General features: G+C 38.9%; 49 protein-coding genes and 2 pseudogenes (1 of these 51 running past the window's edge). 32 read left to right on the top strand and 19 right to left on the bottom strand.

The genetic code is table 11. From position 1 onward, the window contains the following. A protein-coding gene (locus BMW61_RS14125; protein ID WP_022762373.1) for a carbohydrate ABC transporter permease crosses the window boundary here: on the top strand, positions 1-762 show its 3' portion. 81 nt of this gene lie to the left of the window's left edge; only the last 762 of its 843 coding nucleotides appear in the window; the start codon falls outside the window, past its left edge; its stop codon occupies positions 760-762. Between the two features lies 1 nt (position 763). Continuing rightward, positions 764-3,013 (top strand): alpha-galactosidase, encoded by a 2,250-nt coding sequence (locus BMW61_RS14120; RefSeq protein WP_091823114.1) that lies wholly within the window; start codon positions 764-766, stop codon positions 3,011-3,013. A gap of 215 nt (positions 3,014-3,228) precedes the next feature. Here BMW61_RS14120 and BMW61_RS14115 read toward each other — a convergent pair whose 3' ends face one another. The 3 genes from BMW61_RS14115 to BMW61_RS14105 form a co-directional block, all read right to left on the bottom strand. Further along, a complete protein-coding gene (locus BMW61_RS14115) occupies positions 3,229-3,615 on the bottom strand; it encodes a hypothetical protein (protein WP_091823110.1) in 387 nt (128 codons plus the stop codon). 202 nt (positions 3,616-3,817) lie between these two features. Continuing rightward, positions 3,818-5,125, bottom strand: a complete 1,308-nt coding sequence (locus BMW61_RS14110) for a PKD domain-containing protein (protein WP_091823107.1) — start codon at positions 5,123-5,125, stop codon at positions 3,818-3,820. 555 nt (positions 5,126-5,680) lie between these two features. Beyond that, positions 5,681-5,869 (bottom strand): hypothetical protein, encoded by a 189-nt coding sequence (locus tag BMW61_RS14105; RefSeq protein ID WP_091823104.1) that lies wholly within the window; start codon positions 5,867-5,869, stop codon positions 5,681-5,683. Positions 5,870-6,377: 508 nt separating this feature from the next. Here BMW61_RS14105 and BMW61_RS21640 point away from each other — a divergent pair. Beyond that, complete coding sequence (locus BMW61_RS21640) at positions 6,378-6,563, top strand: hypothetical protein (RefSeq protein WP_139165160.1); 186 nt, start codon at positions 6,378-6,380, stop codon at positions 6,561-6,563. Positions 6,564-6,568: 5 nt separating this feature from the next. Here BMW61_RS21640 and BMW61_RS21635 read toward each other — a convergent pair whose 3' ends face one another. Together BMW61_RS21635 and BMW61_RS14095 are read right to left on the bottom strand one after the other, a co-directional pair. After that, positions 6,569-6,778, bottom strand: a complete 210-nt coding sequence (locus tag BMW61_RS21635) for a hypothetical protein (RefSeq protein ID WP_139176337.1) — start codon at positions 6,776-6,778, stop codon at positions 6,569-6,571. Positions 6,779-6,919: 141 nt separating this feature from the next. Beyond that, on the bottom strand, positions 6,920-7,744 hold the full coding sequence (locus BMW61_RS14095) for a hypothetical protein (RefSeq protein WP_091823098.1): 825 nt from the start codon (positions 7,742-7,744) through the stop codon (positions 6,920-6,922). A gap of 171 nt (positions 7,745-7,915) precedes the next feature. On the opposite strand from BMW61_RS14095, the gene BMW61_RS14090 reads away from it, so the two are divergent. Then, entirely contained in the window at positions 7,916-8,959 is a 1,044-nt protein-coding gene (locus BMW61_RS14090; RefSeq protein ID WP_091823094.1) for an SGNH/GDSL hydrolase family protein, read from the top strand. A gap of 81 nt (positions 8,960-9,040) precedes the next feature. Here BMW61_RS14090 and BMW61_RS14085 read toward each other — a convergent pair whose 3' ends face one another. Next, positions 9,041-9,916, bottom strand: a complete 876-nt coding sequence (locus BMW61_RS14085) for a hypothetical protein (protein WP_091823091.1) — start codon at positions 9,914-9,916, stop codon at positions 9,041-9,043. A gap of 403 nt (positions 9,917-10,319) precedes the next feature. On the opposite strand from BMW61_RS14085, the gene BMW61_RS14080 reads away from it, so the two are divergent. The 7 genes from BMW61_RS14080 to BMW61_RS14055 all read left to right on the top strand — a co-directional run bounded on the left by BMW61_RS14080 (position 10,320) and on the right by BMW61_RS14055 (position 18,752). Continuing rightward, positions 10,320-11,165 carry an alpha/beta hydrolase gene (locus BMW61_RS14080; protein WP_139176335.1) on the top strand — a complete coding sequence of 282 codons (846 nt, stop codon included), beginning with the start codon at positions 10,320-10,322 and terminating at the stop codon, positions 11,163-11,165. A gap of 44 nt (positions 11,166-11,209) precedes the next feature. Beyond that, entirely contained in the window at positions 11,210-12,451 is a 1,242-nt protein-coding gene (locus BMW61_RS14075) for a phosphatidylserine decarboxylase (protein ID WP_207650188.1), read from the top strand. Between the two features lie 863 nt (positions 12,452-13,314). Next, complete coding sequence (locus BMW61_RS21985; protein ID WP_155831981.1) at positions 13,315-13,476, top strand: hypothetical protein; 162 nt, start codon at positions 13,315-13,317, stop codon at positions 13,474-13,476. A gap of 152 nt (positions 13,477-13,628) precedes the next feature. Further along, entirely contained in the window at positions 13,629-14,210 is a 582-nt protein-coding gene (locus tag BMW61_RS14070) for an SOS response-associated peptidase (protein WP_091823088.1), read from the top strand. 67 nt (positions 14,211-14,277) lie between these two features. Then, the gene (locus tag BMW61_RS14065) at positions 14,278-14,997 is read left to right on the top strand and encodes a sulfite exporter TauE/SafE family protein (protein WP_175475216.1); all 720 of its coding nucleotides are present in this window, start codon (positions 14,278-14,280) and stop codon (positions 14,995-14,997) included. 130 nt (positions 14,998-15,127) lie between these two features. Further along, entirely contained in the window at positions 15,128-15,691 is a 564-nt protein-coding gene (locus BMW61_RS14060) for a hypothetical protein (RefSeq protein WP_091823085.1), read from the top strand. A 328-nt stretch (positions 15,692-16,019) separates the two neighbouring features. Beyond that, a complete protein-coding gene (locus tag BMW61_RS14055) occupies positions 16,020-18,752 on the top strand; it encodes an InlB B-repeat-containing protein (protein ID WP_091823081.1) in 2,733 nt (910 codons plus the stop codon). A gap of 94 nt (positions 18,753-18,846) precedes the next feature. Here the strand turns inward: BMW61_RS14055 and BMW61_RS14050 are convergent, their stop codons facing one another. Beyond that, positions 18,847-20,154: an ATP-binding protein gene (locus BMW61_RS14050; protein WP_044959265.1), complete on the bottom strand. Its 1,308-nt coding sequence runs from the start codon at positions 20,152-20,154 to the stop codon at positions 18,847-18,849. Positions 20,155-20,428: 274 nt separating this feature from the next. Here BMW61_RS14050 and BMW61_RS14045 point away from each other — a divergent pair, with 274 nt between their 5' ends. The 13 genes and pseudogenes from BMW61_RS14045 to BMW61_RS22960 all read left to right on the top strand — a co-directional run. Further along, positions 20,429-21,697, top strand: coding sequence for a hypothetical protein (locus BMW61_RS14045; protein ID WP_091823078.1), 1,269 nt, complete (start codon positions 20,429-20,431; stop codon positions 21,695-21,697). Positions 21,698-21,763: 66 nt separating this feature from the next. Next, a complete protein-coding gene (locus BMW61_RS14040; RefSeq protein ID WP_091823155.1) occupies positions 21,764-22,894 on the top strand; it encodes an aldo/keto reductase in 1,131 nt (376 codons plus the stop codon). 280 nt (positions 22,895-23,174) lie between these two features. Beyond that, a complete protein-coding gene (locus tag BMW61_RS14035) occupies positions 23,175-23,825 on the top strand; it encodes a helix-turn-helix domain-containing protein (protein ID WP_242829934.1) in 651 nt (216 codons plus the stop codon). Between the two features lie 49 nt (positions 23,826-23,874). Continuing rightward, entirely contained in the window at positions 23,875-24,075 is a 201-nt protein-coding gene (locus tag BMW61_RS14030; RefSeq protein WP_022762356.1) for a hypothetical protein, read from the top strand. A gap of 199 nt (positions 24,076-24,274) precedes the next feature. After that, positions 24,275-24,493 carry a hypothetical protein gene (locus tag BMW61_RS14025; RefSeq protein ID WP_044928690.1) on the top strand — a complete coding sequence of 73 codons (219 nt, stop codon included), beginning with the start codon at positions 24,275-24,277 and terminating at the stop codon, positions 24,491-24,493. 178 nt (positions 24,494-24,671) lie between these two features. Next, the gene (locus BMW61_RS14020) at positions 24,672-25,748 is read left to right on the top strand and encodes an acyltransferase family protein (protein WP_091823073.1); all 1,077 of its coding nucleotides are present in this window, start codon (positions 24,672-24,674) and stop codon (positions 25,746-25,748) included. A gap of 28 nt (positions 25,749-25,776) precedes the next feature. Then, positions 25,777-26,175, top strand: coding sequence for a hypothetical protein (locus tag BMW61_RS14015; protein WP_091823070.1), 399 nt, complete (start codon positions 25,777-25,779; stop codon positions 26,173-26,175). 43 nt (positions 26,176-26,218) lie between these two features. Continuing rightward, complete coding sequence (locus BMW61_RS14010) at positions 26,219-26,629, top strand: Sir2 family NAD-dependent protein deacetylase (RefSeq protein ID WP_091823065.1); 411 nt, start codon at positions 26,219-26,221, stop codon at positions 26,627-26,629. A gap of 432 nt (positions 26,630-27,061) precedes the next feature. Continuing rightward, complete coding sequence (locus BMW61_RS14000) at positions 27,062-27,844, top strand: hypothetical protein (RefSeq protein WP_139176333.1); 783 nt, start codon at positions 27,062-27,064, stop codon at positions 27,842-27,844. Next, entirely contained in the window at positions 27,829-28,221 is a 393-nt protein-coding gene (locus BMW61_RS13995) for an HIRAN domain-containing protein (RefSeq protein ID WP_091823058.1), read from the top strand. The genes BMW61_RS14000 and BMW61_RS13995 overlap by 16 nt, the downstream gene beginning before the upstream one ends. An 11-nt stretch (positions 28,222-28,232) precedes the next feature. Beyond that, complete coding sequence (locus BMW61_RS13990; RefSeq protein WP_091823055.1) at positions 28,233-28,607, top strand: GNAT family N-acetyltransferase; 375 nt, start codon at positions 28,233-28,235, stop codon at positions 28,605-28,607. Next, positions 28,559-29,019, top strand: a pseudogene (gene rhuM / locus BMW61_RS22965) (RhuM family protein); the annotation flags it as partial. The gene BMW61_RS13990 and the pseudogene rhuM, both read left to right, overlap by 49 nt. Beyond that, positions 29,012-29,146 (top strand): annotated as a pseudogene (locus tag BMW61_RS22960) (integrase); the annotation flags it as partial. The pseudogenes rhuM and BMW61_RS22960, both read left to right, overlap by 8 nt. A gap of 179 nt (positions 29,147-29,325) precedes the next feature. Here the strand turns inward: BMW61_RS22960 and BMW61_RS13975 are convergent. The 3 genes from BMW61_RS13975 to BMW61_RS13965 all read right to left on the bottom strand — a co-directional run bounded on the left by BMW61_RS13975 (position 29,326) and on the right by BMW61_RS13965 (position 33,212). Then, positions 29,326-30,459, bottom strand: coding sequence for a hypothetical protein (locus BMW61_RS13975; protein ID WP_091823050.1), 1,134 nt, complete (start codon positions 30,457-30,459; stop codon positions 29,326-29,328). 113 nt (positions 30,460-30,572) lie between these two features. Beyond that, the gene (locus BMW61_RS13970) at positions 30,573-31,760 is read right to left on the bottom strand and encodes an ATP-binding protein (protein ID WP_091823047.1); all 1,188 of its coding nucleotides are present in this window, start codon (positions 31,758-31,760) and stop codon (positions 30,573-30,575) included. A gap of 396 nt (positions 31,761-32,156) precedes the next feature. Continuing rightward, on the bottom strand, positions 32,157-33,212 hold the full coding sequence (locus BMW61_RS13965; RefSeq protein WP_091823044.1) for an AraC family transcriptional regulator: 1,056 nt from the start codon (positions 33,210-33,212) through the stop codon (positions 32,157-32,159). 207 nt (positions 33,213-33,419) lie between these two features. On the opposite strand from BMW61_RS13965, the gene BMW61_RS13960 reads away from it, so the two are divergent. The 7 genes from BMW61_RS13960 (at position 33,420) to BMW61_RS13930 (ending at position 42,048) form a co-directional block, all read left to right on the top strand. After that, positions 33,420-34,922, top strand: coding sequence for a sugar ABC transporter ATP-binding protein (locus BMW61_RS13960; protein ID WP_091823041.1), 1,503 nt, complete (start codon positions 33,420-33,422; stop codon positions 34,920-34,922). A gap of 14 nt (positions 34,923-34,936) precedes the next feature. Beyond that, complete coding sequence (locus tag BMW61_RS13955) at positions 34,937-35,917, top strand: ABC transporter permease (RefSeq protein WP_026516850.1); 981 nt, start codon at positions 34,937-34,939, stop codon at positions 35,915-35,917. A 14-nt stretch (positions 35,918-35,931) separates the two neighbouring features. After that, complete coding sequence (locus BMW61_RS13950) at positions 35,932-37,131, top strand: type 1 periplasmic-binding domain-containing protein (protein ID WP_091823039.1); 1,200 nt, start codon at positions 35,932-35,934, stop codon at positions 37,129-37,131. A 24-nt stretch (positions 37,132-37,155) separates the two neighbouring features. After that, on the top strand, positions 37,156-38,136 hold the full coding sequence (locus BMW61_RS13945; RefSeq protein WP_026498745.1) for an ABC transporter permease: 981 nt from the start codon (positions 37,156-37,158) through the stop codon (positions 38,134-38,136). Continuing rightward, positions 38,133-39,656, top strand: coding sequence for an alpha-L-rhamnosidase-related protein (locus BMW61_RS13940; RefSeq protein WP_091823036.1), 1,524 nt, complete (start codon positions 38,133-38,135; stop codon positions 39,654-39,656). The genes BMW61_RS13945 and BMW61_RS13940 overlap by 4 nt, the downstream gene beginning before the upstream one ends. After that, the gene (locus BMW61_RS22545; RefSeq protein ID WP_242876752.1) at positions 39,649-40,320 is read left to right on the top strand and encodes an HAD-IA family hydrolase; all 672 of its coding nucleotides are present in this window, start codon (positions 39,649-39,651) and stop codon (positions 40,318-40,320) included. The genes BMW61_RS13940 and BMW61_RS22545 overlap by 8 nt, the downstream gene beginning before the upstream one ends. Positions 40,321-40,752: 432 nt before the next feature. Continuing rightward, entirely contained in the window at positions 40,753-42,048 is a 1,296-nt protein-coding gene (locus tag BMW61_RS13930) for an IS30 family transposase (RefSeq protein WP_091823030.1), read from the top strand. 440 nt (positions 42,049-42,488) lie between these two features. Here the strand turns inward: BMW61_RS13930 and BMW61_RS13925 are convergent, their stop codons facing one another. The 6 genes from BMW61_RS13925 to BMW61_RS13895 form a co-directional block, all read right to left on the bottom strand. After that, positions 42,489-44,042: a hypothetical protein gene (locus BMW61_RS13925; RefSeq protein WP_091823027.1), complete on the bottom strand. Its 1,554-nt coding sequence runs from the start codon at positions 44,040-44,042 to the stop codon at positions 42,489-42,491. A gap of 16 nt (positions 44,043-44,058) precedes the next feature. Further along, a complete protein-coding gene (locus BMW61_RS13920; RefSeq protein WP_091823024.1) occupies positions 44,059-49,545 on the bottom strand; it encodes a tetratricopeptide repeat protein in 5,487 nt (1,828 codons plus the stop codon). Between the two features lie 179 nt (positions 49,546-49,724). Then, positions 49,725-50,033, bottom strand: a complete 309-nt coding sequence (locus BMW61_RS13915; RefSeq protein ID WP_091823021.1) for a helix-turn-helix domain-containing protein — start codon at positions 50,031-50,033, stop codon at positions 49,725-49,727. A 561-nt stretch (positions 50,034-50,594) separates the two neighbouring features. Continuing rightward, entirely contained in the window at positions 50,595-51,956 is a 1,362-nt protein-coding gene (locus BMW61_RS13905; RefSeq protein WP_091823016.1) for a hypothetical protein, read from the bottom strand. A gap of 2 nt (positions 51,957-51,958) precedes the next feature. Then, positions 51,959-53,983, bottom strand: a complete 2,025-nt coding sequence (locus BMW61_RS13900; protein WP_175475214.1) for an AAA family ATPase — start codon at positions 53,981-53,983, stop codon at positions 51,959-51,961. Positions 53,984-54,002: 19 nt separating this feature from the next. Then, positions 54,003-54,254, bottom strand: coding sequence for a type II toxin-antitoxin system HicB family antitoxin (locus BMW61_RS13895; protein WP_091823009.1), 252 nt, complete (start codon positions 54,252-54,254; stop codon positions 54,003-54,005). A 183-nt stretch (positions 54,255-54,437) separates the two neighbouring features. Between BMW61_RS13895 and BMW61_RS13890 the strand changes: the two genes are divergently transcribed. Next, positions 54,438-55,604: a ribonuclease H family protein gene (locus tag BMW61_RS13890; RefSeq protein ID WP_091823006.1), complete on the top strand. Its 1,167-nt coding sequence runs from the start codon at positions 54,438-54,440 to the stop codon at positions 55,602-55,604. A 53-nt stretch (positions 55,605-55,657) separates the two neighbouring features. On the opposite strand, the gene BMW61_RS13885 is transcribed toward BMW61_RS13890, so the two are convergent. From BMW61_RS13885 to BMW61_RS13875, 3 genes are all read right to left on the bottom strand, one after another. After that, the gene (locus BMW61_RS13885; RefSeq protein WP_091823003.1) at positions 55,658-56,245 is read right to left on the bottom strand and encodes an MATE family efflux transporter; all 588 of its coding nucleotides are present in this window, start codon (positions 56,243-56,245) and stop codon (positions 55,658-55,660) included. Next, positions 56,246-57,214, bottom strand: coding sequence for an ATP-grasp domain-containing protein (locus tag BMW61_RS13880; protein WP_175475213.1), 969 nt, complete (start codon positions 57,212-57,214; stop codon positions 56,246-56,248). Between the two features lie 116 nt (positions 57,215-57,330). Then, positions 57,331-57,671, bottom strand: a 341-nt coding sequence (locus BMW61_RS13875) for a phosphatase PAP2 family protein (RefSeq protein ID WP_139176331.1), incomplete at its 5' end; no start/stop codon positions are given.

Here is a 57,671-nt window from a genome sequence, read left to right as displayed (position 1 = left end):
GTGCCTTTTGTATGGATGATCCTTACCGCACTTAAGACAAACCAGGAAGCAATCAGCGTAGATCCTTTCTACATTTTACCTGCGCATGGATGGCATTTTGAAAACTTCGGAACAGTATGGAAGAGTTATAATTTCATAACTCTTTACAAGAACACAATTTTGTTCATTATTTTCCGTGTAATCTGTGCCTGCCTTACAGCAACAATGGCAGGATATGCATTTGGAAGACTCGAGTTCCCCGGAAAGAAGTTTATGTTTTCCCTGGTTCTTATCCAGATGATGATTCCTTCTCAGGTATTTGTAATACCTCAGTACTTAATGGTTTCAAAGCTAAAACTGATGAATACTACAGCAGGACTGGTTTTCCCGGGGCTTGTTACAGCATTTGGAACTTACCTTTTGAAGACGGGATATCAAAGTCTGCCAAAGGATTTGGAAGAGGCGGCGGCCATTGATGGCTGTAATATTGGACAGACATTCCTTTTCATAATGATGCCTCTTACAAGATCAGCAATGATCTCACTTGGAATCTTTACTGCGTTGTTTGCGTTCAAGGATCTTATGTGGCCCATGATCGTCTGCACAAATGCCAGCACAACTACACTTAGTGCAGGTCTTGCAAAGATGCAGGGACAGTATGGCAGTGATTATCCCGCAATGATGGCATCAGCAGTGCTTGCAATTGTTCCTATGATAATTATTTACATCATTTTCCAGAAGCAGTTTGTAGAAGGAATTGCAACATCAGGAGGAAAGCTCTGATATGGCAATCAGTTTTGACAAAGGAAACAAAGTGTTTTGCTTAAATACTGAAAACACTGAATATCAGATAAAGATAAATGAATACAACATGCTGCTTCATACCTACTATGGAGCACCCGTTGGAAACAATGACATGGGCTATCTTGTTCGCGAGATAGACCGCGGCTTTTCCGGCAACTCATACGAAGGAAGGCACCGTAGAGGTGTTTCACCAGACACCCTTCCCTTTGAGTACAGCACGGATGGCGCCGGAGACTACAGAATAAGTGCAATTGACGTTGTTCTGGAAAACGGCAGTAGAACTTTGGATCTGAGATATAAGAGCCACAGCATTATAGAGGGAAAAGAGGCTCTTATGGGATTACCCCATGTAAGAGGCGAAGAGGACAAGGTAAGCACCCTTAAGATAAGCCTTTTTGACGAGCCTTCGGGGATAGAAGTTACTCTTATTTACTCAGTTTTTGAAAAAAAGGATATTATCACGAGATCCGCAAAGATCACAAATACATCCGGAAGTGTTCACAGATTGACTAAGGCAGCATCAATGGGGATTGATATGCTTAATAAGAAAATGGACATGATTCACTTCCATGGAAGACATGCAATGGAGAGACAGCCTGAGAGGATTCCGCTCACACATGACGTACATGTTGTTTCTTCCAAGCGAGGTGCCAGCAGCCACCACAACAATCCTTTTGTGATTCTCTGCGACCGCGATACAACTGAAAATAGCGGAGAATGCTATGGCTTCATGCTTGTTTATTCAGGCAACCATGCAGAGGAAATCGAGGTAGACCAGGCCGGTAGCATCCGACTTGTTTGCGGAATCGGAAGTAATAATTTTGACTGGAGACTTGGATCAGGTGAGAGCTTTGATACTCCTGAAGTAATCATGGCATACACCGGCAACGGTCTTAATGATCTTAGCTTTTTGTACCATCGCATTATCCGTGAGAATGTGTGCCCGCGTGAATTCAGACAGGTTAAGAGACCTGTTCTGATCAATAACTGGGAAGGCACATATTTCAATTTTGATGAAAAGAGCATCATCGAGATTGCAGATGCAGCAGCAGATGCTGGCTGTGAGATGCTGGTTTTGGATGACGGTTGGTTTGGCGAAAGAAATGATGACAACAGGGGGCTTGGGGACTGGTTTGTAAATGAGAAAAAGCTTCCCGGTAGTCTGTCAAAGATTGCCGATCATGTGAACAGTCTTGGAATGAAGTTTGGGCTTTGGTTTGAGCCTGAGATGGTGAATGAAGATTCAGAGCTTTTCAGAAATCATCCCGATTGGGCGCTTCGCGATCCCGACAGAAATCCTGTAATGGGACGTAATCAGCTTGTTCTTGATATGTCAAGAAGAGAGGTTGTGGATTATCTGTTTGACAGCATGTCGAAGATTCTTGATTCTGCCAACATCTCATACATCAAGTGGGATTTCAACAGGTCAATGGCTAATGTCTTCTCAAATGCTATGCCTGCTGACAGGCAGGGTGAAGTTCCGCACAGATTTGTGCTCGGAACCTATGATCTACTCGGTAGACTAAGAAAAGCCTATCCTGAAGTTATGATGGAAGGCTGCGCAGGCGGCGGTGGAAGATTTGATGCGGGAATTCTTTTCTATTCACCTCAGATATGGTGCTCAGATAACAGTGAGGCCATAAATCGTCTGAAGATTCAGAAGGGCACAAGCTATGGCTATCCGGTAAGTACCATGGGAAGTCACGTTTCAGCATCTCCTAATCACCAGAACGGGAGAAAAACACCTCTTACCACAAGAGCAATTGTTGCCATGTCCGGAACTTTCGGATATGAGTTTGATCCGAGAAAGTTTTCCAAGGAAGAGCGTGCTGAGATGAGATGCCAGATAGCTCTTTTCAATAAGTATTACGAGCTTATTCAGAGAGGCAGATATTACAGATTATCGGACAAGCTTACGGAAGATTATTTCACAGCCTGGGAATTTGTGGCTGCTGATAAGTCAGAAGTGCTTTTAAATCTTGTAGTTACAGATGTAAGAGGTAATCCGGAGATTCCTTTTGTGAAGCTTCCGGGGCTTGATCCGGATGCAGTTTATGAAATTGATCATATGCTGAAATCCGTAGAGGGTTCCCCCGAAGAAGCCGGAATTGAGGAGAGAAGCGAACAGGGTATGCGATATACCGGTAGAGCTTTGATGAATGGAGGTCTTGCATTAGACCCGCTTTACGGAGTATATCCTGCTGTTCAGATTCATTTTAATAAGATTTGATCAAGGAAGATAAGTATTATTCATAGTGGAAAACCTGATTAATGGGGAAGGCTGGAGCTTCGTCACGTAAGCTCCAGCCTTGTTTTAATGAAGAAAAGTGTGTGTTCTTATGAGGGAGTCAAGAGAAGTTTTTGATCTCTTGATGGTTATATAATACAGATAAAATCGTAAGAGAAAGTGACCAATTTGTGTAAAATGTGTGAAATCGTCTCTTATCAGACAGACTCCGTGCTTGTATCAGCCGGATAGTTCACAAGGCAATATTTTGTGTATTCCACGATAAGCGCCGCTATTTCATTACTCTTGATCAAAATGCCACGTCTTTTCATATTGATCATCTCAAGATATGCAGCTATATCCGTAAAAAGTTTGTTCTTCCTCACGGTCATGGGATATACCTGAATCTGCTGGTTTTTGCAGTACTCAAGAAGATCTTCAAGTGATACATTCTCTTTTTTCTTCCTCTCAAGGAAAGGGTGGAGGAATGGCATCCTCTCAGAATACAGCCAATACATTGTCTTGTCGTAGAGCATGTTGAAGGTGTGTTGTTGTATATACTCCACCTGTACTTCTGAAATCTTGTAGATTATCCGCTTCTTCATAGAAATCACCACCTGTCATTAACATCTATAATTTGAGCATATCTAATGTGAACATTATAAAACAGGAGAGTAAAACTTTTATTAAAAACGCCTTAACAGAGGCTTAAAAGAGCATAAAATCGGGTATTTTCATTGGATTTTCCGGCGTGCGATGGTATCATAATGCGTAGGGGCTGTCGCTTTAGTGCGACAGCCCCATGATTTATTTTTTACCCTTTACTTTAATTTTAAATTTTACTGTCTGGGATGCCTTTTTATAAGCATAGCCATCACTCTTGGAGGTTATCTTTACTTTCACGGAATAAGTACCGGGTTTTAGTCCCTTTTTTAACACGATATCCTGCTTCTTGCTGTCAATTTTAATATTCTCATTTCCTTCAAGCTTCTTGAAGGTTAGTTTATCAGCATTTTTGATGTTGATAAACTCGTTGATATCAACTATTTTCTTTTTATTTGTGTCCTTCTTTATCGTACTGGTCAATGATCTTGCTTTTGCACTAAACTTGCCCTTGTTTTTTGTTATCGTGTACTTAGCGGTTGCGGAACCTGTTACATTCGAATTGGCTCCCGTTACTGTCACTGTATAATTCCCGGGCTTATGGCCGGCCAAATGAATATTTTCCACTATTTTGTTATTCCAGTTATATTGCAGGCTCTGTCCTGTTGCATAGCCGTTTGCAAACGTAACCTTTGTATACAGTAAAGGACTAAGGCTCGGTGTATAGGTAAAATCCTCAGCTCCCCATACTGCCACCGTAACTCCTGCAATTTCTGCCGGCTTCAATTCCCACGCTATCTCTTTTGGAGCAGTTGTTCCGTCCGTCCACTTATATCCACTTTGAAGCGTAGCTGTTGCGGTATATGTACCCGCTTTCGCTGCTGCGTATTGACCTGATAGTTTATATCCTGCACCTTCCTTTACTCCAACCTGCCATTCATCATTATTAAAATACTTCGTTTCACCTGTAGGAGGTGTTGCGGTAAGAGCATCATCGGTTGATTTGTTTTCCGGAGGAACGGTTAAATCTACCATTACCTCATCCTTGATACTCGGATTACTTGAATCATACGTTGCCATCCAGATTGTTACATTTGTCCCAGCTGCGGGCTTACTAAAAACTTTCATTTTATCATCTGCTGGCATAGAGATAGTTTTTGTACCATCACCATTATCTTTTATATCGCTGCTATTTACCAACTGGGAAAACTTAGCATAATACTGCTGACCATTTATTGTTATTTTTAAATCTCCATTTTCCGGAGTCTTACTAACCGCCCAAAGATCAATCATGGTTCTATTATTCGGATCTTTATATTTCACTGCTAATTTGGGCGGATTCCCATTGTAATAAGTACAATGTACTATTTCCAATCCTGCCGCTACTGCACTTATCCCAAAATTCGGCATCGCAACAGCACAAGTCAACGCAAACGCCATCATTGTCGCAAAAACTGCAAGCCATATCTTTAACGCACCTACCTTTGAATCACTATTTCCTTTTTCCCTCATAAGCACCTCTTTCTTTAGCATTTCCTGCAATAGTCTGGGGTTATTGAGTTACTGTTTGCCCAGTATCTTATATCCCATATTGCCTACTTTATATGAAAACAACTAAAACCATTTGTAACAAAGTAATTCATGTCATAAGTAAGAGAAAAAATTCCATTTTGAATCTGACAAAAAATATGGATAAGATTGAGCAGGCATCATAAATTCATCTTAAAGCAGCGCACACAATTATCAAGTCAATTTGTCTAAACGGTCGTTTTTGATGTCTAAACGGTCAGATTTTTATAAAGTTTTCAGATAATTTATAGTATGATAATAATAATCTGTAAATAATTCTATGCTAATAATAGTCTGCAAATAATTGTTTGATAACAAAATCTGCGCCATGAACCGATTGATACTCATTGGCGCAGATTTTCAAACATCCTATTTTATGATGACAGGGCCATCCATAAAGGGCAAAATTTACTTTTTACTCTTACATCACTCAAACTTCCCACTTGTAAAAGTGGATTAGTTCCTTGAAAACTCAATAAAGATGCCATGTCAAATATATCATCCAGCAGCCATAGCCTCAAATAGTGCAGTAAATATGATCTGCATAGAATCATCGAAGGTTATATCAGCAATCTCATCAACCATGAAGAAGAATATCTCACCAAGACTACGCTGGTCATCGGAATATCTCCGGTTAATAGCAAGTATCATGTATCTGGTGAAAACAACGGCTATGTGACCGCACATTGCATCAAATGAAAGGCCACGATATTCCTTTACAAGATGAAGATAGCTCTTGCATGTCTTGAAGAAGACCTCTATAGCCCATATGCCGATATTTTAGAAATGCCGATATAATAATTTCTGAAATTCCATGGGGCTGTCGCACTAAGAATTAGTGCGACAGCCCCTCGATGGCTTAAAACAAAATTTTGAAAAGCTTTATGAAAAAGCATGTATTTAACTTTATGGCAAAAGATTATCGTACTTTCTGTATCAATGTACTGTATGTGTTATGCCTGATAACCCTTTGTGGTGCAACTTTCAAAGAGGAAAAAATGTCATTCAGGGAATGATCGGAGCTCTCCTCATGATATCCGTAGTGGGGAATATAAATGTATTGTCGGAAATGCTGGATACAGATATCCCAAGCCGTACTCTGTGGCAAATGATATTCAGTCTTATTGTTATGACCGCAATCTTTATCAATCACTTTTTAATTTCCCATTCTCAATACCAAAATATGAGAAGAATAATGATTAGCCAGATCCTTCTCGGAATTCTTATTTTATTCAGGTGTTATCAGATTATTTTAAATATACTGTCGACCGGATTCAGCATTCTGATGCTTGAAGTGACTGTGGGAATGCTTGCGATCATACCCACACTAAACGTCATAATCTGTACGGAGTGCAGGGGAGACGGCTATAAAATTAAGTAGAAGCTCTAATAATAATCCATCCTATTATTGTAATACCACAACTCTTCGTAGGATTCATTACTCATGCATGACCTAGAAACAGTCACAAAGCCGTGCTTGTCATAGTAGGTGATTGAAGCGTCGCCGGCATAGCTTTCCTTTATTCTTATGGGCCCACTGAAAAAGAGATTCTTGTACGGATAGAAACGGACATAAGTATCGTCGAATTGTTCCACCGATAAGAAGCATCCCTGTCAGGGCAATTGCAAGAACGCGGAGGAGACCGTTTTTAATGCTGAAAATGAGCATTATCAGTCCTGCAAGCAATGCTATAAGTATTATTACTACAATGATTTTCCAGATCCACAGCCGCAATCTCAATCCTGAATTAAAGGATTTGTGAACATAGCTACATCAACAACTTTTCTGTTGTAATCCTTCTCGTAGAACTGGATACGATCTGATAATGTGTAGCCCTTATCTGTGCTGTAATCATATCCTGCATCGATGATGTTGCCGGTTGAGTCAAGAAGAAGCGCTGTTACATATCCGGGCATCATGTAGTCATCTGACTTAACAGTATAGTCCACTTTGTAGTATCCGTCACTATCTGTTGAGAGGTACCAGTCACCTTCCCAGTATGTGCTTGTTTCATATACGTTCGGAAGTTCAATGCTGTCCCAGTGAATCTCGCCGGTAGGTGTGTTGTCACAATATACTGACTGTACTATTGTATTGCCGGGTCTTATAGCTGTCTCGTAGAAAGAGATATCAGCGACTTCCTGTCCGCTCTTTCCCTTAGCATAGCCTTTTGCTGAGAAGGTTACATCCTCATCATAAATGTTTGTAATACCTATTAAAAGATAAGGAGAATCACTATGCTTATAAGAAGCTACAGAAATAACGATTCCTTCCATATCCTTGGGTGAGTACTGTACACCCCAGTTAACCTTATTGTAGTCGGTATCCAGTTTGTTCATAATTGATTCCTGCTCAGATGTGAGATATGAGTTCTTGGATAAAGTTGTCTTTTCTGTAGAAAGTAAAGTCTTACCACTTGTAGATGCTGCAGGCTGTACCTTTGCCTGTGAAGTCAGATTGTAAAGACCTGCCGCTGATACATTAACACTGCCTGTTGCTACGCTGAATACTGCAGCTGCCATACAAATAACACCCATAACCTTTGAATACACTCTTTTCATACCTTTTTTCCTCTTTTCCTTTTTATTTTAATTTTTTTAATTTGTTCATTTGGCTGTTTTATTTGCGCCTTTACCTTATATACAGATGGGGGAGGAAAAATGTTGCAAAGATTTAAAAATATTTTTAATCTAAATTAGAATAATAAAAAACGACAGAGCAAGGAGTGACGTATGCAATATAAAGTAGCGGACATACCTCATAAAAAGATATGGGGAAGATGTTCATCCGTAGCGGATGAGCTTATATTATTCTGGACAGGAAGCGGAATTGAATTAAATGTAAGAGCAGGGCATCTGTATGCTGATATAGAGGCTGTTTATGATGTATTGGAAATCTGGATTGATGTATTTATAGATGATCAGCGAATCATGCATTTCCCTCTCCTAAAGGGAAAACACAGATATCAATTGATGAACGGATTTGACTCCACTCATGCGGCGTCGATCAGAGTTGTAAGAAGTACACAGTCAATGGCTGAGAGCTGCGCTTCAGTTGTAAAAATCTCTTCTTTTGAGACAGATGGAGAATTTGTGCCTGTGAAGGAAAGGAAATTCAGCCTGGAATTTATAGGTGACAGTATTACATCAGGAGAGGGAAGTTTTGCTCTATCGCGTGAAGAGTGGATGCCCACTGTATTTGACCATGTAAGCAGTTATACATACATGACCGCCAAAATTCTGGATGCTGATTACAACATAATAAGCCAGAGCGGATGGGGGCTGTTTGCTTCCTGGGAGGGCAGCTGCGAATGTTCAATGCAAAAGATATACCCCTATGTTTGCGCCGCACAAAACTGTGAAGAGTCCAAAGCGCTTGGCTGCATGGAAAAATGGGATTTTACTGATTTTGAAACAGACGCGGTCATAATAAACCTCGGGACGAATGACAGCAGTGCAATGAAGCTTGATATCTGGGATGAAGATGAATTTCTCGAGCAATTCACGACCACCGGAAATATCTTTTTAGGTGATATCAGGAAAAATAATCCCGGTGCAAAAATCATATGGGCTTACGGTATGCTTGGAAATGACATGGAAGATGTAATCCGGCAGATTATAGATACTTATAACAAAGAAACCGGGGACAACGTTACATATCTCAGGCTTCCAGACTGCAGCGATATACATGTTGGTGCCAGACTTCATCCGGATCCGGAAGGCCACCGCCTTGCTGCAAAAGTGCTTTCGGACTATCTAAAGGAAATATTGGCATAGAAAAAATAGCAGGGGCCGCGCACTGATCACTACGTGCACGGCCCCCAAATAATGCCTGTTCAATTCTTAATTACTTCATTTTTAGTCCTCAATCAAAGGATTTGTAAACATAGCTACATCAGCAACTCTTCTGGAGTATTCCTTCTCGTAGAACTTGATGCTGTCTGATACTGTATAACCCTTATCAGTAGTAAAATTGTATGCCATATCGAGGATATTGCCGTTTGAATCAACAAGAACAGCTGTTACATATCCGGGCATCATATAGTCATCTGACTTAATAGAGTAGTCAACCATGTAGTAACCATCACTATCTGTTGTGAAAGTCCAATCACCTGTAGCATAAGCGCTAGTCTCATATACTTCAGGAAGTTCAATGTTATCCCAGTGAATCTCTCCGGTAGGTGTGCTGTCACAGTATACCGATTTTATAATTGTATTACCGGGTCTTATAGCTGTCTCATAGATAGATATATCAGCGACTTCCTGTCCGCTCTTTCCCTTAGCATAGCCTGTTGCTGAAAATGTCACATCATCATTGTAAATATTTGTAATACCAATCACAAGAAAAGGCATTGTGTCTTCCATATAAGAAGAAACGGAAATGATGATTCCATCCATATCCTTGGGAGAGTACTGTACACCCCAGTTGATCTTTGAATAGTCATTTTCAAGCTTGGCAAGAATTTTCTCCTGCTCCGATGTGAGATATGAGCTCTTGGATACAGTCTCCTTTTCCTTTGTAAGTAAAGTCTTATTACCGGAAGTTGACTTTCTCTCGGTTGTTGTACTGCTTCCTGTAGATGTTCTGCTCTGAGAAGTTGTCTTTGTCTGTCCCTGTGACTTGGAAGGATTGTAAAATCCTGCTGCAGATACATTAACACTGCTTGTTGCTACACTGAAAATTGTAGCTGCCATACAAATAACACCCATAACCTTTGAATACACTCTTTTCATACCTTTTTTCCTCTTTTCTTTATCATTTTTTATTTTTGAATTTTTATATTTGGCTGTTTTATTTGCGCCTTTACCTTATATACAGACGGGGGATGAAAAATGTTGCAAAGATTTAAAAAATTTTTTTAAAATTTTTTCCGGCCTCGGATAATCTTCAATAATAAGATTATTTTTATCTTGAATTAAGATAATTTTTACTTCTATCTGAAATAATAGAATAAGCGTAATATTGGTATTTTTCTTATGGAGAAATCATATAATCCTTAAGATGTTCATAATAGATATGGCTTACTGTACTTACAACAGCGTTTTTGAAAATGATACCCCGGACGAACCTCTGGTTTATCTAGAGCTCATCAGAATTGCGAAAAAGCAGCTTATCTAAGATTTGAAAGGAGCGTTTATGGTAAGAATACAACTGTGGCCTGACAATGATGTTGTTCAGGAAAAGATAACCATCAGAGCAGGAAAAAGACAGGTAAATGCACTTGTTATAAAGCCTAAAGATTATGTGGGCGGCGCAGCCTGCGTTCTTTGGATGCACGGCGGCGGTCTTGCTACCGGCATGAAGGAAATGGCATACATGACAAGGGCGATTGACCTTGTTAAGAAATTCGGTGTCGTAGTTGTTTCACCCGGGTATAAATTGTCATGGCAGGAGCCGTATCCCGCCGCAATAAAGGACTGCTATGCAACGCTTCTTTACATTAAAAAACATGCGAAGGATCTTGGAATCCGCGATGATCAGATAATGGTCGGAGGGGAGAGTGCCGGAGGTGGCCTGACTGCAGCGCTTTGCATGCTCGCAAGAGATAAAAAGAGCGTGAATATCGCCTATCAGATGCCGCTTTATCCCATGCTCGATAACTTTGATACGGGGTCATCCAGGGATAATCACAACAAAGTCTGGAATACGAGAAAAAACCATATGGCATGGAAGTTTTACCTCGGAAGGAATGTAAAGAAAGCCGTGCCTCCTTATGCTGCTCCCGCAAGGCAGACGGATTATACAAACCTTCCGCCCTGCTATACCTTTGTGTGCACCGATGAGCCTTTTTATGACGAGACTCTTGCTTTTGTAAAAAAGCTTAAGGAGGCCGGAGTAGAGGCAGAAGTGGATATTATAGAAGGAATGTACCATTCCTTTGACCTGTATGAACCCGATAGTCCGATTACAAGGGAGACTGTAGAGAAATTCCTTCAGCGCTTTGAATATGCGCTTGAACACTATCACGCACCCCAAAACTGAAGTTAAGTAATAGCCGACTGATTCTTTTACAGGAGGTATTGATAATGAAAATAAGAAAAGCTTATATGCTGGCTGCAATGATTGTAACTGTAATGATTTCAGGGTGTTCTTTGGGTACCAACAATGCTCAGCCAAAGTCGGATACCCAGACTGCCCATGCCAAAACCACAATCGAGTTTATGACCATGCTTGATGAGGATCCGGAATTAAAAAGCCTGATGGAAGAATCAATCATGCTTGCTTCGGTGAACAATCCCGATAAAAAGACAAACCCGGTGCGCTCGCTTGATGATTATTATGCTTTTCTTGACTGGTCAGCAACCTGTATGCCCTGGAATATACTGGATGTTGAAAATCCTTCACTTTATTCGAGCATAGACCAGAGTCTGGACTATTTCTATTACTTGCTGGATCAGCCTCTGCCGGAGCTTGCCGGGAAAGGGTACTATTATCCCTGCCTTGAATACCACGAGCCTGTGGCTTCATGGGTGAAATCTTACTGCAAAGACTGGGGAGAATTCCTTTCAACCGAAGAGAGCTGGAACGATGACTACTATGCCCGCGTAGTAGCTGATGAAGATTTTAATATGAAAAAAGGGTGGTACGCGGATACTAATGAGTGGAAGACCTTTAACGAGTGGTTTTCCAGGAAGCTCATAGATCCCGGAGTTCGTCCTCTTGCTGATGCAGACGTAATTGCCCCTGCAGATTCTACCCCTCAGGGCATATGGAAAATAGATGAAAATTCGCAGATTGACCTTGGAGTTCAGCTAAAATCCGTGCGCTTCTATAATGTGAAGGATATCATCGGAGAAGATAGCGAATATGAGGATGAGTTTGCTAATGGAACGCTGACGCACACTTTCCTGGATGTCAACGATTATCACCGCTATCATTTTCCTATGGATGGCACTGTCCTTGAAGTGCGTAAAATAGATGCGCTTGATGCAGTTGGCGGCATTATTTCCTGGGACAGTACCCAGAAGAAATATATTCTTTGGGATTCGAACCCCGGATGGCAGTCGATAGAAACCAGAGACTGTATGATACTTGATACAAAATACGGCCTGGTCGCAATCCTTCCAATCGGCATGTCTCAGGTCAGCTCCTGCAACTGGGAAGAAACCGTAAAACCCGGCGTTTCCGTAAAGGCCGGGGATCCGATGGGATATTTCCTTTTTGGCGGAAGCGATATCGTTATGATCTTCCAGGAGGGCGTAGAGCTTAAACTTGAGGCGGATCGTCATATCTACATGGGGGAACCCTTTGCAGATATAACACCGTAGATTTCTGAAGAAAATTTCTTTTTTCGTACATAACATTCTAAATATAAATCCATCAAATCCCACGATCTTATTATGAGACCGTGGGATTTCTCGCTCTAAAACCTGAGATTTCTTATGGTCAACAGCATTTTTCGCAATAATGCTTTTTTCATGAATTTGTTACTCTTTTTAGCCTATTTATGTATAGATATCCCCATATATTTTCGCAAACTAACAGTAATTTTCCTTTTGTTACTCTGTTTTCAGTAAAAAAGGAGTAACAAATCTAAAGAACAAATAGATTTGCGAAAAATGAACTATAGAAATGGAATAAATATCATGCAAAAAGAGTAATAAACTATAAATAATTGCGTATTTGCGAAACGCACATAGCTACACAACAAGTGCATCTATATAACGCGGAGGTATCAATACCCCCGCTTTTCTTTTTGTAAATGAGAGAGAATTCTGGGCATTTTGGTATACCTTTTGCGCTCTTTTAGGGGCTTCCTCAGCACAACTTGTAAATGAGAATACGTTTTTAGGATTTTGGTATCCCTGTTTTTTGAAATCATGGGTACCAAATCCTCAAAAAAGCCTTCTCATTTACTTTTAGATTTAAAAACCAGAGAAAACAAGCCGAAAATGTATACCAAAACGCTAAAAACCTTATTTTATTTACTTTTTGTAAAATCCGACCGTTCCTCAATCGTTTCCGTGTAAAACAGCTCTAATTAAGTGTAATTACGTAACCCGCTTTCCATATGTGATAAATATATTCTCAGGAAAGGAGGAAACGGCATATGAAGAAGATGGAGAGTGAAAAAGAAGCATGAAAAATGAGTTTACAGTTAGAAATAAAGGTTTTATTGAGGAGGTTTACTATGAGATACAAAGATATTCAGGATTTGACGACACATAGCGAAAACAAAAGAAACAGAAAAAATGGCCAGATTAAGAGCTATGACCAGTACAGAGAAAAGCTGTTTGAGCTTCATAACAAGGAGCCCAAAATCAATATGTTTGGTGCAACATTCACTATCTAATTCATAGTGCAATATTTGTTACATCTTATACATCTACCGAAAAGAGACCTACCCCGGTCTCTTTTTTGGTTGCAATTTATGCAGAGTGTAATTTATGATTTTTCAAGAGAGCGTATAGCCTAAATCGGAGGCGAAGAAAGGGACGGCGATATATGTGTGGAAGGTATTACTATGCTGACAAAACTGCAAAGGCTGTGGAAATCGAGTTACAGCTGCCATATGGGACGCTGATACTTCCGGCCGGCGATATTGTTCCCGGAAAAGCGGCTATTGCGCTTCTATTGGGAAAAGAAACAGCTGATATTAAAGTCTGTGACCTTCACTGGGGACTTACCACCAAAGATAAAAAGCTGGTGATAAATGCCAGGGCGGAATCTGTCCTGGAAAAGCCGATGTTTTCCGAAAGCATAAAGTCCAGGCGATGCATCCTTCCGGCGGGAGGCTTCTATGAATGGAATAGGGACAAAACCAAGTACACATTTACAAGTATAGATGGCAATCCTCTATATCTTGCAGGATTCTATGACATGAGCGATAACAGAGACAGCTTCGTGATACTTACCACAGAAGCCAACAGTTCCATGAGCCCTGTCCATGACAGAATGCCGGTGATTATCGACAAAAAGAATGTCAGGGAATATCTGTGCGAGAGCAGTGCCGCACTTGACATGATCAAGGAAAAAATGCCTGAGCTTGAAAGAAAATGCGATTACGAACAGCTTAGCCTGTTCTGAAATATAGGACATGCAAAATACAACATTGCTTATGTTGATGTCCCTGAATGGAGAGAAAAAATACCACATGATATTTTGGATAATAGCAACACTTTGTGCTTTTTATGTTAAAGGTTTATGCGGGTTTGCAAACACGTTGGTTTTCACCTCAATATTGAGCTTTGGAAATGCCAACATAAATATATCTCCGGTTGAGCTGATTCTTGGAAATCCTACCAATCTGATAATCAGCTGGAAAGAACGCAAATCCATAGATTTGAAAATATGCATTCCGCTTGCGGCCATGGTTCTTGTCGGTAGCGTGGCAGGAGTATTATTTCTGAAAAATGCAGACATATCTGTTGTTAAAATAGTTTTTGGTGCACTTATCATCGTAATCGGCATAGAGATGCTCCTCAGAGAAATCTCTCCCGGAAAAGCGAAGCAGTCCCGAATCTTACTGACGATAATCGGTGTTTTATCCGGCTTCTTATGCGGACTATACGGCGTAGGTGCGCTGCTTGGAGCATATATAGGCAGAGTGACAGACAGCTCAAAGGCCTTCAGAGCCAATATCTGCCTTGTCTTTGTGATAGAGAACACCTTTCGAATTGCCTTGTACAGCTTGTATGGCATAATCACAATGGAATCTCTGAAAACAGCAGCACTTCTGGCTCCGTTTATGCTGGCCGGACTTGGTGCAGGAATGCTCAGTGTCCGGGTTATAGATGACAAAATAATAAAAAAAATGGTAATTGTCATGTTAATCGTGTCAGGAATAGCTCTAATACTGACAAACATGGCTTGATCACTCTATAACTTTTCTCAAAAAACCATTCACAAAAATACCCCCTTTTGGCGGTAGCAAATGAAATAAAATATGCTAAAATTCATTTAATAGGCGAAAATTTTTTTCATCGTTTCTTGGAGGGTTAAATATGAAGAGAAGAGTATGGCAAAGAGTATTATCATTGGCACTATTATTTGCAATGACTATCATTCTGGTGAATCCCGTAACAGCTCAGGCTAAGACCAAAAAGCTGAAGCTTCCTTATGCCGAATTTAATATTCCACAAGAATCTTATATCGAATCAAAAGCAGTAACTATAAATAAGACCGGTAATTATAAAGTTCAATTAGGAAAATCCGGAAAAATTTATAGCGGTTTCATAAAATTTGTTGTACCTAAAACCAAGAAATACACATTTACATATAGCCATCTGAGAGCAAAAGGCAAGTCGTCATGTTTAGCTACAGTAGATTATACTGTTCCTACCGGGATAGAAGATCAAATAAAGTATCTTGATGGTTATTCTAAAGGTGGATATCTAAATTCTTATCCTTTCGCATATAGAATACCGGGTAAAAAGGGCAGATATAATGTAGCTTCGCGGAAAGTAACGTATCAGTTAACTGAAGGTCAGGTTGTATATATCAATATTTATAATACTTATACGAATACAAGAGGACCCAAAGTAACATTTAATCTCAAAATCAAATAAATAATTAGCAGGAATATCATTTACGGTATTCCTGCTAATTTTGTCTTTGTCAACTACGAAATATGAATAAAACTGTTCATATTCCGTAGCCAAAGAGCATTCATTTTCGGATACAATATTATAGGCGCTTTCTTTTCTGATATATAAAGGAGCCTTATGGTATGGGGTATAAGTTTCTGATTGAGGGTTGAAAAATGATGCTGATGACTAAGCTCGCACCAGCAAATAATATAATATCGATTTTTAATCACTTGGAATATGACACATCCTGAGTTTTCTTGGGGTGTGTTTTTTGTGTTTTTTTGTAAGAAAAGGAGGAAGAGGAAAAATGATGAAGGCAATAAGAAAGGGATTGCTGACGACTATAATGTCTGCAGCTATGGCATTGACCATACTTCCGGCAGTTGATAAGCCTATAACGGTTCATGCTGATTGGAATAAGACAGTGTCCGGACTTGGAGCAAGCGTAATCGGGGCTCCCGAGAAGAGAACTGATAATACGGCGTGGAAAGGAAGCTATATATGGTATGGTTCGTATAATGGAAACCCTGTAAAATATCGCGTGCTGTCACCAAAAACAACAACTTTTGGTGGTACAACCATGCTTCTCGACTGCGACAATACACTTTATGAGGATAGATTTAATTCCAGTTCTTCAAATGGGAATAAATGGGCCACTTCTGCTGTGAATAGCCGTCTAAATGGGGATGCTTTTCTTAATAAACCTGATGGCTTTACAGGAATTGAAAAAGAAGCCATGGCCAATAGTACAGTAGCCGCACATAATATTTCAATTGCAAATGGCAATTTGTATGACTTTAATAGTTACACCGCTCTTAATGGCGAAAAAGTATTTCTACTTGACGTAGAAGATGTTTTGAATCCAGATTATGGATATAGTACGACTGATGGATGGGTTTATTACGAAGATCGTCACGTATATGACGTAATTAATGTAGCGAGTCGTAAAAAAGACGCTTCGTGGTTGCTGCGTAATGGTGCCAGATTTTCATCATATGCCGGTTGTGTCGGATCTTCTGGACAAATAGACGATAATACTTTTGTTTCTAATTATGTGGGTATAAGTCCCGCATTTAATATAAAATTGGATTCGATTCTTTTTACTTCAGTAATAAATGGTTCAGCCGGAGTATATAATTCAGAATATAAGCTGACACTGCTTGATGAGACAATGACTGCGGCATTACAAACAGGTAAAGATATTTCAGTATCCGGGAAAATGATAACTATACCATATACTGTAGGCGGAGTTAATGCTGCAAATGCTTCACAAGTTTCTGTTATGATTCTTGACAAAGAATATAAGAAAGCAAATTCCAACAACGCAAATGTTCTTTATTATGGGAATTTAAATAGTTCAGAGGCTATTAGTCCCGGCCCCGGAGAAGGAACATTCGAATTACCATATGGTTTGGATATACCCGGATGGGGAACTGATTATCATGTATATATCTTCGCCGAAGATGTTAATGGGATCAAACAGACAGATTATGCAAGTGCACCTATAGAAGTAAAATTATCGTTAATAAAATATAATCTTTGGGTGGGTAATACACAGGTCACAAATTTTAATACTAAAGATATTCCATGTAGCAAAGGCTCTGCAAAGTATGATCCTAAAACCAATACTCTTACATTTAATGATGCAACGATCAATGATGGATACTCATATAACAAGACAAAGACTGTAGGAATATATGCCAAGGATATGAACCTTACCATTAAGGGGACTGTGAAAATTGACCCCATAAAAATCGATGGCAATTCATACACGCAAGGTGTTTTCCTAGATTGTACAAACAATAAAACTCTTACTTTAAATGGAAGTATTACTATCAGAGGATATGCAAATGGATTCCTGGGTCGTGGTGCAAACATATACATGGAAGGTGGAACACTTGACCTGGAGCATAAGAATGGCTGCTTTGACTCAGACAAAGGAATCCATTTTGCAGATGGAATAAAAATAGTAAATCCTACCGGTGCTGCCATTAGAAAAATATCCAATAATTATTACCTTTGCGAATCCGATAGCTCGGATGTGCTTGTCAAAAAGGCTCTAATTACGAAAGCATATACGGTTTCCGTTTCTAATAATGGTAACGGAAGTGCATCAGCATCAATTACAACCGGTAAAACAGGTGATGTTGTCATACTTACCGCAATACCTGATAGTGGTTACAGGTTCAAAGAATGGATGGTAGCATCCGGAGATGTAACAATAACTGACAATAGTTTCAGAATCGGAGTAGAAGATGTTAAGATTATAGCTAAATTTGAACTTATAACATGTACTGTTACTTTTGATTCCAATGGCGGAAGCGGAAGTATGGCTGCTGTATCAAAGACACCTAATTCTCCGTATACGCTTCCTGCCTGCACATTTACAGCACCTGAAGGCAAAGAATTTGATAAATGGGATCTTGGCGTTGCCGGAACAACTATAATAATAACTGATGATATGACCATCAGGGCTCTGTGGAAAGATAAAACTATTGATCCAAAGCCCGACTCCGAGCCCACCCCAGGAAATAGCGAATCAAATCCTTCTGAAAGCACCGCTCCCAAGGTAGAAAGTGGAGCAACAGAGCCCAAAGCTGAAGGAACAACATTTGCTGATTTGGCACAGGCTGCAGAATTCGTTGTAACCTCAGCAGATAAGCAGAACCCGACTGTTGACTACAAGCGTACAACCAACAAAAATGCAAAGAAGATCACAGTGCCTCAGACAGTTACATTAGATGGCATTACCTACAATGTAACAGGCATCGCATCCAAGGCATTTAACGGATGCAAGAAGCTTAAGACAGTAACCTTTGGAAATAACATTGAGAACATCCGGGCAAATGCCTTCAAAGGTGCAAAGAACCTTAAGACAATCAATGTAAAATCCAGCAAGCTTACTAAGGACACACTTGCAAAGAAAGCCTTCAAGGGCATCGGAAACGGCGTAACCGTCAAGGTTCCCAAGAAGATGAAAAAGACCTATGAAAAGTTATTCGTAAAGAAGGGCCATTCAAAGAGCGTAAAGATCAAATAATTTTCACGATTATTCTGTATTATTTGGCCCCACAACCCCGTCCCAAGGAATAACTTAAAACAAGCAGGCTCATTGTAAGGGCCTGCTTGCTGCTTCATTTCAAAAGTTCATCGTCTAATAGGAACTGCTCGATTCCAATATAAATGATCCCATTTTCATCTTGCCAGGGCTTAAGGTAATCTTTAACCACAACTATTTTGCTAAACGAATCAGGAATCCTCTTAAGTGAGGCAATTTCCTGCTCTTTCTTATCTGGATCAGAGATACTAAGAGCAGACTGAATGTAGAACCGCTTATTGCCTTTATTCACGACAAAATCTACCTCCAGTTGCTTGCGGATTTTTTTTCCGGAGGAATCTTTTGTGTTGTATTCTACAACACCCACATCAACATCCATGCCTCTTCGTATAAGGTCGTTATAGATGATATTCTCCATGATGTGCGTTTCTTCAAGTTGTCTGAAGCCAAGTCTCGCGTTACGAAGTCCAAGATCGGAGTAATAGTACTTTGCAGGTGTTCTGATATATTTTCTTCCTTTGACATCGTACCTTACAGCTTTTCGGACAAGGAATGAATCTTCGAAATATCCGATGTATTTTTCTATGGTCTCAGATCCGATTGAAATCTGTCTTTCGCTCTTGAAGGTGTTTGAAAGCTTAGATGGGTTTGTGAGGGAGCCTATGCCTGATGCAAGTATATCCAGTAGGATATCAAGAACTTCAGTGCCGTTCTTAATGTCATGACGTTCAAGTACATCTTTAATATATGTTTGTTCACATAAATCCTTAAGGTATTTGCTCTTTTCTTCATGATTGTCCAGAGATGTAGCAAGCGGCATTCCGCCATAAGTATAGTAATCCTGCCATGCGCCTCGTTTATCTCCCGTGTATTCTTCATAAAATTCAGCAAAAGAAAGAGGATAAACTCTTATTTCATCGCCCCTGTCCCTAAACTGAGTAAGGATGTCGGAGGAGAGCATTTTTGAATTACTTCCGGTGATGTACACATCGGCATTACTTATCTGCATAAAACCTAGCACAACATCAATAAAAGAAATCTTGGATTCAGGGTCATCCACATACGGATTCTGGATCGTCGCAACAAACTGTATCTCGTCTATGAAAATATAGTATTTCTTATTTTCATCTTTCATCAAAGATCTGATGTATTTATCTAGCTCTATAGGATTGCGGTATTTTGCATTTTCCATTACATCTAAAGCCAGAGATATGATCTGATCACTTGAGATGCCATTATTAAGAAGATAGTCTCTGAATAATTTAAAAAGAAGCACAGATTTCCCGCTTCTCCTAAGACCGGTAATTATTTTGATACGGCCATTGTCTCTTTTTGATATTAGTTTTTCCAGGTATTGTTTTCTTGGATACACAACTTCCTCCATGAAATATTTGCACCTATCCGCAATTTTTTCATCTATAACTATAACATTAGTATTTAAGCCGGTCAATGGTTGCACATAAAACTGCGACCATCCGCAACAATGCGGTAGTGATTGCTACAAAAAGCGGAGGTATCAAAATGACCTCCGCGTTGTGCATTGTTTATGCAAATTTAAGAATGTCAGCCAACTTAATATAGTACAATTTAATAGACGATGTTAATCCGAAAATAGCATCAAAGTAGCTACAGAACATTGATTATGAGGACCCGATAATATGAAAAAAATAACTGCCGGCGACATAATGCACGTTTATGGAAGCTTTGGACAAGGATCAGATTATAGTGTGAGACTTGTTGTCCGAATGGAAGACGAGATTGATGGCGATATTTTGAGGAAGTCGGTGGAATCAGCGGCAAAACGTTACCCCTACCTTCTTCTAAGGATGAAGCGTGATGATAATGAAATCTTTTATGAGGACAATGATGAGCCGATTGCTGTCCTTAACCAAAAGGAAAGAGTGACTCTCGGTGCAAAAGAAACGGGATATCATATGTGGGCAGTTTGCTACTTTGAAGATAAGATTTTCCTCGATTTCTATCATGGCCTGTGTGACGGAACAGGAATGTACATGGTTCTGTCCACGATACTCTACTATTACACCAAGCAGAAGTACGGGGACGTTGAAAGCGAGGGCATCAGGACTCTTGATGATGAGATTACGCCGGATGAGTATCTTGATCCTCTGGATCAGTTGCCGGAGATTGATATCAGCAATATTCCTTCTCTCATGCTTGAACCTGCTTTTTCACTGGTCGAAGATGGCGGCTTTACTCCCTGCGAACAGAGATTATTTGACGTTGTGATTCCTGAAAAGGATTTTCTTAAGTTTTCATCAGCAAATGACGCAAGCCCGGGAGTCATGGTGTCGATACTTCTGGCACGTACAATTGACAGGCTTTTCCCTGACAGAGATAAAGGGATAATGGGGTCTTATATAATAAATGCCAGACCTATGCTGCATGCCCCAAATACCCATCATAACTGTGTCAATACCGTTTTCTTTGATTATTCCGATAAGATCAAAGCAATGCCTTTTGACAGACAATGCACTGCATATCGTGGAAAAACCTTCATCCAAAGCGACGAGGAGAGAATACAGAAAACCATGACCGTTTCTGCTTCAAGGAATAAGGCAATTGCCAAGGCTACTCCGACAGTAGCGGCAAAAATGCAGACTTACGGCATGATGCTGTCAGGCGGCAGAAAACTGTTTACATGCATGGTAAGCTATGTCGGAAAATGGAAATATCCATCTGTGGGAAAGCATATAAAGGAGTTCTGGACTCACGTGCCAAACGCAAACGGACTTCTGGTTGAAATAGCTGCCGTAAATGGAAAGATTTTCCTGACAATGCATCAGAATTTTGAAGAAGACACAGTAGTAAGAGCTTTTGAAAAGGAACTGTCGGAAAACGGAATAAGCTTTGAAACTGCTGAAATGCTAAATGATGTGGCGCATATGGAACTACCGGAAAAAGTGTGATGTAAAAATTTCATTTTGATACATACACTGTATTAGTTATGTTAGGAGGGAGAAAATATGGACTTTATGCCTGCAAAAAAACTGGGATTCGGACTTATGCGAATGCCTCTCAATGACACTCACAATGATGCAGATGTTGATATCGAACAGGTATGTAAGATGGTGGATATGTTCCTTGAAAGAGGATTTACCTATTTTGACACAGCCCTTATGTATCACTCCTGCCAAAGCGAAAGCGTGGTGAAGAAGGCTCTCGTGGACAGGCATCCCAGAGAGTCATATACACTCGCAACCAAACTTCATAGTGCATTTTTTAACTCCATAGAGGAGAGAGACAAAGTATTCCAGGGGCAGCTAGAAAAAACCGGAGCCGGGTATTTTGACTACTATCTGATACATGGCATAGAGGGAGATATGCTCAATAAATATGAATGTCTGGACTGCTTTAATTTTGTCCTCGAAAAGAAAAAGGAAGGTCTTATAAAGCACGTGGGCTTTTCATTCCATGACACACCGGAGCTTCTCGACAAGATTCTGACAGATCATCCGGAGATGGAGTTTGTTCAGCTTCAGATCAATTACATGGATTGGAACAGTGAGTGGATCCAGTCAAAAGCCTGCTATGACGTTGCTGTAAAGCACAATAAGCCTGTAATCGTCATGGAACCTGTAAAAGGCGGCACACTTGCAAATAAGATGCCGGATGAAGCGGTGGCTCTTTTTACCGAACATGATGCGTCAATGAGCATACCAAGCTGGGCTATAAGGTTTGTGGCAAGCCTCGATAATGTAATGGTGGTTCTGTCCGGCATGAGCAGCCTTGAGCAGATGGAAGACAACACAAGCTACATGCAGGATTTTGTGCCTCTTACTGAGGAGGAAAAAGACCTCTGCCTCAAGGTAGGAGAGATTATCAATAGCCAGATTGCAATACCTTGTACAGCCTGCTCGTATTGCACAGGCGGCTGTCCCATGAACATCTGCATTCCAAAGTATTTCAGCCTTTACAATGCAGACATGCGAGATGACTTAGAGCACAAGGGTTGGACAATTAATTTCTCCACTTATGGAACCCTCGGAAAGACTTTCGGCAAAGCAAGCGATTGCATAGCCTGCGGTCAGTGTGAGGGAGTGTGCCCTCAGCACCTGCCTATCATCGACAATCTTAAGAAAGTTGCGGAACTTTACGAGCACTGATACCGTGCTGCAAGTAAAAATGTTTTGGAAAAGCTTTGTAGTGGAAATAAATACCACTACAGGGCTTTTTTAATTTACGGAAAGCCGTTATAGTAGTAGATGTGTTTTGGGGTGAGGGGATAAAAATAATAGGGGATTCATTAAAGTAGGTTACAAAAAAGATACTGTGATTTAAAATTACAACCGATATTTAAAAGTTTAAACGGGGATGAAACCCAGTAAACAAGCGGATGTCAAAAGCTTTTGACATGGCAAAAAACACGAATGTAAAAGCCTTTTGATGGCAGCATTTTCAATATCTCGATATGCTGAGGTGGAAAGAGAGACATACGACATGGAACTTGGAAGCAGAATTAAAGAGTTAAGGAAAGCACAAAATATCAACCAGGATGAATTGGCTGAAAAGCTTTTTGTTTCAAGACAGACAATTTCAAACTGGGAAAACGATAAGAGCTATCCTGATATTCAGAGCGTGTTGCTGCTAAGCGAAATCTTCGATGTCTCCGTAGACCAACTATTAAAAGGAGATGTTGAAAAAATGGAAAGAATCATCACAGAACAGACGCAGGCTGACATTAACAAGATGAACACCTATGCGATAGGAATGCTTATTTCTATAATAGCTATTCTTATCACGACACCAATACTCGCAGTTACTATTGGGTTCTGGTTCCTCATCCCATTCGCGGTATTGTTTGCATGCACAATGTATTTTGCCACAAGAATTGAAAAGTATAAAAAGGAATACAATGTACAGACCTACAAGGAAATCATTGCATTCACAAAGGGAGAAACATTATCCCCTACCGATCAGATAAAGGAAGAGGCTAAAAGGCCCTACCAGAAAGCCCTGACCACAATAATATCGGCTGTTATTGCAGCTGTGGTATGCGGCGGAATAGGGTTTGGCCTGATGCTCATATTTAAGTAAGAAATAAGATATTAAAAATACAAAATTAAACTTTGGAGGATGAAAAAAGATGAACTTTTTAAACAACAAGTATGGATATGCAAACGGTATAGGACTTATGATGATTATAGTTGCAGGCTTTGTCGATATGCCAGCATATTTTAAGGGACTAATACAGGGATACGGTTTCTGCCTGTTTTTAACTGCTTTATATTTAAGCTTCAAGCTTATGAAGAATAATAAAAAAGAGGCAGAGAGCGCAGAAGAATAAATAAAAACTGAATAAAATGCTATATTCCGGACAGATCATCAGCTTTGGTGGTCTGCTTTTCTTTTAAGTCACAAAGAATGGAAAATACGGATATGTTTTTTGCTCTACTTGATATGTAACAGATTCATGTTTTTGCTTACAATATGATCATAGACAGAAAAACAGTTGTTAGTACATATATAGAAGGATGGTGATGATCATGTTACTGACAATTCTTTTTATGGTTTGCTTATTTGGTTTTATTGGGAAGCTCATAGGGTTTGCTTTTAAGTTTTCCTGGAGCATGATTAAGATTGCATTTTTCCTTGTGTTCCTGCCTTTCATCTTAGTAGCATTGGTAGTTGGAGGTCTTGTTTACATAGCATTCCCGATACTTGTTGTCGCAATGATAATTGGCCTTTTGGCTAAAGAAGTGTAAGGAGGACGGAACTAAAGACGAGATTAAGTAACCCGGGAAAAAAGGGATACGAGGAGACGTAAGCAACCAAATTTAACAAAAAATAGCGTAATATGTAAGCTTCGCTTGGTAGACAGGCGGGGCTTACTTTTTTATGATTAAGAAAAATGTTAATAAATGTAGCAAAGGTGGTAGAAAGATGAGAAAGGTATACTTGGATAATATTCGCTGGATAACAGTAGTGCTGGTTGTTATCTATCATGTAATTTACATATTCAACGGCGTAACAGAGCATGGAATCATCGGTCCCTTCAGTGAACATCAGCCTCAGGATACGTATCAGTACATTGTATATCCTTGGTTCATGTTACTTCTGTTTGTGGTATCCGGCATGTCAGCCCGCTATGAACTGGTTAAACGAACAGAGAAGGAATTCATCAAAATAAGGACAAGAAAATATCTTGTGCCATCAACAATCGGACTTCTGGTTTTCGGTTGGGTTCTTGGCTACTACAATATGCTTATTTCCGGTGCATTTAATTCCATGAACAACGTACCGGGGCCAATCATTTTCCTGATAATGGCTGTCAGCGGCTCAGGTCCTCTGTGGTACATTCAGATGCTCTGGGTCTTCAGCCTGATACTGGTACTGATCAGAAGGATTGAAAAAGACAGATTCTATAACATCTGCGGAAAGGCCAATCTTCTGATAGTTATACTTCTTGTCATACCCGTATACGGAGCGGCGCAGATACTTAACACACCGATAATAGTGGTATACAGGTTCGGTATTTACGGACTGGGCTTTTTGATTGGCTACTTTGTACTGTCCCATGACGAAGTGATGGATCGACTTGGCAAAAACTGGCTATTATTAAGCATCCTTGCTCTCGCATCCTGCGTAGCTTTCGTGATTTTATATATAGGTCAGTCTTATCCGGATCATGTGGTTCTGGATACAATATTGTGCAATGTATACGCATGGTTTGGAACTATCGGTATACTTGCCTTCATGAATAAATGGGGCAATTTCGAGAATGCTTTCGCAAAGTGGATGTGCAAAAAGTCATGGGGACTCTATGTATTCCATTATCTGATGATAGCGGTCAGCGGATGGTATCTGCATACATTATGTCCATCCATGGCACCTATAATCGTATACCTGCTGGTTGCAATAGCAGCATTCACAGGCTCCTACCTTCTGTATGAGATCATGAGCCGCATACCTTTCATAAGGTGGTGTGTACTTGGGATAAAAAAGGAAAAAAGTAATTGAGACAATTCCGGAAGAAAGCCTCATTATCATGGCTCTTTTACATGACCTTTGTAAGGTAAACTTTTATGTGAAAGGCACAAAGAATCAGAAGACTTATGATCCTGAAAAGGTAGCTACAGCTGAGAATTGGCAGGTTAAACATGATGATAAGGGTAATTTTATCTGGGAGACTGTCCTTAGGTATGAAATAAATGACACAATGCCCTTAGGACATGGCGAGAAATCTGTGATGCTGATCAACTGTTTTATGAAGCTTAAGACTCCTGAGATATTTGCAATCAGATGGCATATGGGTTTTTCTGAGGAAAAGAGCCAGTATAAGGCAGTAGGCGATGCTATGGAGAAATATCCTATAGTGCTTGCCTTGCATGAAGCAGATCTTGAGGCATCAAAGCTGCTTGAGGATGTGGCAGGGAATAAGGAATAATCTATTAAATATAGCAGTTTGGTGTTTCTAATGAGGAATAGATATGCTTTTACCGGATTTTTCATCCCAGAGGGAAAAAGAAAAATACTTTAGATCTCTTAATGATGAGCAGAAGATAGATGCTTTAAATGAGATGGTAGATATTTCTGAACATATAGTGTTTCTTGGCGGGGCAGGTGTGTCTACTGAGAGTGGTATTCCCGATTTTAGAAGTAAGAACGGCCTGTATCATAAGAAGGATAATCGGTTTTCTATGTATAAACCGGAATACCTCCTAAGTTATGACTGTCTAAATAAGAAGCCCGCAGTTTTCTTTGATTATTTCCGCAAGAACCTTGATTGCAGGAGTATAGAGCCAAACGATGCCCATAGAAAGCTTTTCCAGATGGAACAGAGGGCAGATCTTGTTTTTCACGACAGTATTGGAAAAATAATGAATCAGATAGAGATTTAGATTAGGGATTGATTTTCTCCAAATATCTATATAAGATCCAGAATACAGTATGAGAGCTGAAACACTATTATTTAGTACAGCTCTCTTTTTTTATTTTCTGAAATAAGTAAATAGCATAACAACCACAATATATAGTTGTTGATGATGAGGCGTATATACAAGATATGGCTGTCATTTTTATTGGACTGCAAAATTTTTATATTAAAAGTACAAAGAAACAAGCAACTAGTCTTTTGGAGGGTGTGACAAAGGGCTGGAGGATGAAAAGGTATGAGTATTATGATGAGAGTTTTATTGGGATTAGGAGCCATGTTGCTGATGTTTATGAGTTGTCCGCTTTAAGGACAGGGGTATGGAAAGAGTTTTGACAGGGGATGCTAATAGCATCCTTTTTGTCGTAGGTATTTTTAATGAGATTGGAGGTGTATGGCCGTGAACAATATTGTTACTGAGAAAAAGTCGTCATATTCATTATACGAAGAGCTGATAAACCAGCGAGACCGCTACAAAAAAGATGCATTCCAGTATGAGCGCGGATATGTCAGGGAATTTGGAGAACTTATCCTTGCTGTTTTTAACAAAAAGATTGAGTGCATAGAAAAAAAGAAGATCATAGATTTCTGCCAGAAGGCGATAAACCGGGATGAACCTATAGACCAGAATAAGCTCAATGCATATATAAAGGAAGAAATGGCAGAGTTCACTGAAAAGCTTCACCATATGGAAGAGGATTATAGGGAAGCTAAAAGCGGAGGGGTTATAAGTGATAAGGATTACCTTGAAGTAAAGCGTATCTACCACAGGATTGTAAAGAAGATTCACCCGGACATAAATCCAGAGGTAGCTGAAAATGAAGATCTTATGGACCTTTGGAACAGGGTAGTTGTTGCATATAACTGTAATGTTTTACAGGCTCTTCAGGAACTTGAGTTTCTTGTAGCACAGGCGCTGAAGGATACAGACATAGAGGACGTGGAGGTTGAGATCCCCAATATCGAAGAAAAGATAAAGGCTCTTGAGGAAGAGATAGAGCACATCGTATCTACGGTACCTTATATATATAAGTTTCTTTTAGAAGATGAGGATGCAATCAGTGATAAGAAGCTTGAGCTGTCATATGAGCTTAAGGAGTATGAGAAATACTGTGAGGAACTCGATAAAGTGCTTGAGGCGTTTGTTATAAGTGGGGTGACGATGTTATGGCCAATGAACTGATGATAAATAGTGAGAATATGGTGGCTGTCATAGGTACTCATGACCTCGGGGATATCTTAAAGCCCCTCGTTAAAGAGATACACCTTTTTGACACCTATATTGCCGGGACAACTCATCTTGATGATATGTCTGTTCTAAAGAAGGCAAAAAGAGGAGATGAGCTTATCCTTAAAAGGGAAGATAACAAGTATGATTCCAATGCTATCATGGTGCTTAACGCGGATAAAAAGAAGCTTGGATATGTACCAATGAAGGATAATACAGTTTTTGCGCGTCTTATGGATGCAGGGAAACTCCTAAAGGCAAAGATAACGGAGATTGATAGGCAGGATTCTTTTACTGAGATAAGTGTAAGGATCTTTATGGTTGATTATTAAGGAAGGCTGTTATGAATAATAAAGATTTTTTTGATGATAATGGAATCTATGCTACTGAAGGACAGATAATCTTAAGAGCGTTTCGGGAGGATGACGGGGATGCATTTATCTCGCTAAAGAAAGATGTAAGTGATGCAGGAGTAGCTTATGACTTAATGCCGGAATTTGCGGAGTCTTCGTGGCAGGAAGTTCTTACAGGCAGCGATGGAAATATACATATATGTTTAGATTATAATAGCGATGGATTCGCAGGATATCTTAATTTTCAGCATCCTAATAGGGAAGTGCCTGAGATTGGAATAGATTTAGTTAAGAAACTTAGAAATAGAGGCATTGGTTTGAGATGCGCTATGAAGCTGAAAATATATGGCTTACTCAAAAAATGATGGCTTCACTGTACGAAGTGGATGTAAGAACTATAAATGATCATATTCAGAAAATATTTGATGATGGCAAGTTGACCAAGGAGGCAACTATCCGAAATTTTCGGATAGTTCAAACAGAGGGAAGCAGACAAGTACAAAGGAATGTAATGCATTATAACCTCCAACTGATTATTTCAGTTGGATTTAAGGTTAATAACGACAGGGCGGTTCGTTTCCGTAAATGGGCTTGACTACTTGGGAAAACGCTCCAGATGGAAAAATCCTGAAAGCGGATGTGACAATTGCCAAAAACTATTTATCTGAGGAAGAGATGAATTATCTTGAACGAATTGTCACATTATACTTGGATTATGCAGAACTTCAGGCTCAAAGACATATTCCTATGAGCATGGAGGACTGGGCAAAATGGTTGTAGTAAGGTTACTGTTGATAATGTAAGACGCAATATTTCCAGCTTCTTTTCTTGGCTTGAAGAGGAAAACTATATATTAAAAAGTCCGATGAAGCGTATACATAAAATAAAGACAAACGTGATTATTATAACAGAGTCAGGTATTGATTATTCTGACTTGAAGTATGTTACGGAAGAATTTTATGAAAAGAATAAAAAATCTCAGCTACATGACGGAGATATGGTATATCTAAAACTATTGAACCATTTCGATAGTGAATTCGCTTGGTGAGTCCATGCAACAGAACAGTCACCATATCATCAATGTCAGTCATTAGTAATTCCGTTACCGTATGAATTTGACCACTTTCCGATCTGCTTTTTATCATTTCCGTAAAAAATCACTGCTTTATTATACTTCTTTGATAAAGATTTGTTTCCGCTTTTCTTTATACTACTTTTCAGATCTGAGCCTTTTGAAATGTAAGCTGAAGCTGATTTCATGAGTTTTTTGAATGCATTCATATCCACGACGGTGACAGACTGTGGATTATGATGCTTTTTGAGATCATTTTTGGCGTACGGCCAGATGATAGTATGCTGTTTAGCCATTCTTATTGCAGCATCTTTCATGGTCTCTCCGGATACAAACATTTTGTCATATACCATATCAGTATCTACCTGATCGTATATCTTACAATCCTTGTCATCATCATACTCAAAACCACCAAAGTCTAACTGGTTCACAATCATGTAGTCAGTATAGTCCTGGTACATTTTTAGTACAGACGTCTTTCCGGACTTACAATTTGTTCCGTAATCGATAATTGAAAACTTTTTACCAAATAGCTTTTTACTGAACTTTAATATATTTATAGTGTCATTTCTGTTGAGATTCCCACAGAACATTTCATCCTGGCCATGTCCTGAATATTTTATGATATAGCTGCTGCTATTGGATGTCCGTTCCTTTATCTTTTTAAAGAATGATTTGTACGCAGAAAGTCTTTTTTTACTATTAGTGCCCGGACTTGCTTCAGAGCTTTTTACCATATGCGTATCAAGGCAGCATTCCTCTCTGAAAGCACGCCAGCCTTTTTCATATTCCTTGTTGTTTCTTGTATCGTATTCAGGATGATTTTTGAAAAATTCATCGCTGGCATCATCGATGTTTCCCGGAAATTTATATAGACTAATGCGATCGTCCCAGATAACAACATCATATAACTCATATACATCTGAATCCTTATTAGGCACAGCTTCCATGACTCCGCCCCAACCGTCATTAAATCCGCCAGTAGCATAAGATGTCCGGATTACTACAACCTTGTTGGAATTTGATATTATCCTATTCTTTGCTGAGGCAGCTGATACATTTTGCCTGCAAAAAATAAAGCATGACATTGTCAGTAAAAGTAAAAATTGCATTATTATCCGCTGTTTAACAAATCCCTTTTTCATCACATACATTCCTCCCTGCAATCATAATGATATATATCGTAGTTGCCTTAAGCATACTGCGTTTCACCATTCATCAGTTTCATGGGGTGATTCTGGTGGGTGAAATTTATTCGTTATTTCTCAAGGGTTTCCATTAACAGGAAATCCTTAAATTTTATGTGTTTGACGTTACTTGTTGAATAATCAATGTCATCGTTGGTGATAAGGATTTTTGTATCTATCTGGCTAAGCCCACTAAAGGCAGACATTTCGCGCTGATATGCTTTATCTTCGGCAACACTGTAAGCAACCTGGATGAAGTACCTGTAATTGCCATTTTCAGCAAGGAAGTCAATCTCCCTGCCATTGTTGTCATAGACACTTACTTTGTAACCCATGTATATCAGCTCGTTATACACGATGTTTTCCATATTGTGAGTGATGTCATAGCGATTATTTGGGCACCTGATAGAGTTAAGGGCAACGTCACAGTTGTACAGCTTATGGCTGTTTTCAAGGACTTTCTTTGCTTTTTTTGAATACCGGTCTGCCTGATCTATGATATATGCCTCACTCAGATAGAAAATCCACTTCTGCACTGTGTTACTGCTGCACTGGTTATTGTTTCCTTTCATGTAATCGGCAATGGCTTTCGCCGAATAAATGCGTGAGTTGGATATCAGAACAAAGCTTGTGACTTTGCGGAATTCATTGGACTTTTGTATCTTATATCTGTTTATGATGTCATTTTCCACGATGGTTTTATCAAGATCGTTGAGATATATCCTGAGTTCTTCTTCACCTTGGAATTCAAGCCTTTTAGGGAAACCACCCCAAATGAGGTAATCGGAGATGGGTACCTCACGACCAAGTTCTTTTGCATATTCAAGGATTTCCTTATATATGAACGGGCGGATTCTGAAAGCAACATATCTTCCCGACAGTTCTTTTGTAAATTCCTTCGAAAGAAGTTTGGAATTTGAGCCGGTAATGAATACTGAGCAATCCCTTAAACGCAAGGTCTTGCAGGCATTCTGCCATCCATCTATTTCCTGTACTTCATCAAGAAATACATAGCAGAACCCATCCTTCCGGTTGTCTTCAACGTGTGTAACGATGTCCTGCCATTCCTGGATCTGCTCTGTTACGATACGGTCTTCAAAATTGAGATAGATGATATTAGCAGACTTTTCAGCGATTTCAGCTTTTATCTGCTTTAATATCTCTGATTTGCCGCATCTTCTTACTCCTGTAATGATCTTAATAAGGTCATTGTCATAGAAACTTCTTATTGGGGCGATATACTTTTCGCGTTTGATCATGGCAGCACTCCTTAATTTTAATTTCTACTGAGAATTTTATCATTAAAAGGAAAAATTCTCAATGGTAATTATATATTTGACACCACATGGAAAAATTCTCAATGAAATTATTGGCTGAAAAGTCGAAGGATAGAGGAAAGTGAAAGAAGTACTGCTTATAGCGCTGGTTATTTTTGGATATTCATTTGGAATACTGTTTTCTGTATATAAGATAGCAAAAGCGTTGATACTTACTGTAAAGTGCAATTAGATGCTATTGCTGATAACTATTTTAGTATTACAAGCATTATATAACATTTGATCATGATGGTAAGATTAAGGACGGCGCGTGGGTAGGAATTACAGGCGAGAATATCGATATCGCGGATGATATCTGACAGGGGTATGAGAGCTCTTTTACCTGGTTCTGTTTGATGTGGACTGTTTGCGATATGCAGAGGGCGTCATGCCTGTGTGCTTTTTAAACTGCCTTATATAATGCTCTGTGGTATCGTACCCAACAGCTTCTGCTATGGTCTGCACCGTCATGGTGGAATTGGCAAGAAGATCCTGCGATCTTTCGATTCGGACAGTTCGCAGGATATCTGTGTAATTCATGCCTGTGAGCTCTTTTATCAGTCTTGATGTATATTCATTGGAATAGTGGAACTTATTTGACAGATCCGACAAGGTAACGTCTTTGTAGTTTTCCTGAATATACTGGATAAGAGCATAGCGCTGGACATCTACTCTGGAGTCGAACAGGGGCATCTGAACAGATTCGGAGTACCGTCTAATTATCAGATAGAAGTCGAGGAGTAGGGTGTTTGTTATGGCCTGGTAGTGGTACTCTTCCTTGTTGCGACTCTCTGTTAACATCCATATGAAGGACTCGGAAATGACCACGTCCTGGCCGGTCCTGAACATTATATAATCGTTCGCCTTTTTGGCATAAATGTTGTTCAGAAAGAAGGATGAGAGGATGTTACGTGTGTTGAGAAAGGAGTAGAACATAGTGTGAAGTGTATCACGGCGCAGCATTATATTTATGGCGATAGTGTCGTCAAATACCGCAAAAGAATGCCTGATTCCCGGTGGGATCACGCAGAAATCTCCTGTTCTCATCTCAATGGTATTGCCCGATATAGTCTGGGTGCATCTGCCATCGTAAATATATGAGATTTCAAAAAAGGTATGGCTATGCTCAATATCCGGGCTGTATCTTTCGTGCTTTTGAACAATAATACTGTCATTGTCAGACAGATCAAAAAAGAAATAATCCTCATAAACATCGGGGATTGTTTCTTTTTTTTCTTTGATCAGAAGGTGCTTACTCAGCACCATTTCCATGTCAAGATTCTTAAGAAATTCTCTAAGCGAATCCGGGTTCTTCCCTGCGAGGTAGTACTCTCTATAAAATGCTTCCACCTCTGTAACATCGTATATATGCTGCTTTAATGCATTAGCGTCCATTTTATCTCCTTATATTGAGGGCTCCTATTAAATCTACTATATCTGCTCGGCAAGTAGATGTCAAAAAATCAAAGATTTATATAAAAATTATTATATTTAAATCATAAAACATCAATAATATTGAGCGATTTTGTGAATTATGTTCAGTGCTTTTTAAACATATAATTGCATCATAAAGAGCGCCGTTACAGAAAGGAATGGGCAGTTATGAATAAACCAGTTCTTGAAATGAAGAATATCAGCAAACGATTCGGAAGCGTCGTGGCTCTTAACGAGGTTGACCTTGAAGTTTATCCCGGCGAGATCAGAGGCCTGATCGGTGAGAACGGATCAGGAAAATCCACTATTTCCTCAATAGCTGCCGGAATGCAGAAAGCAAATGAAGGAGAGATGTTTTTTAAGGGAAACAGATGGGAACCGGCCAGTATGATAGATGCACTGAACAAGGGCATTGGAATGGTTGTTCAGGAAAGCGGAACCATTGGAGGAATATCGGTGGCTGAAAACATGTTCCTTGCCGAACTTGGGAGCTTTAAAAACAAATTTGGCCTTGTGGACAAGAACAAACTGGAAAGAAAAGCAGATGAGGCTCTTAAAAGCGTTGGGATAGCAGGCATCAGCGGAAGAGATGCGATGGGAAGGCTGGACTTTCAGGACAGAAAGCTGGTTGAAATAGCCAAAGTTATCATGAAAAACCCGGATATTCTGATCATCGATGAGACATCAACTGCGCTGTCCCACGATGGAAGGCAGATCATGTACAGTCTGATCAGAAAAATGAGGGATGACGGAAAGTCAGTGATCTTTATATCTCATGATCTGGACGAAATCATGGAAGTCTGTGACACGTTGACGGTACTCAGGGATGGAAACATCATAAGGACTTTTGAAAAAGAGGAATTTGCTGCAGATGCCATCCGCAGCAGCATGATAGGAAGAGAGCTTAAAGGTGATTATTACAGGGCGGATACGGAGTGTACATCTCTTGATGAAGTGGTACTCAGCGCTCAAAGCCTGAACTACAAAGATAATTTAAAGGACGTTTCTCTGGAGCTCCACCGCGGAGAGATTGTGGGAGTCGGTGGCCTTGCGAGCAGCGGAATGCATGATCTGGGTGAAGCCCTTTTCGGAGCGCTAAAGCTTGATTCGGGGTATGTTATCTGCGGTAGTGGAAAAGAGATACTCAGCCCTCACAATGCAATGGGGCAAAAGATCGGATATGTGTCGAAAGACAGAGATCAGAAATCGCTTTGTCTCGATGCCAGTATAAAAGACAACATTGCTATCGCCGGAATGAATATCTTTAAAAACAAAATAAACCTTGTTACTTCATCCGGTGAGAAAAAATATGTAAAAAAACAGGTGGATGAACTTAAGATCAAATGTTCAGATATGGATCAGGCAGTAGGTCAGCTTTCGGGTGGCAATAAGCAGAAGGTTGTCTTTGGTAAATGGATAGGCTGCGGAAGCGAGATACTGATCCTGGATTGCCCCACAAGAGGCGTGGATATCGGAGTCAAGCAGGCGATGTATCAGCTCATGGTAAAGCTCAAAAATGAAGGCAAGGCAATACTTATGATAAGCGAGGAGCTGCCGGAGCTGATAGGTATGAGTGACAGAGTACTCATTATGAAGGACGGAGAGATCACAAGAGAGTTTAAGAGAAGCAGTACCCTCAGCGAGGGAGACATCATAAGCTACATGATCTGAGGAAGGTAAAAGAGATGACAGATAAAAGAAAAACCAACATAAAACAAAAACTCATATCCTTACTTCCCATTGCCGCTTTACTGGTTTTGTTTGCAGCATTTCTGGTGGTGGTAAGCATAAATGGTTACAGGCTGGATATGTACCTGAAAATAGTATTTAATGAGGCTCTTGTTCTTGCGGTGGTTGCTACTGGGGCGATCTTCATTTATACCCTTGGCACCTTTGATATAAGCCTTGGAGCATCAACGCTCTTTGCAGCCACTATGGGGGTCATGACCTATAACAAGACTCAGAGCCTTATTTTGATGATCGTCGCGATATTCGCAGTGGGTATCACAGCTTCACTGCTGAATTCGGTTTTAGCCTCGGTTTTTCATATACCTCCCTTCGTGACAACTGTTGCCATGATGTCGGTTCTTTCAGCGCTCTCGGCACAGATCATCACAAGTTATGGAGGAGCTCTTGGCGGAATAAGTATTCCCAGCGAAGTTGTAAAGCCCTTTGACAACATAGGTTTTAAGGCAATGCTTTTAATAGCCTTTTTTGCCATATGCTTCTTTGTATTCCAGTTTACGAAGGCCGGAAGAAGGATGAAATTTGTGGGCGGAAATCCAATTTGTGCAGAGCTTACAGGAATAAAGGCAAGTAAATATACGATCCTGGCCTTTGTGATGGCGGGAATTGGAATCGGCCTCGGAGCATTTTTGACACTTTGCTATACCCCATCGGTTACTACTACAACAGCATCAAGTATAGGAATGAATATCTTTATTGCGATCGTTTTCGGAGGAATGCCAATCTCAGGAGGTGCAAGAAGTAAGATTTACGCGGCACTGATCGGTGGCTTCTCATATATTTTGCTGAATGACATTCTTGAGATAGTCATAGACAGCAGCGCAGCATACGGCATCACACAGGTGATCAGTGCAGTCTTTTTCCTGGCGGTGGTTTATGTAACCAGCATGAATTACAGGACAGCACTGTTACCAAGATAAAGGAGGAAAATATTATGAACAAAAAACTTACAAAAGTGATCGGACTTATCATGGCCGGGGCCATGACGGTGATGGCAGGATGCGGAAATTCAGCACCTGCTGCACAGGGCAGTGCTGATAACGCAGCACCGGCACAGGAAGCTGAAACAACTACTCAGCCTTCCGGCAAAGCCAAGAAAATCGGAGTGCTTGTAGCAGATGTCAGCGGTGAGGAAGCCCTGGGATTTAGAAATTACTATGAGAAGTATATTCAGGAAAACTATGATGTTACCTTTGATTACACTGATGCGCTGGCAAGCGCTGAAGACGAGAAGGCCGCTATTGAAAAATTTGCATCAAAGGGATATGACGCAGTTATCTCTTTATCCAGCAGCGACAGAGCACAGCAGATTGAGACCTGCGAGCAGTATGGCCTTTACTATGCAATAGCTTCAGGAGTTCTTGATGACGAGCAGTATGAAAAATACAAAGGTTATGAGCACTTCGTTTGCCAGATCGGACCTTCAAATGCCACTGAATTTGAGGCAGGAAAAGCTATGGGCGAGTATTATAAAAATCAGGGAGTAAAGAAGGTGGCTCTCTATGGCGCTTTCATTCCAAATCCTATGCACGTTTTCAGAGCAGCCGGTATTCTTACGGGACTTGGTTGTACCTACGGCGGAGCAAATGACATGGGAGCGATCGTGGGACAGATTTTCCAGGATCAGGGAATTGATCTTTCAAAGGTTTCCGGCGATGTTGAACTTGTTGCATACCTCCAGGGATATGGCGATACAACAACAGATGAGCTTGGTGCAGCTATTCAGAAGGCTCCCGAGGCATTCCTTTCAGTTGGAATGGCAACTACATTCTTTGCACAGACACTTTCACAAGAAAATATACCTTTTGCCGATATTGATTCCTTTACTGCCATGAACAGTCAGTCAATGGAGAGTGGAAGTCTTAAATATCTTGCAGGTAAGTATTCATCATCTATCGGACCTGTATTTGCGCTGGTTTCAAATGCGATTGACGGAAATCTTATCAGAAATGATGAGGGAAATGCTGTATCGCTCAATCAGGGCTATCTGGTAGCAACAGACAAGGCAACCTTCGATGAGTATTTTGTCAATGACAACGGTGATTCACCCATCTACAGCAAAGAGACACTTGATAGCATTATCGGAAGTCAGGTCACCTATCAGGATGTAAAGAGCCTTGTAGAGAGTAAGTAATACAGAGTAATAAGGAGATTAGCTATGAGTACCCCGAAGAGAATCGTAAACGCAATGGCCATGCCGGTTGTAACCCTTGTGGTTTTGCAGACTCTTTGCCTGTTAAATGGACAGAGTGTGATTTCAAATATGAAAAGCTTTGACAATTTCATAGTTTATACAGCTATTGTGATGATCACAACCATGGCTCTTTCCATAAATCTGAACAGCGGAAGATTTGATTTCTCCCTGGGATCAATGGCCGGTCTGTCATCTATCATAGGGGCAAAAATAACCTATGGGATTCTCTCCGGAGGAAATGGCTCTGCACCGCTGATGCTTTGTATATCCCTTGTTGCAGGAGTGATACTTGGACTAATATCGGGTCTTACATATTGCACATTAAGACTGCCTCCCATCATAGTCTCACTGGGAGTAACGCTAGTGTATGAGGGAATTATGTACACAATAACCGGTGGCAAATATGTTATGAGTGAAGTTCAAAATCCTTCAATGTCCGCTCTTACAGGAACCTGGGTCTATGCAGCATTGATAATAGCGGCAGTCCTTGCATTTATGATAATTACTTTTGATAAAACGGCCTTTGGCTATGACTACAACGCACTTAAGTCGGGACAGAAGGTGGCTGTGGCTACAGGTATCAATGAGGTAAAAAACACTCTGATCTGTTATGGGATCAGTGGAGGCCTGATGGGTATAGTGGGAACACTTAATGCGGCCAGAAATACGACAATAAATGGAGGACAGCTCAATTTTGGCAGTATAGCCATCATGTTTACAGCATTTCTCCCTATGTTTATCGCAGGATATATCGGCAGATTCACAAACGAGAAGATTGGCTTTCTACTGGCGGCTGTTTGCATGTCACTTTTAAATTCTACTTTTGCTGTATTCTCAAACTCAGTGAATGCAACGATGCAGTCAATTATAAATGCAGTATTGCTGGTTGTTTTCCTTATTTACCTGAACAACAATGATTTGATAAAGAGATTATTGAAAGCATGAAAGACTTAAGATTATTGAAAAAAGCAACGGCTCTTTTCCCAAGGTTAAATGAAAAAGAGATTGCTGTAGCCGAAACAGTAAGTATTACAAGGGACGGCAAGGGAATAAAGAAAAAAAGTCTCCGGGATTTCAGGACTATGTCACTAAAAAAAGGTGATGAGGTCATCCTTGACTTTGGCGGACATCTGGTTGGATATCTTTCTCTTGATTTTAAGAACATAGGAGCTCATGCAGATGCTCCGGTGCTCTTAAGAGTACGCTTTGCCGAAAGAGAAGTAGAGCTGTTTGAGGATGCATCAGAATACAGTGGCTGGGTAAGCGCATCATGGATCCAGGAAGAGCTGGTAAAGGTGGATGTGGTCCCCGGAAGGCTGGACTTTGACAGACGATATTCATTCAGATTTGTAAGGATTGAGGTTATGGATATCAGTTCAAGATTTGACCTTCAGATTTCCGAAGCTTGGGCCAAGGCCGTCACTTCTGCCAGAGATACGGATCTTTTACCCTATGAGTCGGCAGATCCCTTGGACAGAGAGATGGACAAGGTGGCTGTAAAAACTCTCAAAGATTGCATGCAGACAGTGTTTGAGGATGGACCTAAAAGAGACAGAAGGCTGTGGATAGGAGATCTTAGGATACAGGCTCTGGCCAATTATGAAACCTACAGAATGAATGATATGGTCAAATCCTGCCTATACCTGTTCGGTGCGCTTACTCAGGAGAATGGAAGAGTCGGAGCCTGCGTATTTTTGGAGCCTGAGCCTGAAGTAGACGACACCTGTATGTTTGACTATTCTCTGTTTTTTGTGGTCATTCTCAGGGATTATTACAGAAAGACAGGTGACCAGGAGGCGCTGGAGGATCTGTGGCAGGTATGCCGCAGACAGATCAGTCTTGCCAGAGAGGGCCTTGACCAACACTATGTAGTAAAGGACCTTGACGTTCTTGGCTGGTGCTTTGTGGACTGGAATCTGGAGCTGAATAAACAGGCAAGTGCGCAGGGGATATTCCTGTACGCGCTGGAGGCAGCAATTGAGCTTGCCGAGCAGGTCGGAGATGTGCTCTCAGAGGAAGAGTATGCTGATCTTTACAACAAAGTAAAGGATGCAGCCAATACTTTTTTATATGATGAAAAAATGGGCATGTACGTAAGCGGGAAAGACAGACAGATCTCCTTTGCATCTCAGATATGGATGATACTTGGAAATGCCGTTGAAGGTAGTGCTGCACTCAGGCTTTTGGAAAGACTAAATGGCTGCGACGGTGCTGTTAAAATGGTTACTCCTTATATGTATCACAACTATATAGATGCACTTATTAAGCTTGGCAGGAAAGAAGACGCTCACAATCTTATGAGACAGTACTGGGGCGGAATGATCAAAAACGGTGCAGACACCTTTTGGGAGCTGTATAATCCCGAAAATCCGGACGAGTCACCTTACGGAGGAACCATTGTAAACAGTTATTGTCATGCCTGGAGCTGTGGCCCGGCGTATTTTCTCAGGAAATACTTTGCTTAATACTTTGGAAGAAGAGACCTTTGAGGACATGAGCCTTGAGGAAAAATGCGGACAGGTTTTTTGTCCTATGGGATTTAGCAGTGAAGATGAAGTTCTTCGCGGAATCGTCAGTGGAATTGGTGTTGGCGGGATGATGTACAGAAGTGGGAGAGCAAAAGAGATTCAGGATACTCACAGAAAAATACAGTCAATGGCCAAAATTCCGCTTTTATTAGCCGCTAATACGGAGAGTGGTGGAGATGGACTGGCGGTAGAGGGGACATCTTTTGGCAAGCCCATGGCAGTTGCAGCAACTGCGGATCCTGAAAACGGCTACAGGATGGGGTATGTTGCATGCAGGGAAGGGGCAGCACTGGGACTAAACTGGTCTTTTGCTCCTATCCTGGATATCAAACCCGATCCGGAAGTGTTCTTAAAAGCTGCCCAGTTCCTTGCAGAAGAGCCGAAGGACTGCCTTGTTATAGAAGATGCTGAAGCCGGCATAGATGCTGCGGTATCGGGCGGTTTTTACAGCGCCGGTATCGGGAGCGCAGAAAGCTATGGAAAGGCCACATATCATTTAGAGAGCTTTAAGGACATTCTAAAGTTATCGGGACCAATTATGATTACTGATGATATGCAAGAAAATGGCTTAAATATGCATATCAATAAGATTTTTCTATAGAATAATTGAAATAGTAAACGCGACTTTTTGTCCTCCCCAGGGGCTCAAAAGTTGCGTTAAGTTTTTCAAAAATCGTGATAAAGCCAGTGAAATAGCAGTGAACGCCAGTTTGGCATAATATCATTTCGTTAAATCCTAATTTAACGTAATAACGCGCGTATATAAACGATATAAACTAAAGTTTTATTCTAAACGCTCTTTTCCAAGATTAAACGCAACATAAAATGATACAGGTGCATTTAGTCTGAGAATAATTATAATATGTTTATCAGCATCCATGGTGATTAATTGCCATGGATTTTTCTTTGAATATATTCCCGATTCCAAATAAAATAAACATGGACTTTATTTTCTTGGTCCGTAAAATATAGCATTTCGGATATCAACGATCATATGACAGTCGTTTACTTTATTTAATGGAGGTAATGAATTATGTCTCATATGACACTTGATGACCGAGTTACTATTCAGGAAGGTCTTGATTCTCAGCAAAGCTGTAATGCTATTGCTAAAAAGATCGGTAAAAATCGTTCCACTGTTACACGAGAAATTGAAAAGCACAGGGTTTGTAAAGGCAAGGTAAGCGAAGGCTCCAAAGCACCGTGTGTGCATGCAAAAACATGCACAATAATGGGATTATGTAAGGATATACGCTGCTTTAATCGTTGTTGTCAGTGTATTAACTGCATCAGTCTTTGCGAAAAGTATGAACCGGCAGAATGCAAAAGGCTTGCCAGAAGTCCTCATGTCTGTAATGGATGCAATAATAATACTATCTGTAAATATGAAAGGTATTATTACTATGCTTCCTATGCTCATAATGACTATCAGGACACTTTAATCAGCTCAAGGGAAGGCATCAACCAGGATCCTGAATCTTTAAGCAAGCTGGATGCACTTGTATCTCCTCTGATTCAGAAGGGACAGTCTATCGCGCATGTTTTTTCTACGCATGAGGTCGATATAGGTTGCAGCCGGAGTACTATCTACAGATACGTTAATGACCGTATACTTACTGCACGCAATATTGATCTACCACGGAAGGTAAAGTATAAAAAGCGCAATGATTCTGATGTCCACAAGCTAACTAATGAAGAACGTTTAGTAGTTCTTTCCAGAAACTATGAGCGTTTTCAAAAATATGTCGAGTCAAATCCTGATATCGATGTTGTTGAAATGGACACAGTTGTAGGGACCATTTCTTCTCATAAGGTTATCCTTACTCTTCTCTTTCGCTCATGTAATCTTATGCTGATGTTCCTTTTGGAGAATAAGACACAGGAATCTGTCGTAGAAGCTTTGAACTGGCTCTGTGATGAACTTGGCATTGAACTTTTTAAAGTCCTGTTTCCAGTGATTTTGACCGACAGGGGGACAGAATTTCTAAATCCTGAAGCGATTGAATGTGACAGATATGGAGAAATCAAGACGCGCCTGTTCTACTGTGATCCACAGTGTTCCTGGCAGAAAGGTGCTCTTGAAAAGAATCATGAATTTATCAGGTATGTTCTTCCAAAAGGCACTTCATTTGACCGTTTTTCGCAGGATGACATTACTCTTCTAACGAATCACATCAACAGTCTGGCAAGGGATAAATTCCATGGAAAAACGCCGTATATGCTGTCTACTATCCTAATTGATAACAAGCTCCATGAAGTCATGAAGCTTGTTGAAATCAAGCCGGATGATGTTTTCCTTAAACCAGCACTTTTGAAAAAGTACAGATAAAATCATCCTTGTTCATCAGGCAGTTGGCGTTACCGGATGAACTGCTTAAGACTATCATAGGACACGTGTCATCCGAAATGCAACATAGTGATAGTATTAGCCGATGTGTTGCATTTACTCTAAGAATTTCCGAGCAAGACATCTTTTTTGCATGCCCAAAAACAGAAAAACTACTCCCCAAAGGCATAAAAAACAGAGCATAAATGCTTGAAAACACTGGCTTTCGTTGCATTTAGCCCTGGATATAATTTTTAGCTTATTTTGTTGCGTTTACTCTGATTTTTAACGTATAAACGATATAACGCTAATTTATATACTAGAAAAAAGTTCAATCCCTAGTATTTATCGGCATTAGGACGAACTTGTTTTCTAATTGTATTTTACCATACAAAGTATGAATGTCAATTTATGTTGCGTTCATAGAATGAACTTGCTTATGTCTATTTTAAATCAAGATATGCCTCCATTAATTTGACAAGTTTAGAACAATTTTCATTTGTTTTTTGTTTTACATCATTACGTATCAAATGATCATTATTATGATCATAGGGATTTCTCGCTGATGTGATACTATCTATAAGAGGGCGGAATTCTTTCTTGCTCATTTTGAAAACATCATTAAAACAATCATCATATTCTTGTGCTAGAATTTGCGCTAATCCACCTGTTGTTGTTCCATTAAGAAGTGTTATTTGTGAAGGGTCAATCTCGTAAACCCCTACCTTTTTTTTCATATCTTCAACTTGCTTTTTAGCAGAAAGGATATAATCACCGATAGTCATATAACCTCCATGTCCTCTAGGGGAATCATCTTCTTTAACATACGCTTTTTCTAATTCTTCTTCCCAATTGTTTCCATACTTTCTCTGAAGACCTTCTGCGCCAACTAATCTCATCAATTTTTCGGTACGATTCCACAAAGGATAAAAGTCTATAACCTGTTCTTTCATCACCATATATTGACGAAAATACTTTGAAACGGTTTTATACCCAGTATCTTCGGTTCCATCAATCAATCCATAGTTTTTCAGGCGACTAATTTGTTTTGGTGTTGCATCGTCTCCTATAGGTCCCAACACTACTTGATATAGAGTATTTAGTAGGTTTTGATCTTTCAATAAAGTAAAAAACCTTTGGAATTCTCCATAAAATGCTTCTTGATTATCGTCAAAAATCTCCGATAAGGATTTTTCTTCACCGTTTTCAAGCGAATTAATGTAATGAAACGATAAAATATCCATCCAATATGGGATCTTTCCTGTTATCTCTAAATATTCTTCCTTCATATTCGGAGTAACCTGAACACCAATAGATTCCAAATTTTTAAAATATTTATCAAATTCGTCATCTGTATAGACAGACAAAAACACATTAAGAAGTATATTGCTAAAATTTGAAACATCGAAGCCTACACCAGCTTCTAGTTCTGCCATAAGGTGTCTAGACAGGAATAGAAATCCAATTTTATTCTCAGGCTGATAAGCTAATTCCCTTAAGACAAAAAAACCTTCTGGATAATCGGCAAATAATTTCTTCGAATAATCAAATTCATCTATTATACAAATAACCCTATAGTCCATTTCTGAAACGATTATTTTAAAGAAACCACGTACTTTTTCTCCGCCATCATCAATTATTTGTGAATCAAAGATCCTTTTGTATCTACGGTCTAATTTGGTTGTTGTATTATCTAAATCATCTAATATGTCATAAGCTTGTGTTGCTAAGTCTTCGAAAAAGGCCTGTGGAGACTTATACCGGTACATTACCAATTTTATTACCATAATCTTTTCTTTTAAGAGAATGGGTGCATCTTTTTCTAACAGGTTATATGCCAGAGAAGATTTTCCCATCCTCTGCATACCAACAAGCCCTAATGAACCATATGAATTATTATTCAAAAGGCGAGCTCTCACATCATTTTCTGCTTTATTACGATTGATGTAACGCTGAGTATTTATTACATTACCAAAATCTGCAAATATATTTTCCATATGGCACCTCTTTTTATCAATTCATATTTAGCCACTCACGGAAGAATGGTATAAGTATTTTACATTTATTTGCTTGTTTTTTTACAACTGCCCTGTTTATCAAATCATCTATCAAAATGTCTTTATTTTGAGAATGTAATTCATCTAACTCAGCCCATTCACTGTTTTTAGTCAAATGAGCAATTTCCTGTAGTATTTCGTAACATTCTCTTTCTGTTCCGGAGTTATCTCCTTTACTAATTAGATTATCAAACAAGGAAATGTCAGCCTCTTCAAGAAGCAGTAACTTCACTTTTTCTGCAAGGGCATTTGTTACACGAATTCTTTTATCGATATTCATTTGTTTTACAAGTCTATCACAGTACAATTGAATATAATATGGCTGACCAAAAAACCAGCTGGCAATTAAGTCTACACTGTTCTCTAAAAACCTCGTCTCCCCATTACTTAAGCGTAATGGTTCTTCAATAAGTTTTTTTACACTTGCATCATCTAATCTATCAACTCTGATTGGTTGGGTCACTTGAAATTGATTTTGAAAAGCTTTAATAAAATTGGGCATTGTATCCTGTCCAATGAGTACCGCCTTAAATAAATTTGCTTCTAATAATTTTTTCCATGTGTCCATAAAGTCTGCAATTTGACGGTAATCTTCATCTATATATTTATATAGATGTGTAAACTCATCAATCATTAATAGTATGTCCTTTTTCAGAGGCTTGCAGATCTTTCTTCGTACAAATCGCATAAACGATACAAAATCCTCATCCTCGTCTATAGAATAAGCATACACTTCATCAATGAGTTCTTCACTTATTGAAGGAATCGGTACTTCTGCCTCAAACAAGTTTTCTACTTGTTCTCCTATCCCATTTTGAATGTTTCTATAGATATTGCGTGTCGTTCTTGCTGCACCTACGGAGAATTTTACAATTAAAAATGTACCTTTTAACCGATACTCTAAAAAGTTTGCAATTGAGCTTTTTCCACATCTTTTTTGACCGAATATTATTTCACAATCGCTTTTATTATGTATTAAGGCGTTTTCTAAAGTATCCATTAAAACATCACGTCCCACGAAAATATCCGGTTGAGATGCATCAATGGAATCACCGGTTTTGTATGGACTCACTATAGGGGTAAATACTTCTTTTGAAGAAGTAATAGTCATAAGTGACTCCAGACGTTTTTTCTCATTATCATGATCAATATAGGTAATTATGAGTTTAATGGTATACGTTTCACCTTGGTTTGGTATTTCAAATTCTTTGGAAGCGCTTCTTCCGCCCCTTAAGTATTGAGCTATTAGAATATTATCAATAAGCGGAAAGTTTTCAACAGTATAAGCGCTTAATCGAACATCCTTTGCACTTGCACAGTTTTCTTTATTGAAAATTGTAACTGAAATACCTTGCTTGCCTGCTACAACGGAACTGTCGGTATCGGGTATATGAACAGATAGGTCAGGCTGAAGATCATCTTTTGTCTTAACCGATAATTCTGCAATTATAGCTAGAAGATTATTAATTATTTCTAACATAAAATTAATTCCAAAATATGTCGGATATGAATCAACAGTAATGACCAAATCGCTAAGCTGCTTCTGAACATTATCAATAGTAGCTATACGGTTGTCATAATCTTCATAATTATATATCTCAATTCCTTTTTCATAAGAATTGATTAGAGAATCTATATATTTTATATCTGAATCAGAGAGGAATATATTGTTTTTTAATTTTTTAAGATCTGCAAATGTCTCTTCGTTAAAAGCCATACTTGCCTTTATTCTATTGGAAAAGTCTAGTATTGCATTCTCATCTTGCCAGCACTTTTTAGAAATAAATTCAAATAGTTCTTCATAAGTACTAACTTTATCTAATTCACAAACAAAATTAACTAACTGAGAAAACCAAACAGAACTCATTTCTGATTGATCAGTGGATAAAACATCACGAATAAACTTACTCTTGTTTATAAGTAAGATTAATTCTCGCAAAACGCTTTCATCAAAAACACCATCTAGATCCATAATGTTGGATATTAACTTTAATGCTTCTTTTTTTATGTCCTCGGTTTTATCTGGAATTAGAAAATTATGTTGTCTAACTAAGCAAGAAAGATAATTTAGAACATTGCCCTCTCCTTGTTTTCCTGCTCTAATTGCATTTTCTAATGCGAATTCATAACATGCGCATGCGCAATCGAAATAACCATTATTTTGTAACTCTTTCCCCCAACTATTTGCACTATTTCTCAAAAGCTCATAATATTTGAGGGTATTACCATTTAATTGATTTTCAATATACGCAGCTGTTCCAAAAAATCCGGTTCTTTCACGAAGTTTATGCTGGCGAGCGTCTTTTTCTAATCGACCCACATCAGAATCTATGAAATTGCCCTCACTTATTTTACTTTCAGATATTCCTTCAGGCTTTTTTTTGTATCTCTCAAGAAAAAAAGTTTCAAACTTAGAACTAAAATCCAATATAAAATCAAATTGAATATTAGTATATATATCTGTTTGTATAGCATCTTCAGATTTAGATGCAGAAAACCCGCTATTTTTTATTGCTTCAATCTTTTTTTCTAATTCATTTAAAATAATTTGCAAGTTATTATCTTCAATTGTATAAGTTTCAGTCACGTGTCTTATATAAGAAAAAGCCTCATCATATTTACCCATATAAGCATATGCGAATGCTACATATTGAAAACTTTCGTTATTTTGGTAACCATATTTTATGGCCATTTTCATAGCTTCAATGGCATCTTCAAAATATTTGCTCTGATAGAGCAGCACTGCTAACCTATAGAATGCAAATTTTTTTCTTTCTTTTTTATCTGAATTAGAATATATTTCAGTGAGTCGTTTCATTGATTCAATCATATTAGGAATATCTTTGTTTTTATCATACAAAGAATACAATTTCTCGTAGTATGAAGCTTGAACTGATTCACTTTTTAGCTTTACATCGGGTTCATATGTTTCTAAGTTATTGATTGCAACATCAATTCCTTCTGTATAGAGCAAAAGATCTGTATAACTCATTATACAGCTTGCATATTTAGATCCCTTCTTTGTAATTTCGTCTTCAAAAAACGCTTTAGCTTTATCAATATTATTTTCGATACTCCATGCTCTAAGTCCTATTGCATGGGCATCACTTTTTTTAGGCATACCATTCCGGTTATCAACAAACCTTTGATATGTCGCTTCAACATTCTTCTTTAATTCTTTAATTTCTTCGCTATCTGAAAATTTTTCTGATATCTGTGCGACAAATGTATAAGCTTCTTTATATTGTATTTTATTATAGTATCCTTCTATTATTTCTTTAATCTGATCAACGGTTTCTATTTTGCTGTCAGGCTCTATTTCATTTTCTTCAATTGTTTCCCCCATGTTTTTCCGGCATAAATTTATTTTGCCTGTACATTCTTCAATCATATAGCCATATTCAGAGGCTTTTTCGAAGCTTTTTCTTGCCAGTTTCCATTTTCGCTGAATAATATAACATTCGCCGGTTCTATACCAACAATATCCAAGTTTGATTTTATTGTAATATGTGGATTTCAATATTTCTAAAGCATTAAATGCACTTGGCATATCATTAGAATAGAATGAAAAGCTATATTTTTTTTCATAAAAAGCCACTTTTTCGTCTCGATCACACGTTTTGATTTGAGACTGCATACTAAGAGCAACTTTGTTTGCTTCCTTTAAACCATATTCAATTGCTATCATGTTGAGATATGAAAGAATTAGTTCGCCCTTAGAATTGCCATTTGCCATAATAGCAGCATAAAATATTTTTTCTGCCTCTATAGGATTATGCTCATAAATCCATTTAGACATAGCATTACTATATTGTTTTTCATATACTTTTCTACCTGAATCAAAACTATTATATTCGGAATAAAATAACTGAGCTCGAAAATCTAATGCTCTGTACATTGGAGAAGAATCATGTTTTTCTGAAAGATCCGAAAAATATTCTTTTGCTCCTTTATAATTATTACTTCTTCTATATGAATTAAATTCATTCTCTAATTTTTCATAATCAAAAGTTGTGAGATCTTTTTCATCTTGAGTAACATGTTCTTCGATATAGTCTTGATTGGTATGCTTAAATGAATAACTACTATTGCTTAACTGATACTGTCTACTAGAATATACTTCTTCTATAAATGCATATTTATCTTCGGAAGCTAATAATTTTTCTAAAAGAGACGATTTTAAGTAATACCAGTTATTAGTTTCTTCTAATTCATCTATCTTTTTTTCGGATTTAAATAATAATTCAGTATTATTAGATAAATGTATAAAATTTAAAAGGCGTAGCAATACCATGAGTTTGGATCTATTTAGCGATAGGGCTTTAAAATAGATTTCCGTTATCTTATCATCTCTGCCACTTTCACCACTTTTTTCATAAAGCATAGTATACTTTAAGACGCTATTTATGATTTCGTTTGCATTTGCTTTTTCAAAAGTAAATAAAGCATCCAGTAAGTCGAGATATTTGTCCCATTTTTCTGCCTTTCTGCAAATAGTTAACATACCATTAATGCATGTTACCTGACTATATTCATCAGAAGAACATTCTCTAAGCTTCTCAATAAATAAATCTATTTTTTCAACACCCAAATCGTAATCCTCAGTAGCCATACAGGATTTGAAAGCCCATTTAATTGAACGGATGACATTTTGGGGCTCATTTTCTACTGAATTAACAAATAGGAGAAAAGCTTTGCTGAAATTCTTCTCAACTTCATAAGCTACTCTCCCCTTATAATATATAGTATCTTCAGGTTTCACCGAATTGCTGAGTTTCTTGTATCTTTTGATAATTGTTTCTATATATTTAACTGCCAATAACGAACAGATGCTACCATCTCTTTTTTGCTTAAAAAAAGTATGAAGCAAATCGTAGTTTTGATTATTGAAATTTTCTCTACACGTTTCTTTTTCTTCTGCAGTTAGAGAATCTAATCCCTCTAATACCTGTTCAAACTGCTTTCTTTTCTTCCCTTTATTCCTATTTTGTGGTGAGTCTGAGGACGTAATCGAAGATATACTATTAGGCAAATTTTCACCTTTAATTGCTGTCACACTCTTTCCTAAAATGCTTTCATTACATTCTTCAACCTTGACTATTCGTGTAACGTCTATAGATTCCATGCCGTTTTTTGTAATAATACTTAAGGCAAGCGCATCTGCTTCATAAATAACACCATCGTATGTAACATCCCCGCCACAATATATAATCATTCTCTTTCCAACATAGAGTGAAAAATCAAATATGGGTTTTTCTAAGATATTCACTATGTCAGTGAGATCTATTGAAGCATCTGAATTTAATATAATTGTTTGCCCATCAAAGTTTGTAATACTTCCAGAAAAAACTAGATTTGTAGATTTTACCGTTATTAAGACATCTTCACCATTATTTAAAAATTTCATGATACTTGTAATTAATTCTATATCTTTATCATTCATAATGAATTCCTATTAAACATATAATTGTTGCAAAAAGATTAATCTGGGGTGATTTTTAAATCTTATAAATACAATTACTATATGTTGTTCTAAAAATAATAATCTTTCGTAATTATATATAATTGGCTAGCTCCTTGCTTAAATTATATCGTAGATGCAAAGTTCTAAGTATTAAAATGCTATAAAATCCCTATTTTAGAGAAATGATGTAAACGGAAATAATTCATCATTAATTGATGAAAGAGAGGATTCTCATCCTCTCCATCTCTCTCCATGATAATATCATCCATGGATGTATGAAATAGTCTGCCCAATGCATATAGATTATCCACCTTAGGCAAAGAATCACCTCTTAGCCATTTATACACAGACTGTTCTGATTCAAAACCCATAAATTCGACTATATCACGAACTCGTATATTGTTTTTTTTCATCAATTCCCTAATCCTAAGACCAGTTCTTTTCATATCAACTACTGGATAATTCACGATATCCCCTCCCTTCGTAAAATCATAACTAGTTTACAAGGTCGGGAATACTATCATTTAAAGAAAGCAAGTAAGGATTTCCCAACCTGGAATATATAATGTACCACGTTAAGCCCTCCCTTCTATACAAATAAAATAGAGATGGTACCCTACATTTTGGGTAGGAGAGCAATAATATCAATCTGCCACGCAAATGTCAATACCATACTTATATTTATCCTAGCTTCTATGTTTACTTTGCTTTCTATGTATTCGCCATAATTGATGTTAGTTTCTCACAATAGTTTTCATATTCAGCATATCCCTTAAGCAATGCAGTGTTCTTGATTAGAGGCATAAAGCTTTCGAATATACCCTCATCTGATCGTCTAATAATACATGTTACGAGGCATATTCTCGAATTATTGCTATAAAACTCACGCAAATGACTGAGCTTTATTCCTGCGCCTTGAAATATCTTTTTAAATTGGTGTTCCCGAGTATCTAAGAAAGCATACCTACTAAAAAATGGTATCACTGTTTTTAAACGTATATAATTCATTCACAGATATCCTCCTGACTCTAATGCATCATCACCCATCCTAAAAGAACATATGCAGACAGGACAAATCCTGCATAATATGTATGTCCTACTTGCAAAAGCAATATTGCTATAAGCGCGAATGCATCATTTGTAAAAGTACTTTTCCATAATTTATCTTTATCTCTTACATATCCCATAACACAACCAACAAACAAAATTCCCGCCATAAGTGTATGTTCCATCTTTATGAGATAAGCAAATGGTGCAATTATAAGCGCTACCAAAAAAACAGTAATGACAACACCCAATAATGTTGTTGGTATTGCTGATAATTTTGTACCTTTCTCATCACTTGTCCCTTTTTTTTCAGTTGTATATGTGTCTTCTTCTTTAATCACAAGAGAATGATATGAGTTTACAGCTTTCTTTATCATTTTGTAATCTTCAACCTGTTTAGCTGCAGCATAAGCAAGAGCAGCATTATTTATGAGTAATTTGAGCTTACCATTCCCTCTTTCCAAAGATTTTTCTAGACCTGCCTTGCTGATATTCTTTAGGTTTTTGTCTCTTTCTTTCCGATCATACAGTTGTACCGCTTCCATGAATTTTATATATTCATCATGGAAAGTCCTAGTATCCTCAATACTCTCAGAGACTAGCCCTTTATCTGACGCAGTTATAACAGCCTCCGCGTAATAATCTGCTAACTTTAGATAATAAACATCCGGATAATATTCATTATCTTCTGTAGTATAACTTCTGTCATAAAAGGCGGAGGGCATAGACTCATCTGACTTAGTAGATATATAGAATCCTTCGACGATACTGTCATAGTATTTTTCCGATGCATAATACATTTCAAAAAGCCTATTTTTACAGAAACGGAACATATTCATTGCAGCATCATAGTTATTTCTACACTGCAGCTCTTTGGTAAAATCACACATTGTCTGCATCATATGATTCCCTATAAAAGAGCTAGTACTTATATCAAGTGCTTCTTTGCTTTTGGTTATTGCATACATTAAAAACTCATCAGGCAGACTTGTATAATCTGAATAAAATATTTTTATTATTCGAAACAATTCATTATTAAACTGTTCCTCAGTCTCACCCTTATGTGGACCAAGCTCAGCCATCTTATAACTTAGGTTAACACCGTGCATAAACGCTTCTTTGTAGGAGACTTTTCTGGTCTCATAGTCGGTAACAATATAATAAGAACCATCGACTTCATCCAGGCCATCATGAAGATTTTCGGGCGTATTATCATCAACTTCTGAAACTTCAACATCCTTAGCTCCAAGAACCATCATCTCCCACTCTTCTGATCCTTCCGATGCAAAATCCGTCCATGAAACATCGCTTATGTCAATCATTTTCGCATTCATATTACTCATAACTACTCCAAATCCGGTATATCCTCCATCTTCACAATTTTTCTATCATCACCGGTTAAACCATCCATTTCAATGCGCCTTATCATATTCTTCCAAATATCTTCTGCAAGGCTTCTCATATCCCTGGCATTTCCAAAGTCTTTTCTGTCCTTTAAGACAGATATCCTCGTACGGATATTAGCCATTACTTCATCACTGCAGATGAGTTTTCTGCTCACTGCACATTTAGAGAAAATCTCACACAGTTCGTTACCGTCATAATCCGGAAATTCTATTATTTCTCCGATCCTTGATCGTAAGCCAGGGTTAGACTCAAGAAACCTATCCATTTCATCTGAATACCCTGCCATTATTACGACGAGTTTGTCCTTGTTATCTTCCATTTCCTTGATAAGGGTAGCTACTGCTTCCATGCCAAAGGTATCCATCTCCCCATTCATAAGGCTGTATGCTTCATCTATAAAAAGGATACCTCCGTAGGCACTGTGGCAAATATCCGCTGTCTTTATGGCTGTGTGTCCCTGATACTGTCCCACAAGATCCGACCTCGATACTTCAATCAGCTGACCCTTCTTAAGAAGACCTATTTCATGGAGTATCTGCCCGAACAACCTTGCAACAGTCGTCTTTCCCGTTCCCGGATTTCCTGTAAATACCATATGCATATTTATTGGAAGATCTGTATCAGTTACGCCTTCCTCCATCCTGTATTTGGCAATTGCAACTACTGTTTCTATTTCCTTCTTCACGCTGCCAAGGCCTATTAGATTTTGAAGCTCATCAAGTGCCCTCTTTGCCTTCTCCTCAGGAGGTATGTCATCACTATTGTTAAAATCAGTAGCCGTAAGGATCGATAACTCATGTTCATTTACATCCCCTTTGGAGAAATTACGTGCTTTATTTAAGATGGCTGTTTCTATGATGTTCCTCGCAGTTCTGGCATTTCCAAAACTCTCACCAAGCATCTGCCTTCCTATGTTTTCAGCAAAGGCTCTCATTCCATCTTCCGATATGATAAAGTGCCTGTCTGCAGCAACATTTTCTGCTATATCCAGAAGCTCATCCACTGAATAATCAGGAAATTCTATTGTCCTGGAAAACCTGCTAAGAAATCCTGTATTTGTCCTGATGAATTCATCCATTTCTTTTTTATATCCTGCAAGAATTACCAGGAGCTTTCCTTTGTTGTCTTCTATCCCTTTTACCAGGGCATCCACGGCTTCCTGCCCAAAGGAATCACTGTTATCTGTCTTAAGGGAATATGCCTCGTCTATGAATAGAACGCCACCAAGTGCATCTTCTATCAGCTCACTTACTCTTATGGCTGTCTGCCCCTGATATCCCTTGACGATGTCTGCCCTGCTTACTTCTACAAGATGTCCCTTTGAAAGTATTCCAAGTTCTTTATATATCTCTCCAATCAACCTTGCTACAGAAGTCTTTCCTGTTCCCGGATTTCCGATAAATATGAGGTTTTCAAGGATTCCCTCTTCTTCTATCCCCAATTTTTCCTCCCTGAATCTGTTAAATTCAATCTGGGAAGCGACATCCAACATATACCTCTTTAAGCAGTCTATTCCTACAAATCCTGATAGCTTTTCAGTTATCATGAATCTGTATTCTGTTTTATGGTTATCCGCTAAAAGAGGCTTCAGGTCACAACTCCTATTAAAACTTGTTTTTCCTATGGTTTCATGATCCTCATCTGTAAGTTCCAAAGAAATCCTTCCGTCCTTTTCATAAGTCATGCAGTATCTGATAGCAGCGTTTCTTCCATACTTTTTCCTAAGTTCCATCCTGCATATACCTATAGGCGTGGCAAAGCGGATATCCTTATCCTCACCTCCCATTACCCTGATTGATATAGCTTTCTGGTGTTCAACCCTTGTATAGAACTCATCTCCGCCGGTTGCAGGGAGTGTACTTCCTTTCGGGATTAGAACCTGTAATTCGTTTTTGCCATTTTCGCCGACAATCACAACGCCTACGGAATATTCTGTTTTTATATTGTTCTTGTCAGCACTCATGGTAATTTTTCTCCAAACATTATCTCTTTTTTGTGTCTGTATTTGCTTTACTATTCTGTTTCTCATCATATGATATGTATTTTGGAATTTCTCTTCCCTCTTCCCTTGCGGTTTCCAACCACTCTTCTATAATTTTCTCCGAGTTTTGAACAGCCTCTTCCGGAGTATTTCCATCTGTTATACATCCTGGAAGTTCATTTACAATGCATATATATAAGTGGTCTTTCTCAGACCAGAAAATGGTTCTTGAAAATCGATAATTATCTTTCATTTTTAAAACCTCTGTCTGTTGTGGTTCCGTTTGCATCACCTGATTTTTGCCTATTTCTTATGTGCATCATATTACTGATAAATGAATTTTTCTATGAACCAGCAGTTCATAGTTTTATCAATGACTACGGAGTACACTTTCTGCATTAGTAATTATTTTTCTATGATTTTATGAGGTTTAGTTATGTTTGAAACAGATGACAAAAGTGTCCTACTGGATGCCTATAATAAAATCGCATCCAGTATTTCCAAGCGACCTGTTGCCAAGGATAAGTACATGGACATACGTGCCGAGATAATAAAAAGGATTGATAAGTCGCTTTTGGTATCTCGTGATATTTATTTTACGGAATTAGAAAAACAGCATATCTTAAAGGAATGTAAGAGTACATATAAAGATTACTGTGGCTTTATAAACGGCAATCCAACTGCAAAGACAACACAGTTAATAGAAAGAAAAAATGCTCTTTTGGATCTTATGATTTCTTTTGAAATACAGAGCATTTTAAGATTTAAGAACGGTCTTGGAGAGGATCTATATCTTGATTTAAGAAGTATATTTTCAAATAGAAAATACAAGGCAAGACTTATGAAGGATTCGGTTCAGGTTATTCTTAAAGATGCTGTTGATGATCCTGAATTATCTGCAATAAAGAAAGTACAGCTTTTCTATACAACCAGAGCTGGAAAGAAATTTCATTTGCAGGGATGTCCATACTGTGCCGGAAAAATGCTCTGCGCAGAGTATGAGTACATGCTTATTGATAAGCGCATAAAGCCATGCAGATGTGTAACTAAAAACAACGAAATTATTAAGGAAAAGAAATTAAAGGAACAGGAAGAACAGTATATTACTGCATTTGTGGATGAATCCCTACGTGATAACACCGGTCATTATTTCGATGAAACCCTAGGTATGAAGCAGAACGTCTTCAGCATACTGATGTGCAAAGGAATGCTGAGAAATGAGCATTCAGTCACAGAAAATGGCATTATAGGCCAGTATATACATGTTGCAGAAAGAACCGAACAACTGCAATACACAACTATTGAAGCGATTGGCACAGTAATGCTAAAGGCGTCTCTTACGGGCTTTAGCAAAAACCTGATCATTTATACCGATAACCAGGGTGTATGCAATACATGGCGAAAAATTCCTGCACTTGAATTCCTCGCTAGATCTTTTTCTACAGTAAAGATACGCTTTATAAGAAGGGAAAAGAACAAATTGGCAGATCATCTCATCAGAGATAATGACATAATCGTGATCTCGAAGGAAAAGACAAAAAAACTTTTAGAAATCTATTCAAGTTCACAGGAACAAAAGTCTTATAAAAAGAATGATTGGTAAAGTAAGCTACCGCTAAAACCAGACTCAAGGAGATTTTTTGAATGGATTATATATTAGATACCGCCATGGAATAGCATAACATTTAGGATGTCGCCGAGAATGTTCACAGTGGTTGCGATATAAATAGCAAGAGGAGAACGCCTGGCATCGCCGTCAAGCTGCATGACCGGATGAAGCACCGGTGTCATCATAACAGGAATCATCGACGGAGCCATCCAAAACAGATAGTCTTCCGCCATTTTTATCGTATTCTCTGAATGTGCGTTGAAATGACACAGCAACGCGACAGAAAAACTCCGAAACACAGTAAATAGCAGTATAAATACAAGAGCGGCTGCAAGCCCTGTGAATAACAGCTGAAAAACACGGCGCCGTGCAGTCTCCAATTTTCCGTGTCCCAAATCTTCTCCTATGTTCAGTTGTGCAACAGTTCGCAGGAGTACCACGACAATGTTGATAAAGGAATACAGAGGTACGATTAGCCCAAACGCCGACATGGCCGCTGCTCCCAGGAAGTGTCCGATAATCACCCCATCCACAGCGGTGTTCAGCATGACCGTGAAAAATCCAAAGAAACTGTATCGCACGCTGCGGTGGAACATTTTCGATAATACATGATTGCCATTCAGCTCTGAAGCCATTTATTCCTCCCGGATTTCACCTTTGATTGCGCGCATATCGCTCCTAAGCTTCTTCTGTTCTTCACCTGCCATGACAAATTCGCAGTATTCCGCAGATCCGACAGAAGATACGGCAGTCTGCACCCTCATGACCGATACAATACAGCTATACTTTTCGCACAGTCTGCAGATTTCTTCTCTATCCAGGAGCCTTGTCTTGAAATCAATAGCAAAACTGCGCTGATTGTCCTTAGCGTCGCCAATCTGTCCTGTCGCAAGTTCGCCGTAAAGACTGATTATATCTTTTCCCTCGATGGCGGCAGAAATATCTGACATCAATGTATAGCGTGGATTGATCTCAATGATGTACCATTTTCCCTGAGAAAAGATCAGGTCTGCCTGTGCAAAACCATTCAGTCCGTATAGATCTGACATCCTAATCATTTCTGCTTTTAAATGCGGGATGTGGTACTTCTCATCTGTCACAGGCCCTTCCTTAACAATGTCAAGACCTTCTGCGGTCGCATCTCCATCCACGGAAAAAATCACCGGCTCCGTAACATGATAATGCCCCTCTGCTCCGTATATCTCAATCCCGAAAATCTCCCCATCAATCTGTTCTTCGACAAGTATGTCCGAGTCAAGTTTCCATTCATCAAGCACCTTTACGGCGTCATCAAAATTATGTGAGACAGTGAATCCAACCGCCCCCGAGAATACTGTCGGCTTGATAACGACCGGAAAACGGAGTTTCCTTATCTCACGGAAAATAAACTCCCGATACGCATTCTGCGGAATAGACGGGTCAGTAACATGCACATGAAAAAGGCTGCTTTGAACCATAATGCTTCCGGCAACATTAAAACCATTTCTGCGAAGAAAATCTGTACATTTTTCCTTTTGAAAAGATTCAAGAGCAAATCTGGTGCTGTGCGAGATAGTCTTAATCCCCCTCCTGCGGAGCTCTTTCAGGAAAGAACTGTATTCCATCGATTCTCGGCGGTGGCAGCTCATTTCTTCCGGAACAGTAAAAAACTATTTGCTTCATTTTTATTGCCTTTCTCATACAGTTTTATCGCAAGATAAATCATCACCTTTGATATATCCTACTTTTCCCTATTCACAGCCTGTAAAAACGCTGTGCTCACAACCAGGTAAATAATGTAAGTGATCAGTGTTCCAAAGCATATATCAGAAAGAAAATGGTTTGTCATATGAATTCTGTTATAGCCGTAAAGCACAACAAAGCATGCTGCAATCACAAAACAGACAATATTCTTTTTCTCTGAACGTTTTTTAAGAACATCCGAGAGCATTGGCAGCGAAAACATCATGCTTGCTATTGTCATATTTCCACTGGGCCAGCTCTTATAACTGTCATTTGATCCGGCGAGATTAGGAATCATCTGCCACCAGTTCCTGAACTCCGACATAGGGTCATCAAGGG

It is taken from the genome of Butyrivibrio sp. ob235 (assembly GCF_900109475.1).
Taxonomy (GTDB): domain Bacteria; phylum Bacillota; class Clostridia; order Lachnospirales; family Lachnospiraceae; genus Butyrivibrio.
This window is presented reverse-complemented; position numbering and strand designations above follow the sequence as displayed.

Coding starts and splice junctions, on each gene's coding strand:
- BMW61_RS14120 (WP_091823114.1), top strand. CDS start 764: ATGGCAATCAGTTTTGACAAAGGAAACAAAGTGTTTTGCTTAAATACT.
- BMW61_RS14115 (WP_091823110.1), bottom strand. CDS start 3,615: ATGAAGAAGCGGATAATCTACAAGATTTCAGAAGTACAGGTGGAGTAT.
- BMW61_RS14110 (WP_091823107.1), bottom strand. CDS start 5,125: ATGAGGGAAAAAGGAAATAGTGATTCAAAGGTAGGTGCGTTAAAGATA.
- BMW61_RS14105 (WP_091823104.1), bottom strand. CDS start 5,869: ATGTGCGGTCACATAGCCGTTGTTTTCACCAGATACATGATACTTGCT.
- BMW61_RS21640 (WP_139165160.1), top strand. CDS start 6,378: ATGATTAGCCAGATCCTTCTCGGAATTCTTATTTTATTCAGGTGTTAT.
- BMW61_RS14095 (WP_091823098.1), bottom strand. CDS start 7,744: ATGAAAAGAGTGTATTCAAAGGTTATGGGTGTTATTTGTATGGCAGCT.
- BMW61_RS14090 (WP_091823094.1), top strand. CDS start 7,916: ATGCAATATAAAGTAGCGGACATACCTCATAAAAAGATATGGGGAAGA.
- BMW61_RS14085 (WP_091823091.1), bottom strand. CDS start 9,916: ATGAAAAGAGTGTATTCAAAGGTTATGGGTGTTATTTGTATGGCAGCT.
- BMW61_RS14080 (WP_139176335.1), top strand. CDS start 10,320: ATGGTAAGAATACAACTGTGGCCTGACAATGATGTTGTTCAGGAAAAG.
- BMW61_RS14075 (WP_207650188.1), top strand. CDS start 11,210: ATGAAAATAAGAAAAGCTTATATGCTGGCTGCAATGATTGTAACTGTA.
- BMW61_RS21985 (WP_155831981.1), top strand. CDS start 13,315: ATGAGATACAAAGATATTCAGGATTTGACGACACATAGCGAAAACAAA.
- BMW61_RS14070 (WP_091823088.1), top strand. CDS start 13,629: ATGTGTGGAAGGTATTACTATGCTGACAAAACTGCAAAGGCTGTGGAA.
- BMW61_RS14065 (WP_175475216.1), top strand. CDS start 14,278: ATGATATTTTGGATAATAGCAACACTTTGTGCTTTTTATGTTAAAGGT.
- BMW61_RS14060 (WP_091823085.1), top strand. CDS start 15,128: ATGAAGAGAAGAGTATGGCAAAGAGTATTATCATTGGCACTATTATTT.
- BMW61_RS14055 (WP_091823081.1), top strand. CDS start 16,020: ATGATGAAGGCAATAAGAAAGGGATTGCTGACGACTATAATGTCTGCA.
- BMW61_RS14050 (WP_044959265.1), bottom strand. CDS start 20,154: ATGGAGGAAGTTGTGTATCCAAGAAAACAATACCTGGAAAAACTAATA.
- BMW61_RS14045 (WP_091823078.1), top strand. CDS start 20,429: ATGAAAAAAATAACTGCCGGCGACATAATGCACGTTTATGGAAGCTTT.
- BMW61_RS14040 (WP_091823155.1), top strand. CDS start 21,764: ATGCCTGCAAAAAAACTGGGATTCGGACTTATGCGAATGCCTCTCAAT.
- BMW61_RS14035 (WP_242829934.1), top strand. CDS start 23,175: ATGGCAGCATTTTCAATATCTCGATATGCTGAGGTGGAAAGAGAGACA.
- BMW61_RS14030 (WP_022762356.1), top strand. CDS start 23,875: ATGAACTTTTTAAACAACAAGTATGGATATGCAAACGGTATAGGACTT.
- BMW61_RS14025 (WP_044928690.1), top strand. CDS start 24,275: ATGTTACTGACAATTCTTTTTATGGTTTGCTTATTTGGTTTTATTGGG.
- BMW61_RS14020 (WP_091823073.1), top strand. CDS start 24,672: ATGAGAAAGGTATACTTGGATAATATTCGCTGGATAACAGTAGTGCTG.
- BMW61_RS14015 (WP_091823070.1), top strand. CDS start 25,777: ATGGCTCTTTTACATGACCTTTGTAAGGTAAACTTTTATGTGAAAGGC.
- BMW61_RS14010 (WP_091823065.1), top strand. CDS start 26,219: ATGCTTTTACCGGATTTTTCATCCCAGAGGGAAAAAGAAAAATACTTT.
- BMW61_RS13995 (WP_091823058.1), top strand. CDS start 27,829: ATGGCCAATGAACTGATGATAAATAGTGAGAATATGGTGGCTGTCATA.
- BMW61_RS13990 (WP_091823055.1), top strand. CDS start 28,233: ATGAATAATAAAGATTTTTTTGATGATAATGGAATCTATGCTACTGAA.
- BMW61_RS13975 (WP_091823050.1), bottom strand. CDS start 30,459: ATGAAAAAGGGATTTGTTAAACAGCGGATAATAATGCAATTTTTACTT.
- BMW61_RS13970 (WP_091823047.1), bottom strand. CDS start 31,760: ATGATCAAACGCGAAAAGTATATCGCCCCAATAAGAAGTTTCTATGAC.
- BMW61_RS13965 (WP_091823044.1), bottom strand. CDS start 33,212: ATGGACGCTAATGCATTAAAGCAGCATATATACGATGTTACAGAGGTG.
- BMW61_RS13960 (WP_091823041.1), top strand. CDS start 33,420: ATGAATAAACCAGTTCTTGAAATGAAGAATATCAGCAAACGATTCGGA.
- BMW61_RS13955 (WP_026516850.1), top strand. CDS start 34,937: ATGACAGATAAAAGAAAAACCAACATAAAACAAAAACTCATATCCTTA.
- BMW61_RS13950 (WP_091823039.1), top strand. CDS start 35,932: ATGAACAAAAAACTTACAAAAGTGATCGGACTTATCATGGCCGGGGCC.
- BMW61_RS13945 (WP_026498745.1), top strand. CDS start 37,156: ATGAGTACCCCGAAGAGAATCGTAAACGCAATGGCCATGCCGGTTGTA.
- BMW61_RS13940 (WP_091823036.1), top strand. CDS start 38,133: ATGAAAGACTTAAGATTATTGAAAAAAGCAACGGCTCTTTTCCCAAGG.
- BMW61_RS13930 (WP_091823030.1), top strand. CDS start 40,753: ATGTCTCATATGACACTTGATGACCGAGTTACTATTCAGGAAGGTCTT.
- BMW61_RS13925 (WP_091823027.1), bottom strand. CDS start 44,042: ATGGAAAATATATTTGCAGATTTTGGTAATGTAATAAATACTCAGCGT.
- BMW61_RS13920 (WP_091823024.1), bottom strand. CDS start 49,545: ATGAATGATAAAGATATAGAATTAATTACAAGTATCATGAAATTTTTA.
- BMW61_RS13905 (WP_091823016.1), bottom strand. CDS start 51,956: ATGAGTAATATGAATGCGAAAATGATTGACATAAGCGATGTTTCATGG.
- BMW61_RS13900 (WP_175475214.1), bottom strand. CDS start 53,983: ATGAGTGCTGACAAGAACAATATAAAAACAGAATATTCCGTAGGCGTT.
- BMW61_RS13895 (WP_091823009.1), bottom strand. CDS start 54,254: ATGAAAGATAATTATCGATTTTCAAGAACCATTTTCTGGTCTGAGAAA.
- BMW61_RS13890 (WP_091823006.1), top strand. CDS start 54,438: ATGTTTGAAACAGATGACAAAAGTGTCCTACTGGATGCCTATAATAAA.
- BMW61_RS13885 (WP_091823003.1), bottom strand. CDS start 56,245: ATGGCTTCAGAGCTGAATGGCAATCATGTATTATCGAAAATGTTCCAC.
- BMW61_RS13880 (WP_175475213.1), bottom strand. CDS start 57,214: ATGGAATACAGTTCTTTCCTGAAAGAGCTCCGCAGGAGGGGGATTAAG.